43 protein-coding genes and 1 pseudogene (1 of these 44 only partly in view) are annotated in these 53,965 nt (G+C 65.3%); 24 read left to right on the top strand and 20 right to left on the bottom strand.

All coding sequences use genetic code 11. From position 1 onward, the window contains the following. Positions 1–135: pseudogene (locus LJ656_RS35100) on the bottom strand (IS3 family transposase); the annotation flags it as partial. Between LJ656_RS35100 and LJ656_RS08670 the strand changes: the two are divergent. Continuing rightward, on the top strand, positions 98–478 hold the full coding sequence (locus LJ656_RS08670) for a tlde1 domain-containing protein (RefSeq protein ID WP_268998541.1): 381 nt from the start codon (positions 98–100) through the stop codon (positions 476–478). The pseudogene LJ656_RS35100 and the gene LJ656_RS08670 overlap by 38 nt on opposite strands. After that, positions 475–870: a hypothetical protein gene (locus LJ656_RS08665; protein ID WP_230508852.1), complete on the top strand. Its 396-nt coding sequence runs from the start codon at positions 475–477 to the stop codon at positions 868–870. The genes LJ656_RS08670 and LJ656_RS08665 overlap by 4 nt, the downstream gene beginning before the upstream one ends. 157 nt (positions 871–1,027) lie before the next feature. Here the strand turns inward: LJ656_RS08665 and LJ656_RS08660 are convergent, their stop codons facing one another. The 3 genes from LJ656_RS08660 to LJ656_RS08650 all read right to left on the bottom strand — a co-directional run bounded on the left by LJ656_RS08660 (position 1,028) and on the right by LJ656_RS08650 (position 4,898). Beyond that, on the bottom strand, positions 1,028–2,374 hold the full coding sequence (locus LJ656_RS08660; protein WP_230508851.1) for an MFS transporter: 1,347 nt from the start codon (positions 2,372–2,374) through the stop codon (positions 1,028–1,030). A 69-nt stretch (positions 2,375–2,443) separates the two neighbouring features. Further along, the gene (mhpA, locus tag LJ656_RS08655; RefSeq protein WP_230508850.1) at positions 2,444–3,979 is read right to left on the bottom strand and encodes a bifunctional 3-(3-hydroxy-phenyl)propionate/3-hydroxycinnamic acid hydroxylase MhpA; all 1,536 of its coding nucleotides are present in this window, start codon (positions 3,977–3,979) and stop codon (positions 2,444–2,446) included. Between the two features lie 67 nt (positions 3,980–4,046). Then, positions 4,047–4,898 (bottom strand): fumarylacetoacetate hydrolase family protein, encoded by an 852-nt coding sequence (locus tag LJ656_RS08650; protein ID WP_230508849.1) that lies wholly within the window; start codon positions 4,896–4,898, stop codon positions 4,047–4,049. A gap of 144 nt (positions 4,899–5,042) precedes the next feature. Between LJ656_RS08650 and LJ656_RS08645 the strand changes: the two genes are divergently transcribed. Continuing rightward, complete coding sequence (locus LJ656_RS08645; RefSeq protein WP_230508848.1) at positions 5,043–5,609, top strand: VOC family protein; 567 nt, start codon at positions 5,043–5,045, stop codon at positions 5,607–5,609. A gap of 115 nt (positions 5,610–5,724) precedes the next feature. Then, entirely contained in the window at positions 5,725–6,537 is an 813-nt protein-coding gene (locus LJ656_RS08640) for an IclR family transcriptional regulator (protein WP_230508847.1), read from the top strand. A 61-nt stretch (positions 6,538–6,598) separates the two neighbouring features. Here the strand turns inward: LJ656_RS08640 and LJ656_RS08635 are convergent, their stop codons facing one another. After that, positions 6,599–8,014, bottom strand: a complete 1,416-nt coding sequence (locus LJ656_RS08635; protein ID WP_230508846.1) for an MFS transporter — start codon at positions 8,012–8,014, stop codon at positions 6,599–6,601. A 272-nt stretch (positions 8,015–8,286) separates the two neighbouring features. Between LJ656_RS08635 and LJ656_RS08630 the strand changes: the two genes are divergently transcribed. Next, positions 8,287–10,077, top strand: a complete 1,791-nt coding sequence (locus tag LJ656_RS08630; RefSeq protein WP_230508845.1) for an FAD-dependent oxidoreductase — start codon at positions 8,287–8,289, stop codon at positions 10,075–10,077. 127 nt (positions 10,078–10,204) lie between these two features. Here LJ656_RS08630 and LJ656_RS08625 read toward each other — a convergent pair whose 3' ends face one another. From LJ656_RS08625 to LJ656_RS08600, 6 genes are all read right to left on the bottom strand, one after another. Continuing rightward, positions 10,205–11,983 carry an FAD-binding protein gene (locus LJ656_RS08625; RefSeq protein WP_230508844.1) on the bottom strand — a complete coding sequence of 593 codons (1,779 nt, stop codon included), beginning with the start codon at positions 11,981–11,983 and terminating at the stop codon, positions 10,205–10,207. A 53-nt stretch (positions 11,984–12,036) separates the two neighbouring features. Next, positions 12,037–12,807, bottom strand: a complete 771-nt coding sequence (locus LJ656_RS08620; RefSeq protein ID WP_230508843.1) for an SDR family oxidoreductase — start codon at positions 12,805–12,807, stop codon at positions 12,037–12,039. After that, the gene (locus LJ656_RS08615) at positions 12,804–13,646 is read right to left on the bottom strand and encodes a shikimate dehydrogenase family protein (RefSeq protein WP_230508842.1); all 843 of its coding nucleotides are present in this window, start codon (positions 13,644–13,646) and stop codon (positions 12,804–12,806) included. The genes LJ656_RS08620 and LJ656_RS08615 overlap by 4 nt, the downstream gene beginning before the upstream one ends. Next, complete coding sequence (locus LJ656_RS08610; RefSeq protein ID WP_230508841.1) at positions 13,643–16,195, bottom strand: branched-chain amino acid ABC transporter ATP-binding protein/permease; 2,553 nt, start codon at positions 16,193–16,195, stop codon at positions 13,643–13,645. The genes LJ656_RS08615 and LJ656_RS08610 overlap by 4 nt, the downstream gene beginning before the upstream one ends. Then, a complete protein-coding gene (locus LJ656_RS08605) occupies positions 16,192–17,061 on the bottom strand; it encodes a branched-chain amino acid ABC transporter permease (RefSeq protein ID WP_230508840.1) in 870 nt (289 codons plus the stop codon). Before LJ656_RS08605 ends, LJ656_RS08610 begins: the two co-directional genes overlap by 4 nt. Positions 17,062–17,161: 100 nt before the next feature. Further along, the gene (locus LJ656_RS08600) at positions 17,162–18,460 is read right to left on the bottom strand and encodes an ABC transporter substrate-binding protein (RefSeq protein ID WP_230508839.1); all 1,299 of its coding nucleotides are present in this window, start codon (positions 18,458–18,460) and stop codon (positions 17,162–17,164) included. A 171-nt stretch (positions 18,461–18,631) separates the two neighbouring features. On the opposite strand from LJ656_RS08600, the gene LJ656_RS08595 reads away from it, so the two are divergent. Then, entirely contained in the window at positions 18,632–19,687 is a 1,056-nt protein-coding gene (locus tag LJ656_RS08595; RefSeq protein WP_230508838.1) for a Gfo/Idh/MocA family oxidoreductase, read from the top strand. A gap of 72 nt (positions 19,688–19,759) precedes the next feature. Here LJ656_RS08595 and LJ656_RS08590 read toward each other — a convergent pair whose 3' ends face one another. Beyond that, positions 19,760–20,668, bottom strand: a complete 909-nt coding sequence (locus tag LJ656_RS08590; RefSeq protein ID WP_230508837.1) for an NAD-dependent epimerase/dehydratase family protein — start codon at positions 20,666–20,668, stop codon at positions 19,760–19,762. Between the two features lie 109 nt (positions 20,669–20,777). On the opposite strand from LJ656_RS08590, the gene LJ656_RS08585 reads away from it, so the two are divergent. The 4 genes from LJ656_RS08585 to LJ656_RS08570 all read left to right on the top strand — a co-directional run bounded on the left by LJ656_RS08585 (position 20,778) and on the right by LJ656_RS08570 (position 25,020). Continuing rightward, positions 20,778–22,544 (top strand): FAD-dependent oxidoreductase, encoded by a 1,767-nt coding sequence (locus LJ656_RS08585; RefSeq protein WP_230508836.1) that lies wholly within the window; start codon positions 20,778–20,780, stop codon positions 22,542–22,544. After that, the gene (locus LJ656_RS08580) at positions 22,531–23,142 is read left to right on the top strand and encodes an NIPSNAP family protein (RefSeq protein WP_230508835.1); all 612 of its coding nucleotides are present in this window, start codon (positions 22,531–22,533) and stop codon (positions 23,140–23,142) included. The genes LJ656_RS08585 and LJ656_RS08580 overlap by 14 nt, the downstream gene beginning before the upstream one ends. 45 nt (positions 23,143–23,187) lie before the next feature. Then, positions 23,188–24,021, top strand: a complete 834-nt coding sequence (locus LJ656_RS08575; protein ID WP_230508834.1) for a sugar phosphate isomerase/epimerase family protein — start codon at positions 23,188–23,190, stop codon at positions 24,019–24,021. A gap of 117 nt (positions 24,022–24,138) precedes the next feature. Next, complete coding sequence (locus LJ656_RS08570) at positions 24,139–25,020, top strand: IclR family transcriptional regulator (protein ID WP_230508833.1); 882 nt, start codon at positions 24,139–24,141, stop codon at positions 25,018–25,020. Between the two features lie 37 nt (positions 25,021–25,057). On the opposite strand, the gene LJ656_RS08565 is transcribed toward LJ656_RS08570, so the two are convergent. Both LJ656_RS08565 and LJ656_RS08560 read right to left on the bottom strand, forming a co-directional pair. After that, complete coding sequence (locus LJ656_RS08565; protein WP_230508832.1) at positions 25,058–26,062, bottom strand: porin; 1,005 nt, start codon at positions 26,060–26,062, stop codon at positions 25,058–25,060. Positions 26,063–26,350: 288 nt separating this feature from the next. Beyond that, the gene (locus LJ656_RS08560; protein WP_230508831.1) at positions 26,351–28,786 is read right to left on the bottom strand and encodes a membrane-bound PQQ-dependent dehydrogenase, glucose/quinate/shikimate family; all 2,436 of its coding nucleotides are present in this window, start codon (positions 28,784–28,786) and stop codon (positions 26,351–26,353) included. Between the two features lie 328 nt (positions 28,787–29,114). Here LJ656_RS08560 and LJ656_RS08555 point away from each other — a divergent pair, with 328 nt between their 5' ends. Continuing rightward, positions 29,115–29,609 (top strand): GNAT family N-acetyltransferase, encoded by a 495-nt coding sequence (locus LJ656_RS08555; RefSeq protein WP_230508830.1) that lies wholly within the window; start codon positions 29,115–29,117, stop codon positions 29,607–29,609. Positions 29,610–29,612: 3 nt separating this feature from the next. On the opposite strand, the gene LJ656_RS08550 is transcribed toward LJ656_RS08555, so the two are convergent. Further along, the gene (locus LJ656_RS08550) at positions 29,613–30,518 is read right to left on the bottom strand and encodes a DMT family transporter (protein WP_230508878.1); all 906 of its coding nucleotides are present in this window, start codon (positions 30,516–30,518) and stop codon (positions 29,613–29,615) included. A gap of 152 nt (positions 30,519–30,670) precedes the next feature. On the opposite strand from LJ656_RS08550, the gene LJ656_RS08545 reads away from it, so the two are divergent. After that, entirely contained in the window at positions 30,671–31,612 is a 942-nt protein-coding gene (locus LJ656_RS08545) for a LysR family transcriptional regulator (protein ID WP_230508829.1), read from the top strand. Positions 31,613–31,639: 27 nt separating this feature from the next. Here LJ656_RS08545 and LJ656_RS08540 read toward each other — a convergent pair whose 3' ends face one another. Beyond that, positions 31,640–32,503 (bottom strand): alpha/beta fold hydrolase, encoded by an 864-nt coding sequence (locus LJ656_RS08540; RefSeq protein WP_230508828.1) that lies wholly within the window; start codon positions 32,501–32,503, stop codon positions 31,640–31,642. 98 nt (positions 32,504–32,601) lie between these two features. Here LJ656_RS08540 and LJ656_RS08535 point away from each other — a divergent pair, with 98 nt between their 5' ends. Both LJ656_RS08535 and LJ656_RS08530 read left to right on the top strand, forming a co-directional pair. Next, positions 32,602–33,465 (top strand): LysR substrate-binding domain-containing protein, encoded by an 864-nt coding sequence (locus LJ656_RS08535; RefSeq protein ID WP_230508827.1) that lies wholly within the window; start codon positions 32,602–32,604, stop codon positions 33,463–33,465. Positions 33,466–33,827: 362 nt separating this feature from the next. Further along, the gene (locus LJ656_RS08530; RefSeq protein ID WP_230508826.1) at positions 33,828–36,353 is read left to right on the top strand and encodes a glucose/quinate/shikimate family membrane-bound PQQ-dependent dehydrogenase; all 2,526 of its coding nucleotides are present in this window, start codon (positions 33,828–33,830) and stop codon (positions 36,351–36,353) included. Between the two features lie 627 nt (positions 36,354–36,980). On the opposite strand, the gene LJ656_RS08525 is transcribed toward LJ656_RS08530, so the two are convergent. The 3 genes from LJ656_RS08525 to LJ656_RS08515 are packed head-to-tail and all read right to left on the bottom strand — an operon-like array spanning position 36,981 to position 38,070. Continuing rightward, positions 36,981–37,250: a hypothetical protein gene (locus tag LJ656_RS08525; RefSeq protein ID WP_230508825.1), complete on the bottom strand. Its 270-nt coding sequence runs from the start codon at positions 37,248–37,250 to the stop codon at positions 36,981–36,983. A gap of 22 nt (positions 37,251–37,272) precedes the next feature. Further along, on the bottom strand, positions 37,273–37,749 hold the full coding sequence (locus tag LJ656_RS08520; RefSeq protein ID WP_230508824.1) for a DUF2778 domain-containing protein: 477 nt from the start codon (positions 37,747–37,749) through the stop codon (positions 37,273–37,275). A 21-nt stretch (positions 37,750–37,770) separates the two neighbouring features. Further along, positions 37,771–38,070 (bottom strand): Hcp family type VI secretion system effector, encoded by a 300-nt coding sequence (locus LJ656_RS08515; RefSeq protein ID WP_230508823.1) that lies wholly within the window; start codon positions 38,068–38,070, stop codon positions 37,771–37,773. 321 nt (positions 38,071–38,391) lie between these two features. Between LJ656_RS08515 and LJ656_RS08510 the strand changes: the two genes are divergently transcribed. Beyond that, the gene (locus tag LJ656_RS08510; protein ID WP_230508822.1) at positions 38,392–39,984 is read left to right on the top strand and encodes an EAL domain-containing protein; all 1,593 of its coding nucleotides are present in this window, start codon (positions 38,392–38,394) and stop codon (positions 39,982–39,984) included. Between the two features lie 83 nt (positions 39,985–40,067). On the opposite strand, the gene ppk2 is transcribed toward LJ656_RS08510, so the two are convergent. After that, on the bottom strand, positions 40,068–40,886 hold the full coding sequence (gene ppk2 / locus LJ656_RS08505) for a polyphosphate kinase 2 (protein WP_230508821.1): 819 nt from the start codon (positions 40,884–40,886) through the stop codon (positions 40,068–40,070). 283 nt (positions 40,887–41,169) lie between these two features. On the opposite strand from ppk2, the gene LJ656_RS08500 reads away from it, so the two are divergent. The 9 genes from LJ656_RS08500 to LJ656_RS08460 form a co-directional block, all read left to right on the top strand. After that, positions 41,170–41,757, top strand: coding sequence for a BPSL1445 family SYLF domain-containing lipoprotein (locus tag LJ656_RS08500; protein WP_329958833.1), 588 nt, complete (start codon positions 41,170–41,172; stop codon positions 41,755–41,757). A gap of 1,110 nt (positions 41,758–42,867) precedes the next feature. After that, positions 42,868–43,989 (top strand): two-component system sensor histidine kinase NtrB, encoded by a 1,122-nt coding sequence (locus LJ656_RS08495; RefSeq protein ID WP_230508820.1) that lies wholly within the window; start codon positions 42,868–42,870, stop codon positions 43,987–43,989. After that, on the top strand, positions 43,986–44,612 hold the full coding sequence (locus LJ656_RS08490; protein WP_230508819.1) for a response regulator transcription factor: 627 nt from the start codon (positions 43,986–43,988) through the stop codon (positions 44,610–44,612). Before LJ656_RS08495 ends, LJ656_RS08490 begins: the two co-directional genes overlap by 4 nt. A gap of 166 nt (positions 44,613–44,778) precedes the next feature. Further along, positions 44,779–45,168, top strand: coding sequence for a response regulator transcription factor (locus LJ656_RS08485; protein ID WP_230508876.1), 390 nt, complete (start codon positions 44,779–44,781; stop codon positions 45,166–45,168). Between the two features lie 202 nt (positions 45,169–45,370). Continuing rightward, positions 45,371–46,681 (top strand): efflux RND transporter periplasmic adaptor subunit, encoded by a 1,311-nt coding sequence (locus LJ656_RS08480; protein ID WP_230508818.1) that lies wholly within the window; start codon positions 45,371–45,373, stop codon positions 46,679–46,681. 15 nt (positions 46,682–46,696) lie between these two features. Beyond that, the gene (locus tag LJ656_RS08475) at positions 46,697–49,924 is read left to right on the top strand and encodes an efflux RND transporter permease subunit (protein WP_230508817.1); all 3,228 of its coding nucleotides are present in this window, start codon (positions 46,697–46,699) and stop codon (positions 49,922–49,924) included. Position 49,925: 1 nt separating this feature from the next. Then, a complete protein-coding gene (locus LJ656_RS08470; RefSeq protein WP_230508816.1) occupies positions 49,926–51,551 on the top strand; it encodes an efflux transporter outer membrane subunit in 1,626 nt (541 codons plus the stop codon). Further along, entirely contained in the window at positions 51,548–52,870 is a 1,323-nt protein-coding gene (locus tag LJ656_RS08465; RefSeq protein WP_230508815.1) for a paraquat-inducible protein A, read from the top strand. The genes LJ656_RS08470 and LJ656_RS08465 overlap by 4 nt, the downstream gene beginning before the upstream one ends. Then, on the top strand, positions 52,854–53,965 hold the 5' portion of the coding sequence (locus tag LJ656_RS08460; RefSeq protein ID WP_230508814.1) for a PqiB family protein. 499 nt of this gene lie beyond the right edge of the window; the window shows 1,112 of its 1,611 coding nt (coding positions 1–1,112); the start codon lies at positions 52,854–52,856; its stop codon lies off the right edge, out of view. The genes LJ656_RS08465 and LJ656_RS08460 overlap by 17 nt, the downstream gene beginning before the upstream one ends.

Raw genomic sequence — 53,965 nt, 5'->3', positions numbered from 1 at the left:
TGAAACCGTTGCTCCCGGCTCCAGGGTTTCCTGCACGATGGCCACTTTCTCCTGGACCGAACGTCGACGGCGGCGCTCCGGCTCTGTCAGAACTTCAATGCTTTCCACGATTTGCCTAGGCTTGAAACTAGTCACAAGACTCCCTCTTATTTTAAGGGGTGCCACGTGTCCTGAGAATCAAGGGGCTACTCCAGGAAAGAATTTGCACAGCATGCAATATGTACGTGACAAAGGACCTATCCCCGTTGGACGGTACGAGATCGGGGCGCCGTTCAAACACTCTCACACGGGGCCTTTTAGCATGCGCCTCAATCCTGTCGCAGGAACGAGCTTAGGCGGACGCTCGGGCTTTATGATCCATGGTGATAGCGAGCGTGACCCCGGTAACGCGTCAAAAGGCTGTATCGTTGTCGAGAAAAAAACCCGCAAGAAAATCTGGAACAGCGGCGACAGATGGCTCACGGTGGAGTACCCATGAAGCGCTCTTTTCTTCTGACCTTGCTCCTCCTTCCCGCGTTATGTCTGGCGGAATCTCCGCAATGCGACAGATACCCAACCAACGTCGCGGAAATTGCCCTAAGGAACTCGGGCTTTCTCAAACCGGGGTATATCGACTATTCCAAAATCAAAGCCGTGCGACTCGCATCCGAGAAGACCGGCAAAGACGAGGACGGCGATCAACTCTGGCGCCAGGTCTATCACATCACCTTCCATGAAAAGAGCGGCAAGCGGGTCAGCGTGATTACCGCAAGCGACGCGGGCTCGGAGGAGTGCTCGATGAGTCAGGTCGAGGTCTTTGTCGTTGCGGTACATCTACCATTAGTGGATCCATTGATTAAAGAACTCGACGACTACGCTCCACAACCATGATTCTCAGGGCATAACTTGCTTGCGTGAGTCGATCGACAATAAGCGCAACGAAGTACTCCCTGGCATCCCCGGCCGACGCTGCCCGTTTGCGCGGGCAGCGCGTTCACCTCTGGCATTGCAGTCAAGCAGCCGCTTTCAAACTGCCGTGCGTAGCGGGTCATCGCGAGGCTTCGCGATTGAACGGCTCGCCTCGCAACTGTCCGCGCATCGCCGCGCCGCCGGCGGGCAAAGCAAAGCTCGCGACGAACGCGATCGCGCAGGTGCCGATTACGAAGTAAGCCGGCGCGGCGAGCGAGCCGGTCTCGCGCACCAGCATCGTTGCGAGCAGCGGCGCGAAGCCGCTGAACACGAGCACCGACGCGTTGTACGACAGCGCAATGCCGCTGAAGCGCACCTGCACCGGGAACTGATCGGCGAGCACCGACGCCCATGTGCCGCTGGCGGGCGAGAACACCAGCGCGGCCAGCACGAACAGCAAGACCGGATTCACGCTGTGATCGACCAGCGCCTGATAGAAAGGAAAGCTGAATATCACCAGCAGCGCGGCGGACACGCGCAGCAGATAGCGGCGCGGTAGCTTGTCGCCGAGCCAGCCTGCCGCCAGCAGACCGATGGAGCTGACGAGCAGATAAGCGTTCTGCGCGAGCGCCGCGGTGCGCGGCGCGTAGTGCAGTTGCTGGACCATGAACGCGGGCATGTGGCCATACAGAATGCCGTTGACACCGGCCATTACCGCGATCGTCAGCGCGGCAGCCACCACCTTTTTGCCATGATCGCGCAAGGTCTCGCGAAACGGCTGGCGGTTCACCGCGCGATGCATCTTCGTGAATTCGGGCGATTCGTCGAGGTTGCGCCGCATCCAGTACGACACGATCCCGCACAGCCCGCCGAATAGAAACGCGATGCGCCAGCCGTACGCGGCCGCATTCGCGCTCGACATCGAACTCTGAATGGCGAGGTTGACGAGCGTCGCGAGCAACACGCCGGCGTTGACCGCGCAGATGATCACGCCGGCAGCGAGACCGGCGCGCCGCGGCGCGGCCTCGACCGCATAGGTCACCGCGCCGGGCATTTCGCCGCCCACACAGAAGCCCTGGAGCATCCGCAGCACGATCAGCAGAATCGATGCGGTGATGCCCCAGCTCTGGAAATTGGGTAGTAGTCCGAGGCAGATGGTGGACGCGGTCACCACGACGATCGAGCCGAGAAACACCGGCCGGCGGCCATAGCGGTCGCCCCAGCTCGATAGCACGATGCCGCCGAGCGGCCGGATCACATAGCCGATTGCCAGCACCGAAAACGCCGCCAGCATGCTCAGCAGCGCCGATTGGTTCGGAAAGAACTGCGCGGCGATGTGATGCGCGAAAAAGCCGTAGACGATGAAGTCGTAAAACTCCAGCGAGCCGCCGAGGCTGGCGATCAGAATCATCTTCCATTGCGATCGTGTCAGACCGGCGGATTGCGCGGGGCTAGGCGCGCCGGCCGGGTGATGGGTTGTCTCCATGACGTCTCCAGGGATAGATGGCTTTATTGGTCTATGTGTGATCGCGCGGCTCGAACGGCTATGGGCCGGTCATGCGCTTTCGGGATGCAGGCGGGGCAGTGCCTGCTGAAGCAACTCTTCCAACTCGTGCCTGAAGCGCGCGACGCCGAATACATAGCGGTCCGGGCGAATGAGGACCGCAAGTGCATCGAGCGACGCCAGCCACTCGCGAATCGCTGCGTGCTCGCCGGCCACCAGTTCGACGTTGGCGCGCTCAGCGGCGCCGCGCAGTTCCGGGTCTTCGCGCAGCAGGTCTGCCAGCACTTCGGGCCGCGCGAGCAGCGCGAACCGGTAGCCGACCCGGTCGTCGAGCAGTTCGCCATCGTCCAGACGAGGCTGCGGCGCGATATGGCCCGCCGTACCCGATGGTTCGTCGCGCCACTCGCCCGGCCCGAGCTTCGGCTGCGGGGTGACGAAATTGCGGATCGCGTCGGCCATTTCGCAATCCCGGGCATTCGCGAGATCGGGATGAGTGGTCTGGATCACCGAGCCGAGCTGCACCGCGGTTTCGATGAACTCGCGCACGTGCGGCGAGCGTTCCGCTTCATAGCTGTCGAGCAGCGTGTCCGCCGCTTCGCCGCGCAGCACCGCGCCGAGCTTCCACGCGAGATTCGACGCATCGCGAATCCCGGCGGCCATCCCCTGGCCCATGAACGGCGGCGTCTGATGCGCGGCATCGCCGGCCAGCAGCAGGCGGCCGCGGCGCCAACCGTTCGCGACGACCGAATGAAACGTATAGACGGCCGAGCGTTCGAGCCGCGCATCGGCGGGCGTGATCCAGCGAGCGAGCTTGTCCCACAGCCACTCGGAGGAGGTCAGCTGGGCAGCGTCGTCGCCCGGCATCACCATGATTTCCCAGCGGCGCCGGTTGCCCGGGCCGCGCGTATAGGTGGTCGGGCGTGCCGGATCGCAGTACTGGATCGAGAAGTCGCCGAGATCGGGCCGCGCCGCGTCGAGCAGCACGTCGACCACGACCCAGCGCTCGTGCGATTGCAGATCGGTCAGCTCGGTGCCCATGAAGCGGCGCGCAATCGAGCGCGCTCCGTCGCAGCCGACCACGTAGCGCGCGCTCGCGCGGCCGAGCTTGCCACAGCTCGTGTGCTCGAAGCGCAACTGCACGCCGTCGGCGGTTTCGTCGAGCGCGAACACTTCGTGGCGCAGCCGGATATCGACCGTCGGCTGGCTCGCGAGACGTTCGCGCAGCGCATTCTCCAGATCGGGCTGATGAAACTTGTAGCTCGCGCACCAGCCGTGCGCGCCGATGCCGGTCGGCCGCTGCCAGTCGATCAGCAGCTTGCCCGCGGCATTGACGAACTTCATGCCGGGACCGACGAACAGATTCGGCAGCAGCGTGTCGGCGATACCGATCGTCTGGAACACCCGCATGCATTCGCCGTCGAAATGCACCGCGCGCGGCAGCGCGAAGATGTCCTTGTCGCGTTCCAGCACCAGCACCCGCAAACCTTGCAGCGCGAGCAGATTGGCCAGCGTCGCGCCGGTCGGCCCGAGGCCGATGATCGCGACGTCGTAGTCGCACGCGTGCGCGGCGATGAGTTGATCTGACATGTTCAGTTCCGTCCGATGAGACGCCACGCGCATCAAGCCGTGCGTGGCAACGAGCTCTATGCTTGCGTCACGCTTCGTCGGCGACCGGGTTGCGCAGGACTCCAATGCGATCCACTTCCACTTCGACCACGTCGCCCGCCTTCATGAACAGCGGCGGGTTGCGCTTCGCGCCGACCCCGCCCGGCGTGCCGGTCACGATCACGTCGCCGGCGGACAGCGGCGTGAAGGTCGACAGATAGGCGATCTGTTTGGCGATCCCGTGAATCAGCATTTGCGTGGTGGCGCGCTGCACTTCCTGGCCGTTCAGCCGGGTCACGAGCGTCATCAGCGCGTCGGCTTCGATCTCGTCACTGGTGACCATCCACGGCCCGAAGCCGCCGGTGCGATAAAAGTTCTTGCCGGGACCCCATTGCGTCGTATGACGCTGCCAGTCCCGCACCGAGCCGTCGTTGTAGCAGGCGTACCCGGCAATGTGATTCCACGCGTCCGCCTCGGCGATGCGCCGGCCGCCGCGGCCGATGATCACCGCGATCTCGCCTTCGTAGTCGAACTGTTGCGACTCGGGCGGACGCAGCATCGGCTGGCCGTGCGCGACCTGGGATGCCGACAGCCGCATGAAGATCACCGGCTGCTCGGTGGTTTCTCGATTGGTCTCCTTCACGTGCTCCGCGTAGTTCAGCCCGACGCAGAAGATCTGCTCGGGGTTCGGGATCACGGGCAGCAGGTTCACGTCCGACAGCAGGTAGTCGGGTTGCGCGCCTTCGATCGCGCGCGCCGCTTGCGCGAATGCGTCGGCCGCGATCAGCGCCTTCAGGTCGGCGTAGCGACCACCGAGGCGCTGGCCCAGATCGAACACCGCGTTGTCGCGCACGATGCCGAACGACGGGCCCCGCGAGGTCGAGAAGCTGACGAGTTTCATGAATGCTCCGCTGATAAAAGTGGTTGAAATCGATTCGCACGTCTCATAAAAAACTTGTGCATTTATCGTATTTTGAGAATAAACTGGATTTACACAAGAACACAACGTGTTTTTTCTTAGGGTTTATCAGTACTGGAGACGAGCATGGACGGGATCAAAGCGCGGCGGCCGGGTCTGTCGCTGAGCCACATGGGCTTCTACGTGACCGATATGGCGCGGGTCGAGGACTTCTACGCGCGGGTGTTGCGGTTCACCGTGACCGATCGCGGCAAGCTGCCGACGCCGAACGGCGAGGTTCAACTGGTGTTTCTGAGTCGCGATCCGGCTGTGCATCATCAGATCGTGCTCGCGAGCGGCCGGCCCGCGCAGCTCGCGTTCAATCCGATCAACCAGATCTCGCTGGAGGCCGACAGCCTCGCGACGTTGCGGCAGTTCCACCGCACGTTCATCGCTGAAGGACTGGAAGACATCCATCCGGTCACGCACGGCAATGCGGTGTCGATCTATGCGCGCGATCCGGAGGGCAATCGGCTCGAGTTATTCGTCGATACGCCGTGGTACGTCGATCAACCGATGCGCGTGCCGGTCGATTTCGAACTGCCGGACGCGGAACTGATGGCCGAGGTCGAACGCCATGCGCGCACGCTGCCGGGCTTCCGGCCGCGCAGCGTGTGGCAGGCCGAAATGGCCGAGCGGATGGGGGTGGCGTGAGTGGAGAAGGGTGTGAAAGGGCGCCGTCGCCGGCTTGAATCCGCTGCCGAAGAGGAGGCAGCCAGCGCGGGCGCTCTGGCTATAATCGCTGCACGTTCATGGGCCTATCGTTCACATGTCGAGCATCACCAGACTCTTATCCATCCTCGAGCTGTTCTCGGAAGCGAAGCCGTTGCTGTCGGTCGAAGACGTCGGTGCCGAACTCGACTGTTCGACGCCGACCGCTTATCGCTACGTGCGCGAACTCGTCGATGCGGGACTGCTGGTGCGTTTCGCGGGCGGCGACTATGGTCTCGGCCCGCGCATCATCAAGCTCGACTATCACCTGCGCGTGTCGGACCCGCTGCTCGCGGTCGGTCAGCCGATCATGCGCGAGCTGTCCGAACACTCGGGCTTCGATATCGTGATGTCGCGCTGGTATGGCAACGAACTGGTCGACACGCATCGCGAGACGCACGATGCGTCGCTCGATCTGCGCTACGGCCGCGGGCGGCCGCGGCCGCTGTTTTTAGGCGCGGCGCCCAAGGCGATTCTGTCGACTTTCCCGAAGGCCAAGCTCGCGCTGCTGTTCGATCAGTACGCCGATGAGATCGCGCACAGCGGGCTCGGCGCGACGCTGGACGAATTCCGCGCGTCGCTGCTGAAGATCCGGCGCGCCGGTTTTTATCTGTCGAAAGACGAGTTGGAGGACGGTGTGTCGGCGCTCGCGTCGCCGCTGTTTACCGACGAGTCCGGCGAAGCGGTCGGCTCGCTCGCAGCGATCGTGCCGACCCAGCGCCTCGAGTTCGCGAATCTCGAGCGGCTGGTCGAGTCGATCAAGGAAGCCGCCGCGCGGGTTTCCCAACGCACGCGCGGCTTGATCGAGAGCCGTCAGAGCGGCGAGGTGGCCCTGCCGCACGGCGCCGCGCGCTCGAAGCGATCGGCGTGACGGCTGCTCAAGCTCACGCGCACACTTAAGGTCACGTTGTCGTTCGACTTCACCTTCAAACTCACGCCAGCCGACCGCCGCTTGCCGTTTGCGCGCGCAGCCGGTCGTATTCGGCCTTGTCGAGCGCGATCGCATCCGCCTGGCCGAGCTGGTTCAGCGGGATCCGGTAGGTCTCGCGGGCGCTCGCCGCGGCCAGCGCGGCGATCACCGTGACGCCGAACGCCAGCGCGCCGACGATCAACCAGATGTTGGCCGCTCCCGGCGGCGCGAGCGCGGTGAACAGCGCCGGCAACATCGCGGTGATCGCGGTGCCGACGTTCTGCGCGATCGACATCGCCGATACCCGCGTGCGGGTCGGAAACAGCTCCGGAAAAAAGCTCGGAAACACCGCGTTGTAGCCCTGATAGACGACGCCCCACATCAGCAGCGACATCACGAACGCGAGCGGCACGTTGTGAATGCTGATCGCGTACAGATACGCAAACGCGAGCAGGCCCGACAGCAGCGACCCGACGATCAGCGGCGGCTTGCGGCCGACGCGGTCGGACAGCTTGCCGACATACGGAATCACCAGCACGGCGATGAAGTTGCCGACCACCGGAATCCAAAGATACACGTCTTTCGCGAAGCCGATTCCATACGCGGGTTGCACCGCATAGGCGGCGCCGAAAATGGTCGCGACGACCGGAATCACGTTCATCAGCGCCATGCAGACCACCCGCAGCATGTTCGGCGAGCTGTAGCGGAACGCGTCGAGCACCGGCGAGCGGGCGCGCGTGTCGCGTTGCACCTGCGCGGTGAACGCGGGCGTCTCGTCGACCTTGCGGCGAATGATCCAGCCCGCGACGATCACCACGCAGCTGAGCAGGAACGGAATGCGCCAGCCCCATGCGTTGAACTGCTCGGCCGGCATGTAATGCGCGAGTGGCAGAAACACCGCCGCCGCGAGAATCTGTCCGGCCTGCACGCCTTGCAGCGTGAAGCTCGAATAAAAACCGCGCCGGCCGAACGGCGCGTGTTCGAGGATCATCGAACTCGCGCCGGAAATTTCGCCGGCCACCGCGAAGCCCTGAACCAGACGCAGCACCACCAGCAGCACCGGCGCGAGCAGGCCGACCTGCTCGTAGGTGGGCAGCAGGCCCACGCCCATCGTCGAAAAACCCATCAGGAACATGCACCACAGCAGCACGTTCTTGCGGCCGTGCGTGTCGCCGAGGTGGCCGAGCACGAACGCGCCGATCGGCCGCGCCACATAGCCGACGCCATAGGTTGCCAGCGACGCGACGATCGCGGTGGTCGCATTGCCTTTCGCAAAGAAGATCTGCGGGAACACCAGCGCGGAGGCGGTCGCGTAGATGAAGAAATCGTAGTATTCGAGCGCCGAACCGATCCAGCCGCTCGCCGCCGCTTTTCTACTTTGATCGCCGTGCGGCGATGCCTGACTGGCGCGTGGCGCGCCGCGTGATCTCGACTCCATTTCGTCTCCGTGTCTTCGCTGTTGGACTTGCGCGCGTCGCCTGGCGACGTGCAGGGAACGCATATTGACACAACTCTTTGGATTGTGGAATAGTATTCCAATTAGAACGAAGTTCAAATTATATGGATGACGATCGGCTTTCCACTTCTTTCCACCCGCCTGGGCGACGAGGAGAGGAAGATGGAAAGCGTCGCGCGGGAACCCTGAGCCGTTGCGAATTTCGAGCGCGGCGCGCCACGGCCGTGAAGGCTCGTTTCATAGAGACAGCAAACATGAACACAGCGAAACAGATGGATTGCGACCTGCTCGTGATCGGTTCCGGCGCATCCGGACTGGCTGCCGCGGTCACGGCCGCGTGGCACGGGCTGAGGGTCGTGGTGGTGGAGAAGGACGCTGTGTTCGGCGGCGCCACCGCATGGTCCGGCGGCTGGATGTGGGTGCCCGGCAATCCGCTCGCGAAGCGCGCCGGGATCGATGAGGATGCCCAACAACCGCGCACGTACCTGAAGAACGAACTCGGCCGCCGCTACGACCCGGAGCGGATCGACGCGTTTCTCGACAACTGCGGCCACATGGTGGCGTTTTTCGACGCGCACACGTCGCTGCAATTCGTCGACGGCAATGCGATCCCGGACGTGCACGGCAATGTCGAAGGAGCGGCGACGCAAGGCCATCAGGTGATCGCCGCGCCGTACGACGGACGCGAGGTCGGTCCGCTGATCAAACGTCTGCGTAAAACGATGCGCGAAACCTCGTTCATGGGGATGCCGATCATGGCGGGCAAGGATCTGCTCGCATTCCTCAGCATGACCCGTTCGGTCGCGTCGTTTGCGCACGTGACCCGGCGTTTTACCCGCCATCTGCTCGACCTCGCGATTCACGGCCGCGCGATGCAGCTGGTCAACGGCGTCGCGCTGGTCGCGCGGCTCGCGAAGTCCGCGCAGGATCTGGGCGTCGTGCTGATGGAGTCGGCGCCCGCGCAACGGCTGGTGTTCGACGGCGCCGCGGTGCGTGGCGCGGTCGTGTCGACTGCCGCGGGCGAACTGACGATACGCGCGCGCAAAGGCGTGGTGCTCGCGGCCGGCGGTTTTCCGAACGACATCGCGCGCCGCAAGGCGCTGTTTCCGCGCACGCCGACCGGCCACGAGCACCTGGCGTTGCCGCCGTCCAGTTGCTCTGGCGACGGCGTGAGTCTCGGCGAATCGGCGGGCGGCGTGCTGGTCACCGATGTCGCGTCGCCGGCCGCGTGGGCGCCGGTGTCGAAGGTGATGCACGCGGACGGTACGGTCGGGCATTTCCCGCACATCATCGACCGGGGCAAGCCGGGGCTGATCGGCGTGTTGTCGAACGGCAAGCGCTTTTGCAACGAGGCCGATGGCTATTACGACTACGCGGCCGCGATGGTCGCGGCGGCGCCGCAGGGCGAAGAGGTCGCGTCGTGGCTGATCTGCGATCACCGCTTTCTGCGGCGCTACGGGCTCGGTTATGCGCGACCGTTTCCAGTGCCGGTCGGCGCGCAGATTCGCAACGGCTATCTGAAGCGGGGGGCGACGATCGAAGCGTTGGCGCGGCAATGCGGGATCCACGCCGAGGCACTGGCGGCCACCGTCGCCGCGTACAACGAGCACGCGCGCCGTGGTGAGGATCCCGAATTTAAACGCGGCTCGACGCCGTACAACCGCAAGAGCGGCGATCCGCTGCACGACGGGCCGAATCCGTGCGTCGCGCCGATCGAACATGGGCCGTTCTACGCGGTCAAGGTGCAGCCGGGCAGCTTCGGCACGTTCGCCGGGCTGAAGACCAACGGTCAGGCGCAGGTGCTCGACGCGAACGGTCAAGCGGTCGCCGGACTTTATGCGGTCGGCACCGATATGGCGAGCGTGATGGGCGGCTTCTATCCGTCGGGGGGCATCAATCTCGGACCGGCGATGACCTTCGGGTATATCGCGGGCCGTCATGCGGCGGATGTGATTGGGTATGAAGCGGATGCCAGTAAATCGCCTGCGAGCGCGCATGCTCACTCCGAGGCAGTAGCGAGGAAAAGTTCTGCGCCGGTTGCCTGATCGACGCGCGGGGTGTTCGGCATTGGCCATGCGACTGCGAGCCGCGCACGGCTAAAAACAGGAGCCTCGATAAAAAACGGCTGGGACTCGTGAAGTCCCAGCCGTTTGTCTTTTTGCTTCGAAATCCTCAGGATGGCTGATTCGCGCAGGCCGTGGCGCGCGAGCGTTCACCGGCCGGCGCCTGATCAAGTTTCCCGGCGACGAACTTCGCAATCCGCCAGCCGAACACGATCGCCGGACCCAGCGTCGTGCCCGGTCCCGGATAGGTGCCGCGAAAGATCGAAGCCAGATCGTTGCCGCACGCGAACAGACCCGGAATCACCGCGCCGTTCGCATCGAGGACCTCGCCATTGGCCGTGCCGCTCAGGCCCGCGCTGCACGCGAGATCGGCGGGCCACACGGTGACCGCGTAATACGGCCCGTCGCCCAGCGGGCGGATGCACGGATTCGGCTTTTGCGCGGGATCGCCATTGAAGCGGCTCATCGGACTTGCGCCGCGGTTGAACGCGGGGTCTTTGCCGGCGGCGGCGTCACGGTTATAAGCCTGCACGGTGCGCGCGAGACCCGCCGCATCGACGCCGAGTTTCGACGCCAGTTGCTCCAGCGTGTCGCCCTTGACCAGATAACCGGAACGCTCGAACTCCGCGATCCGCGCGCGGCTGCGTCCCGGCATCAGCAGACCCAGACCGTAGTCGCGGATGAACGCGGCATCGACGATCAGATGCGCGGGCACGCTCTGACCGTCGCCGGCGTCGCGCAGCATCCCCATCACGAAGTCGTGATACGAATTCGACTCGTTGACGAAGCGCTCGCCGCGGCTGTTGACCGCGATCAGTCCGGGCTTCGCGCGATCGAGAATGATGTGCGGCCACACATGGTCGTTGCCGTCCGGCGCGCGGCGGATCGAGCAGGGCATCCACAGGCCCGGACTATCGCCGCCGTCTTCGAGTCGCGCAGCGGCCGCGAGCGCGCTGGCGATGCCGTCGCCGGTATGGGTGTCGGGCGACAGAGACAGCGGTTGCGCGGCCACCGGAAACAGCTGTTTGCGCAACACCGGATGGCGCGTGAGGCCGCCGGTCGCGAGCACGACACCCAGACGCGCGCGAATCCGCCGCCGGCTGCCGTCCGCGCTGCCCGCGACCGCGCCCGTCACGCGTCCCTGCTCGCGGATCAGTTCGACCAGCGGCGCATCGAAGCGCACCGGCACGTCGCGTTTGCGCAGGCTGTAGTAGAGCCGCGCGGCCAGCGCATTGCCCATCACGAGCTGGGTGCCGCGCGGATAACTGAGGCGATCGACGCAGTAGCGGCCGACCACTTCAAGCGTGCGTTTGAGGTTGCCGACCGACGCGAACGGACTGAGCAGCGCGCCCAGATCGTTGCGATTGACCATCATTCCGCCCAGGCCCATGAACTCCTTGCGCGGCGGCCGCACGCGCGCGAAGTCCTTGCCGAGCACGCGCGCATCGAACGGCAGCGGCGCGAGCGCGCGGCCGCCGAACGCGGCGCCGGGACCGGTCACATAGTCAGGATGCGCGGCGGCCGCGACGAACTTCACGTCGCTGATCCGCTGCAATTCGTCGATTGCGAGCGGGCCGCTTTGCAGAAACGCCTCGCGGGCCGCGTCGCCGCCGCGCGCGCCGACCACCGATTGCAGAAAGCGCCGCGCATCGTCGACGCTGTCCGGCACGCCCGCATCGACGCTCAGTTGCGTGCCCGGCACCCACGTGGTGCCGCCCGACGTCGACGTAATGCCGCCGACCGCTGCGGTCTTCTCGCAGACCAGCACGTTCAGGCCTTCGTGATGGGCGATCAGCGCGGCCGTCATCCCCGCCGCGCCAGCGCCGAACACGAGCAGATCGACCTCGTCGTCCCAATCGTCCCAAGCCGAACCGTTAGCTGAATTCATTTGCTTGCCTCTTGCATGGTTTCATCCGATTCTTTGCGGATCATCCGGGATCCTTAATAAGTGGCGCGGCCGCCCGACAGATCGAAGGTCGCGCCGCTCGAAAACGAGCATTCGTCCGACGCGAGCCACGCGGCCAGCGCGGCGACTTCGCCGGCCGTGCCCGCGCGCTGCATCGGAATCTTGGCGAGACTCGCGGCGAGCGCTGCCGGGGTCATCTGCTGCAGCAGCGGCGTGTCGATTACCGCGGGCGCGATGCAGTTCACGCGCACCGGCGTGAGCGCCAGTTCCTTGCCCATCGATTTGGTGAACGCGATGACGCCGGCCTTCGCGGCCGAATACGCTGACATCGACGGATTGCCTTCCTTGCCCGCGATCGACGCGAGATTCACGATACGCCCAAAACCCGCCGCGAGCATCGGCGCGACGGCGGCGCGCGAGCACAGGAATACGCTGCGCAGATTGACGTCGATGCAGCGCTGCCATGCGGCGAGTTCGCTGTCGGCGACCGGCGCGATCGGGCCGGTGGTGCCCGCGCTGTTGATCAGCACGTGGCAGGCGCCGAAATGGGCGACGGTGGTTTGCATGGCGGCGGTGACCGATTTTTCATCCGTCACGTCGACATGTACGCCTAACGCCGCGCGCGGCGCACCGTCCGCTAGTTCTGCTAGTTCGGCTGCGGCTTCGTGCGCCGCTCGCTCATCCAGATCCCATAGCGCGACCCGCAAACCGTCGCGTTGCAGCCGCGCCGCGATCGCGCGGCCGATTCCGCCCGCGCCGCCGGTAATGACCGCGACGCGCTGCGTTGCGCTAATACCTGCGCTCATGCTTCGGAGTCCAACAGGAACTCGACCATCCGGTCGCACACCTGCTGGAACATTTGCGTGCCGGTCACGGTTTTGCAGCCACGCGCGCGCGCCGCTTCGATGAACGGCGTGAGCGGCGGCTTCGTGACGACATCGCCGACGAACGTGGAGGAGGGCAGACGCGAAACGTCGACCGGCAACGGGTCCTCGGCGCGCATCCCCATCGGCGACGCGTTGACGACGATGTCGAAGCTCTCCGCGGCGACATCCGCCGGCGCCAGTTCGACCGCGCCGCGTTGCAGCGCGGCCAGCCGCGTGACCAGCGACGCGGCGCGCGCGGCGTCGTTATCGCGAACCGCCAGCGAACTCACACCGGCGCTGACCAGCGCATGCCCGATCGCCGAACCCGCGCCGCCCGCGCCGATCAGCAGCGCGCGCTTGCCCTTCGGTTCGCAACCGGCGTCGGCCAGCGCGGCGACCTGGCCGGTGCCGTCGAACATCCCGCCATGCCAGCCGCCGTCCGGCGTGCGGCGCAGCGTGTTGACCGCGCCGAGAAACTCGGCCTCGTCGGTCAGACTCGTGCAGAAGCCGGCCGCGCTGAATTTATGCGGCACCGTGACAATCACGCCATCGACGTTGCGCATCGGCGTAACGCCCGCGAAAAACGCCGCGAGATCGGCGGGCGCGACGTGCGCCGGCGCCACCAGTGCGTCGCGGCCGGCCGCGCGCATCGCGTTGGTTACACCTTGCGGCGAGCGCACCTGCGCGATCGGATCGCCGACGATGAAATACACCCGCGTCGCGCCGCTCAATCCCTGGTCGAGCGATACCGCGACGTCCGTTGCAATCTTTGCATTCATGCTGTTCTCACTTCGAGGTTAGGCGCGGCATCGTCATGCACGATGCCGAGCAGTCTGGCTTGTGTCGCGGCATCCTGTGCCAGCGCGTCGGCCGTGTTTTCGTAGGCGATGCGGCCGTTGACGAGCACGTACACGCGGTCCGCGATCGGTAGCACCATGTCCGCCTGATGCTCGACGATCACCACGCTCGCGCGCTCGCGCAGCTTGACGACCGCATCGAGCACTTCCTGCACGACGGCCGGCGCGAGACCTTCGAACGGCTCGTCGAGCAGGATCGCTTTCGCGGGCGCCATCAACGCGCGGGCGATCGCCACCATCTGCCGCTCGCCGCCGGACAGATGCTCGGCGCGCACGTCCTTGCGATTCGCGAGGCGCGGAAACAGCGCGTACATTTCATCGACGCTCGCGCCGCCCTTGCGCGCGGCAAGGCGCAGGTTTTCATAGACGGTCAGATTCGGGAACAGCCGGCGGCCCTCGGGCACCATCGCGAGACCGAGGCGGTTGATCTCGTGCATCGGGCGCGCGGTGATGTCGTGGCCGTCGAACGTGATCGTGCCCGCGCTCACTTGCGCGACGCCGGTCGCCGCGCGCAACGCGGTCGTTTTGCCGACGCCGTTGCGGCCCAAAATAGCAATCACCTCGCCTTCGTGCAGCGTCAGATCGATGCCGTCGAGAATCGTATTGCCCGCATAGCCGGCCTTCAGATTGCGCAATTGCAGCAGCGGCCGCGGGTTCGCGGCGCTCGCGCGTTTCTTCGCCAGCTGCTCGGCGAGCCGCGCGTCGACCGGCCGCTGGCCCTTCGCATGGCCCATATACGCTTCGATCACTTCGGGATGCGCGGCGACGTCGGCGGGCGAGCCGTCGGCGATCAGATGGCCGCGATGCAACACGCTGACGCGATCCGAGATCGACAGCACGCGGTCGATGTCGTGCTCGATCAGCAGCACCGCGTGATGATTCGCGAGTTCGCGCACGATCCGCGCGACGATCTTGCGATCGGCTTCCGCGAGACCCGCCAGAGGTTCGTCGAGCAACAGCAGGCGCGCCTGGGTCGCCAGGGACAACGCGATTTCGAGCAAGCGCTGCTCGCCATGCGACAGGCTCTCGCACGAAGCCGCCGCACGCTCCACCAACCCGACCGCCGCGAGCAGCGACCACGTCTGCGCGTTCTGCTTGTCGAGCGTATGCGCGTCGCGCCACAGACCGAGCCGTTCGCGCTGCGCGGCCTGCACCGCGACGCGCACGTTCTCGAACACGGTCAGGTTGCGGAACACGCTGAGGATCTGGAACGAACGGCTCATGCCGAGCCGCACGCGGCGGAACATCGCGAGCCTCGTCACGTCCTTGCCGTCAAACTGGATCGTCCCCGACGACGGCGGCAGCACGCCGGTCAGCATGTTGAAGAAGGTCGTCTTGCCCGCGCCGTTCGGCCCGATGAAGCTGTGCAACTGGTACGGGTAGACGTCGAGATCGATCTTGTCGGCGGTGACCAGCGAGCCGAATTGCTTCGACAATCCGCGCACGCTGAGCACCGGCGTTTTCGCGTCCATCTCGATGCGGCTCGCCCGATACGGCGCGATCGCTTCGGGGCGCGCCGGAATCGTGTCGCGCACCAGCGTCCAGCGCGGCCGGCGCAGCAACCGTTGCGCGAGACCCTGAATCCCCTCCGGCGAGAAGAACGCAAACGCGATGATGATCGGCGCGAAGATCAGCCACCAATGCTCGGTCAGGCTGCTCAGTTTGTCTTCGAGCAGGATGAACGCAATCGCGCCCCACAGCGGGCCGAGAAACTGATGGACGCCGCCGAGCACGGTCATCAACAGACTGTCGCCCGCGTGCTCCCAGCTCAGATTGTTCGCATACGCGCCTTGCAGCATCAGACACAGCAGGCCGCCCGCATAGCCGATCAGCGCGGCCGAGATCACGAACGCAAACAGCTTCAGCCGGTAGGTGTCGTAGCCGAGGCTGGCGGCGCGTTGCTCGTTGTCGCGTAGCGCCTGCAACGCGCGGCCGAACGGCGCGTGCACGAGCCGCCACAAGCCGTACGCGAGCGCGATCACCGACGCGCACGCGAACAGATGGAAACCGGTGGTGGTCGCGAAGCTCGGGCGCGGCACGTTTTGCAGGCCGTTTTCGCCGCCGGTCATGTCGGTCCATTTGAACGCGATTTCGAACGCGATCTGCGAACACGCGAGCGTCAGCAACGAGAAATACAGGCCGCGCCGCTTCAGCACCACCGCGCCGATCAACGCGGCCATCACCGCGGTGACGGCGACGCTCGCGGCGAGCGCGACGAGCTCGTTGCCGATCAGCCGTTGCAGCGAGATCGCGACCAGATAGGTCGAGGTGCCGAAGAACACCGACGCGCCGAACGGCACGAGGCCGGTGTACGCGACCAGCAGGTTCACGCCCATCCCGTACAGCGTGTAGATCGCGATCTGGGTCGCGCGTTCGAGCGGCGTGCCGGTCGCGCCGAGTGCGAGCGAGACGACGATCAGGCAGATCGTCAGGAGTGCGACCGGGTGCCGGGTCAAGAGTTTGAGATTCATTCGAAGCGCTCCCAGCGTTCGCCGAACAACCCGCGCGGACGCACGAGCAGAACGAGTGCCATCAATACGTACATCGCCACCGACGAGCTTTCCGGAAAGAACTGCACCGCCAGCGCGGTGACGATGCCGACCAGCAGGCCCGCGACCAGCGCGCCGGCGAACGAGCCGAGCCCGCCGATCGTGACGATCACGAACGCCGGCATCACCGCGGCGGTCGCCATGCTCGGCGTGACGGTCAAGAGCGGTGCGGCGAGCACGCCGGCCGCGCCGGCCAGCAGCGCGCCGAGACCGAAGGCGCCGGTCAGCACGCGCGGCAGATTGATGCCAAGGAGTCCGACCATTTCCGGATCGCGGCTGCCGGCGCGCAGAATCCGGCCGTAAGGCGTGAACTTCATGAACCACCACAACGCCAGCAGAATCGCGATCGTCGCGGCGAGCACGAACAGCCGGTATTTGGTGATCAGCAGCGGCCCATAGACGAGGATGCCGCCGAGCGACGCGGGCGGGCTGAACGGCAGGCCGCCCGCGCCCCACACCAGCCGCATCAGCGCGGTTAGCAGCAGCGACAGCGCGAAGGTCACGATCAGGCTCAGCAACGGCTCCTTGCCGTAGAGCCTTCGGATGAACACCACTTCGATCAGCATCCCGACCAGCGCGACCAGAATCGGCGCGACCACCACCGCGGCCCAGCCGAACTGCAGCGACAGCGCGATCGCGAAGTACGCGCCGAGCGCGAACAATGCGCCGTGCGCGAAGTTGACGATGCCCAGCAGCCCGCAGATGATCGACAAGCCGATCGCGAGCAACACGTAAAGAAAGCCCAGCACCAGCCCGTTGGCGATCTGGGACAACACCATTTCTGCCATGCCTGTACTCCAGGTGACTGCGGGAAACTCGGGGAACGGTTCGCCGCCGCGGCGCGCGGGGCGCAGCGGCGGCGTGATAGCGTCACTGCGCGTCAGCGCGTTAGCGCGCCGCCATCGTGCAGCCGATTTCCTGCTTCGAGCCGTACAGCTTGTCGAGTTCGGCCGGGTTCTGCGGCACCGCCGACACCTGATCGAGCCAGTCCCATTTGTCGGCGATGTGATCCTTCACCTTGAACACGGTCCAGCGCCGCAACATCTGGTGGTCCCACGGCCGGAAATACGCGGGGCCGCTGCTGTCGCCGAACTGCACCGTCTCCAGGCTCTGCACGATGTCCTGTCCCGACGTGCTCTTCGCCTGATTGATGCCGGCGAGCAGCGCGCGGGTCGTAAACCAGCCGATCCAGGCCTTGTCGGCGGGCGGCTTGCCGTACTTCGCGGTGTACTTCCTGATGAACGCGAGCTCTTCCGGCGAATGGCCGGGCGCGCTGAAGTGCCATGGCTTGCCGTAATAGCCGGTGGCCGCGTCCGCGCTGATCGACCACAGATCGGAGTCGCCGATGATCGGACACGCGACCGGAATCTTGTCCTTCATGCCCATTTCCGCGTACTGCTTGAGGAAGGTCGACAGGTCGCCGCCCGGCAGACCGAGCAGTACGACGTCCGGCTTCGACTGGCGGATCTTCAGGATGAACGAGCTGAAGTCGGTGGTGTTCAGCGGCGTCACGTCGGCGCCCGTCATCGTGCCGCCCGACTGCTTCAGCAGCTCGGACATCGAACGCTGGATGTCCTGCCCATACGCGTAGTTCGCGACCAGAAAGTGCCACTTCTTGCCGATCGCCAGCAGCGACGGCGCGAGCGCGCGGCAGGTGACCGGCGTCGGGCTCAGCACGCGGAACGTGTACGGGTTGCAGCTGCTGCCGGTCAACTCGCGCGCGGCCGCGTTCGGCGCGATATACGGCGTCTTCGTGCGATTCGCGACCGACGACATCGCCAGCGACGTGCCGCTGTTGGTGCCGCCGATCACCGCGATCACCTTGTCCTGCTCGACCAGCTTCTGCATGTTCTGCTGCGCCGACTGCGGGTTCGGTTCGTCGTACCAGACCAGCTCGAGACGGCGGCCGCGCGCCTGGTTGTTCGCGTCGTCGAGCGCGAGCTTCACGCCGTTCGCGATCACCTCGCCCTGTTCGGTCCACACCCCTTGTTTGGCCATCAGCAGGCCCAGCTTCAACGGTTGCTCGCCCTGCGCGCGCACGATCGCCGGCGCGGCCAGCACCGCCGCGCCGCTCGCGAGCGTCTTGCCCACGGCGGCGAGCCACGCGCGGCGCGTGACGCCGCCGCCGGCGGCCGCGTCCGCAGCCGGGTGGTGGGGGGTATCGATTTGCTTGGGTTGGTCTTTCATCGGTCTGTCTCCGCGCCGGTCGGCAGGTGAATTCGAAAAACTTCGTGAACTCGTGTCGTAATTGGAATAGCATTCAACAATTAAAACCGGTTTCGGAGTATCCGGGTATTCACCTGGAACAAGTCGAAACGATGTGTTCAACGAAGCAATTGATCCCAAGGAGAAGAGTTGATGGCACGGAGACGTTTGGCGGTGATCGGCGCGGGCGCGATCGGGCGCATGCACGTGGAGCGGGCGCGGCTGCATCCTCAGGTCGAGGTGGTCGCGATCGCGGACCCGTCGCCGGCGGCGCAGGAATTCGCGCGCGCCGAAGGGCTGCGCTGGTTCGCCGACTATCAGGCGCTGCTCGACGAGATGCGCCCGGAGGGCGCGATCGTCGCGACGCCGAATGCGACGCATGTCGACGTGGGGCTCGCGTGCATCGCGCGCGGCGTGCCGGCGCTGATCGAAAAGCCGGTGACCGACGACATCGATGAAGCGCGGCGCCTGAGCCGCGCCGCGCGGGAAGCGGGCGTGCCGCTGCTGGTCGGCCATCACCGGCGCCATAACCCGATCCTGCGACGCGCGCGCGAGATCGTGCAGTCGGGCCGGCTCGGCACGCCGGTCGCGGCCAACGCGCTCGCGACGTTCTACAAGCCCGACGCGTATTTCGACGTCGAATGGCGCCGTCGCGCGGGTGGCGGCCCGGTGCTGATCAACCTGATCCACGACATCGACATCATGCGGTTCCTGCTCGGCGAGATCGTCGAGGTGCAGGCGCTGAGCTCGAACGCGGTGCGCGGTTTCGAGGTGGAAGACACCGCCGCCGTGTTGTTGCGCTTCGCCAACGGCGCGCTCGGCACGCTGGCGGTGTCCGATTGCGCGGCGTCGCCGTGGAACTGGGATCTGGCGGCCGGCGAGGCGGCGCACTATCCGCGTCAGCAGGTGAACACCCATTACCTGATCGGCACCGATGCGTCGCTGACGCTGCCGCAACTGGACGTGTGGGAATACCGCGCGAACAAGGGCTGGCACGAACCGCTGACCGTCGAGCGCAGCACGCCGCACGCTGCCGATCCGTATCACGAGCAGTTGCGTCACTTCGCGGCGGTGATCGCGCGCGAAGAGACGCCGCTGTGTTCGGTCGACGACGCCGCGCGCACGCTCGCCGCAACGCTCGCGGTCAAGCGCGCGGCGGCGGCGCGCGAGCCGGTCGCGCCCGCGGCGGTGGACGGCGCGGGGCGTTGAGGGGGCGCTGAGCGGGCACTGAGTGGGCACTGAACGCGGCGCTTACACCGCGATTGCGCGGCTATGAAATGCCTATTGCACGGCAACGGTGGCGTTGCGATAGAACGCCACCGTCTGCCGCAGGCCTTCTTCGAGCGATGTCCGCGGCAGACCCGGCAGCAGTCGCTCCAGTTCGGGATCGCGCGGGAAGTCCGTGGCGATCGGCAGCGGCGCGCCGCTCGCGTCGATGCGCGAACCCGGCACGAGCGTCGCGAGTGTGTCGATTACTTCGGTTACCGAAGCGATCTGTCCGGCGAGCGTGAACGCGTGCGCGCCTTCGATATCGCGCAGCAACGCGGCCTCATAAGCGGCGGCGACGTCGTCGGCGAACACGAAGCCGGTCGAGCCGCTGAACGGCATCGTGTAGCGCTCGTTACGCGCGGCCGCGCGGCACGCGAGGCTCGGCCCCGCGCTCGAACCGGTCTCGCGGCCCGCGCCATAGACGACCAGCGGCCGGAAGCCGACGCTGGCGATTCCGTGGTCGTTCCAGTACGCGCGCGCCGAGCCTTCGCACGCGAGCTTGAACGCGCCGTAGTGGGTTTGCGGAAACGGCGTCGCGCCGTCGGCGGGGCCGAACACGCCGGCGCTGCTCGCATACAGCACGCGCGGCAGACCGGCCGCGCGCGCCGCCTCGAAGACGTTCAGCGTGCCGAGCAGATTGATCTGCGCGCCGCGCACCGGATTGGCCGCGCAATCGGGCGTCAGGATGCCGGCCAGGTGAATCACCGCGTCGCAGCCTTGTAGCGCGTTCGCCACGTCGGCCGCCTGCGCGATGTCGCCGCTGCGCCACTGCACCGTCGCCGCGCGCTCCGGCGCGAGCGCGGCCAGCAGTTGCGGCTTCGCGTGCAGGTCGAACGCGACGCAATCGATGCCGCGCGCGAGCAGCCGCCGCATGATCCACGCCCCCAGAAAACCGCTGCCGCCCGTTACCAGTACTCGCATGTCACGCCTCCTTGTCGTCATAAAAGTCTTTGCAAGATGCCCTATTGTGGAATAGTATTCAACAAAATAAATTCATTCCATAACAACTGCTATTGCCTGGAAGAACACGGTGGAGACGAGTGAAGCGATTCTCGAATGCGATGTGCTGGTGCTGGGTTCCGGCGCCGGCGGACTGGCCGCGGCGGTGACCGCGGCCGCGCAAGGCTTGCGCGTGATCGTCGCGGAGAAAGAAGCGGTGTTCGGCGGCACCAGCGCGTGGTCGGGCGGCTGGATGTGGATTCCACGCAACCCGCTGGCGACGCGCGCCGGTATCCATGAGGATATCGAAGCGCCGCGCACGTACCTGCAAAACGAGCTTGGCGCCAGGTTCGACGCGGACAAAACCGATGCGCTGCTCGAACACGGCCCGCGAATGATCGAGTTCTTCGAGCGCAACACGGCCGTGCGTTTCATCGACGGCAACCGGATTCCCGACTTTCATACGTCGCCCGGCGCGGCGACCGGCGGGCGCTCGGTCTGCGCGATGCCGTTCGACGGCCGCGAACTCGGCCCGCTGATCGGCAAGCTGCGCGAGCCGTTGCCGGTCACCACGCTCAAGGGCCTCGCGCTGGCGTCGGGCCCGGACCTCGCGCATTTCTTTCGCGCGACTCGCGCGCCGAAATCCGCGCTTTACGTGATGCGCCGGCTCGCGGTATTCGCATGGCAAAAGCTGCGTTACGGCCGCTCGATGCAACTCGTCAACGGCAATGCGCTGGTCGCACGGCTATTGAAGTCCGCGGCGGATCGGCAGGTCGACTTGCGCACCCATGCGAAGGCGCTCGCACTGCTGCGCGAGCACGGTCGAGTGAGCGGTGCGCGAGTGCAAATCCACGGCGTCGTGCATCAGGTGCGCGCGGCGCGCGGCGTCGTGCTCGCGTGCGGCGGCTTTCCGCATGACGTCGAGCGGCGCGCGCGCACTTTTGCGTACACACCGTCCGGCCACGAACACTGGTCCGCCGCGCCGCTGTCGAATACCGGCGACGGCATTCGTCTGGGCGAAGCGGCCGGCGCTCGCTTCGATGCGACGCTGAAGGCGCCGGCTGCATGGGCGCCGGTGTCGCTGGTGCCGCAACGCGACGGCGCGGTTGCGTTTCCGCATCTGATCGAGCGCGGCAAGCCCGGCGTGATTGCGGTGACGAGGGCAGGGCGGCGCTTCGTCAACGAGGCATCGTCTTACTACGATTTCATGTCCGCGCTGTTCGCGACGACCCGCGCCGGCGAAGAAGTCTGCGCGTGGCTGATCTGCGATCACGCTTTTCAGCGCCGCTACGGGCTCGGCTTTTCGAAGCCGTTTCCGTTTCCGGTGTCCGCCTATGTGCGCTCCGGCTACCTGAAAAAAGGCGCGACGCTCGCCGAACTCGCGGCCGTGTGCGGGATCGACGCGGCCGCTCTGGCGGACACGGTCTCCGCGTACAACCGGCACGCGCAACGCGGCCTCGACCCGCAGTTTCACCGCGGCTCGACACCGTATAACCGCGTGCAGGGCGACGCGTCTCACCAACCGAACCCGTGCGTCGCGCCGCTCGAAAAAGGCCCGTTTTACGCGGTCAAAGTGTTGCCGGGCAGTCTCGGCACGTTCGCGGGACTGGCGACCGACGCGCACGCGCGCGTGCTCGACGACAACGGCCGCGCGATCGCCGGCCTCTACGCGGTCGGCAACGACAGCGCCAGCATGATGGGCGGCTGTTACCCGAGCGGCGGCATCACACTCGGCCCCGCGATGACCTTCGGCTATCTCGCGGGACTTTCTCTGGCCGGCGCCGCGCCGGATGCGCGTCACGTAGCGCGCGCCGCGGCTTCCATTCACATCGAGGGACAATGCAATGACACTGTATGACACGGTCACACTGACGGTGAAGATCGGCGCGAACGCGCAGGTATTCGAGCGTATCAACGCGAGCGCCGTGCAGCCCGGCACGACGCTGCTCGGCTGCTGGTATTCGGATATCGGCGCGCTCGGCAAGGTGATGGTGCTGCGCGGCTTCGAATCGGAAGCGGCGCTCGTGAACGAGCGCAAGCGTCTGCTGCTGGAGGGCAATCCATTCGGCTGCGGCGAGTTGATCGACGACGTGAAGGTCGAAAGCTACGCGCTGTTTCCGTTTCTGCCGCCGATCGAGCCGGCCGTGCATGGCGGGATCTATGAAATGCGCGTGTACGGCACCAAACTCGCGAGCCTTCAGCATACGATCGATGCATGGCAGAAGGCCGTGCCGGAGCGCGCGCAGCGCTCGCCGCTGGTCGGCGCGATGTATTCGCTCGACGGCACCGTGCCGCGCTTTCTGAATATCTGGCCGTATGCGAGTGTCGACGAACGTTCGCGGATTCGCGCGGAAGCGGTGAAGGACGGCATCTGGCCACCGAAGGGCGGACCCGCGCATCTGACCACGATGGAATCGACGATCTACGTGCCCGCGCCGTTCTCGCCGCTGCGCTAAGCGAATCCGGATGCAATACGAAATGAACCGCTACCAGGAGAGATCATGAATCAGACCAACGCACGTGCGCTGTCGTTGTCGGCGTTGACCGTGCTCGAACTGTCGCCGCCGCAGATGGTGCAGTGCGCGGTCGACGCCGGCTACGACTTTGTCGGCCTGCGCCTGCTGCCCGCGACCGATCACGAAGTGCGCCATGAAATCGTCGGCGATACCGTGCTGAAGCGCGAAACGCTCGCGGTGTTGAAGGACACCGGCATGCGTGTGCTCGATGCGGAGATCCTGCGGTTGAAGCCGGATACCGACGTGAACGCGTACAAGCCGATGCTCGACACCGCGGCCGAACTCGGCGCGCGCTACATCCTGGTTGCCGGCAACGATCCCGATGCGGCACGTACCGCCGAGCGGCTCGCTCAGCTGTGCGAACTGGCCGCGCCGCTCGGGCTGACCCCGTCGCTCGAACCGATGCCGTGGACCGACGTGAAGAACATCACCGAAGGCGCGCGCATCGTGAAGGCGAGCGGCAAGAAAAACACCGGGCTGATCATCGATCCGATTCACTTCGACCGCGCCGGCTCGTCGCTCGACGAACTGCGCGCGCTGCCGCGCGACTACTTCGGCTACGTGCAGTTCTGCGACGCGCCGGCCGAGCGTCCGGCCGATGTCGACACGCTGCTGTACCAGGCGCGCTGCGCGCGGATGACGCCGGGCGAAGGCGGTCTCGATCTGGTCGGCATCCTGCGCGCGCTGCCCGATCATCTGCCGGTCAGCATCGAAGTGCCGAACGAACAATGGGCGAAGACCGCAAACGCGCTGCAGCGCGCGCGCCGTCTGCGCGAGGCCACGCTGGCGGTGCTCGAACAGGCCCGCGTCACCGCTTGAGCGCGCCGCTTTAGAGGAGGCACTCCGGCGCCCGCCCGCGCAGACGATTTCGCTTGAATTCCACACTGGAATCATGTTCTCATTTGCGTCTCGACTGTTTTGAATGAGATTAACGATATGGCAGGCAATCTGGAGCGGGCGCTGGCGGTACTCGAACTGTTGGCGAAAAACGGCGGCCGCATGCAGCTTGCGGAGATCGCGGACACGCTGAACATTCCGCGCAGCGGCACGCATCGTCTGCTGGCGATGCTGATCGACGAAGGTTTCGTGCGCCAGGACGAGGATCACGGCGAATACATGCTGGCGCTGAAGCTGGTGTCGCTCGGGCTGATCTATCTGTCGACCAGCGGCGTGTCGGATATTTCGCAACCGGTGCTCGACCGGCTGGCGGAGTCGTCGGGCGAGCTGGCGCGGCTCGGCGTGGTCGAGGACGATCACCTGACCTTCGTCGGCAAGGCGCAGGGCGCGAAGTCGGGGCTGCGCTACGACCCGGACATGGGCAGCCAGCCGCCGCTGCATTGCACCGCGAGCGGCCAGGCGTGGCTGTCCACGTTGCCGGACGAACGGGCGATCGAACTGGTGTCGAAGCAGGGCGGCCTCGCGCCGAAATCGGTGAGCGCGCCGCGCGCGCCGAAAACCATTCAGCAGTTCCTGAAAGATCTAAACGGCGCGCGGCAACGCGGCTACGGGGTGGCGATCGAGACTTACGAGGCGGGGATGACGTCGATCGCGGCGCCGGTGAAAAATCCGGTGACCGGCGAGGTGGTCGGGATCGTCAGTCTGGCGGGGCCGACCAGCCGCTTGCCCGAAGCGCGTCTGAAGGAACTGGCGCCGTCGCTGCTGAGCGCGGCGGCGGATATGGGCGCCGCGACGCTGAGTTCGCCGCTGTTCAAACGGCCGTCGCCGGCGGCGGTAGCGGCGACTGCCCAGGAGCCGGTGGCGGCTCCGGCGTCCACCGCTGCGGCGAAGCGGCGCTCGCGTACGCCGGTGCGGGCCTGACGGAAATCTCGCGGCGGCCCTTTGCGGAAGCCGCCGCTCAGAAGCGCTCGATCATCCCGAACTGCACCCCTCTTACCGACGCGCCGGGCCACGACGGCGTCAGGCCGGTGACGTTGACGCCCTTGAGCGTGAACGTCGCCGCGCCGCGATTGTGCAGCCATCCCGCGCTCGCATAGAGCAGCAGATTTTTCGACATATCGTATTCGCACGCGGCGCTGTACTGGTCGGCATCGTCGTCGCCGCCGGAGCGGTCGCGCAGATACGTGTATCCGAGCGACACGCGCAACGCGCGATTCACCGCATAGCGTGCGGAAACCGAGACGCCGTCGTTGTGATAGCGCGGCGTGCCGCCATCGCCATTGAAATACGAAAGAAAGCCGGTCAGCGGACCGAACGCGTACGACACGCCGCCGAGATTCGCGCGCAACGCGCCGCTGCCGTGCGTCTGTTGATGCGCGTACGACACGCGCAACGGTCCGTCGTGCCATGTAAAGGTTTCGACGTGACCGGCGAGGCCGTTGCCGTCGCCGTCGTTGGCATCGCGTAGCGAGGTCATCACCGTGGTCGAGAAACCGTGGATTTCCGGCGACAGGTAGCTGACCGCATTGCTGAAGTACGGCGTGATCTTCGACAGATTGTCGAGACCCGACGCGAGCGTGCCCGCGCCGAACGCATCGAGCTGGCCTTTGAACGGAATGTAGATCGGCGAGTACTGGCGGCCCATCCGCACCGTGCCGTAGCGCGTGCCCACGCCGATCCACGCCTGACGGTTGAACATCGTGTTCGCGACCGCGAAGCCGCCGTTCGTCGAATTGAAACCGTTCTCGAGATCGAACAGGATTTTCGCGCCGTTGCCGATATCCTCTGCGCCGCGCACGCCGAAGCGCGAGCCGCGATACGCGCCCGAGTCCATTCGCGCGACATAGCCGGCGCCGGGGTTGGTGATTTCGACGCTGCTGTCGATCGCGCCGTATAGCGTGACGCTGCTTTGCGCATGGGCGGTGGACCCGTGAATCGCGAGCAGCGCGGCGATGACGGCCAAACCTGGCTGCGGGAAATGGCGCCGCTTGATGAGCGCTTTGGCGGCTCGGAAAGAGTGATTCATGCTTAAGCGATGGATGTCGAACTCACGGCTTGCGATGGCTCGGCAGGCAGTCGGGCCGCAAGCAACGAGATGAGAAAGCCGGGATAAAGCGAAGTAAAGCGAAGTGGGCTTGCCAGGCGTCGAGTGCGTCGCACTTAAACAAAAGCCGGCGGCTCGCGCCACCGGCTTCGTTTAATGCAGCGGGGCAGATGCGGCGATTAACACCGCATCCGCTCCAACGCCCGCTTACTTGCCGTCAGGCAATGCAAACGCGATCACATAGTCGCCGCGATCCGGCGATTGCCGCGCGCCGCCGGCCGAGATCACGATGTACTGCTTGCCGTCGATCACATAGCTGATCGGCGTGCCCTGGCTGCCGACCGGCAGACGGGCCTTCCACACTTCCTTGCCGGTCGAGCTGTCGAACGCGCGCAGGTAGTAGTCCTGGGTGGCCGCGAAGAACACGAGGCCGCCGCCGGTCGCGAGCGAGCCGCCGATGGTCGGCATCCCGACCGGAGTCGGCAGCGACATCTTCACGCCATGCAGACGACTGTCGCGCACCGTGCCGAGCGGCACCTGCCACGCGATGCTGCGGGTCTTCAGATCGATCGCGGTCAGCGAGCCGAACGGCGGCTTCTGACACGGAATGCCGATCGGCGAGAAGAAGCGATCCTTGGTCACCGAGTACGGCGTGCCGCCGAGCGGCACCGCGCCCATCCCGGCATTGACCGCTTCATTGCCGTCCGAGCTGCCGCCGCGCTGCGCTTCCTTGACGAGGTGTACCCACAGACCCAGGCGCATGTCGTTCGAGAACACCATCCCCGAGTTCGGATCGTAGGACAGCCCGCCCCAGTTCATCCCGCCCAGCGAGCCGGGGAAGCTGAGCGAACGGTCGGTATCCGGCGCGGTGAACAGGCCGTCGTAGCGCATCCCGCGGAAGACCACCCGGCACATCAGCTGATCCATCGCCGTCATGCCCCACATGTCCGATTCCTTCAGCACGTCCGCGCCGATTTGCGGCATGCCGACCGACAGCGGCTGCGTTTTCGCATACGGCTCGTTCGGAATCGTCGCGGGCTTGACCCGATGTTCGATCACGTCGGTGAGCGGCTTGCCGGTCAGACGGTCGAGCACGAACAGCTGACCCATCTTGGTGCCGACGATCAGCGCCGGAACCCGCTTGTCGCCGACCGGGAAGTCGACGAGGGTCGGCTGCATCGGTACGTCGTAGTCCCAAAGATCGTGGTGCACGGTCTGGAAGTGCCACTTCTCGGCGCCGGTGGTTGCATCGAGCGCGAGAATCGACGCGCCGTACGACTCGTCGAGCGCGGTGCGCTTGACGCCCCACAGATCGATCGCCGCGTTGCCGACCGGCATGAACACGATGTTCGAGGTCGGATCGTACGACATCGGCGCCCACACGTTCGGCGTCGAGCGCGTGAAGGTCTTGCCTTCGGCCGGTGCATTGCGGTCCGCCGGATTGCCTGGATCGAACGCCCACTTCATCCGGCCGCTGATCACGTCGAAGCCGCGAACCACGCCGCCGGGCATGTCGAGCGACACGTTATCGGCGACCCGTCCGCCGACCACGACGGTGGTGCCGGCGACGGTCGGCGCCGAGGTCATCTGATACAGCGGGCTCGTCGCCTTGCCGAGACCGTCCTTCAGATCGATCACTCCGTCCTTGCCGAAATCGGCGCACAGCTTGCCGGTATCCGCGTCGAGCGCGACCAGCTTCGCATCGATCGTGTTCATGAAGATGCGCCGGCGGCAGATCGCCGGATCGGCCGGGGCGTCGGCAGCGGCGACCGGCGTCGAACCGGCGGCCGTCGGCTGCACCAGCGGCTTTGCGCTATCGAAATACGCGAGGCCGCGGCAGCGCACCCAGACTGTCGTCTTGGTCGGGAACTCGTGGCGCCACTTTTCGGCGCCACTGGTGGCGTCGACGGCGATCACCGTGTTGTGCGGTGTGCACAGGAAGAGCGTGCGGCCGACCTGCAAAGGCGTGAGCTGATCTTCCGAGCCGCCGCCGTCCGGACTGAGCGGCACGTCGCCGGTGCGGAAGGTCCACGCGACCTGCAGGTTCTTCACGTTGTCGCGATTGATCTGCGTCGCGCCCGCAAAGCGGTCGCCGCCGGCCGAGTGGCCGTACGCGGTCCAGTCGCTGGAGCCGGCGTTATTCGCGTTGTTGCTCGCGACCGGCGGCACGCTTTCCGTGCCGAATTGGCCGTGAGGAATGAACATGCCCCAGACGAACGCGACGTTGCAGGCCAGCAGCACGAGGCCGAAACCCCAGGCGGCCGCCTTCGCCGGCGTCTTGCCTTCGCCGCCGCGCAGCAGCGGAAAGAGCGGCGTCATGACGAGGCCGATCACGGTGAACATGAAGAGTCGCGCGGTCAGCGGCCAGAATTCGAAGCCGGCTTCCCAGAACGACCACAGCGCGGTGGCAAGCAGAAAAATCGTGTAGATCACATACGCGCTGGAGCGGCGGCGCGCGAGTTGAATACCTGCGACGAAGAGCGCGAGGCCGGCCGGCAGGTAATACCAACTGCCGCCGCGCGCGATCAGCATGCCGCCGCCGATCGCGAAGAACAGGCCCAGCAGCACGAGCACGAGCCCGGCGAGCAGCAGCCCAATACGGGCGCCATTGGACGCCCTTTCAACTGTTGTTTGTTTTGACATTGTTTCCTCATTCCCCGTGCACGGAAGAGTTCGTGCACGGCACCATCGGTTAAGTCGCGGACACGCCACGGCAAGCAGTAGCGTGGCGACTCAATGGAATACCGAAGATTCCCGAACGATCGGTCGATCGCCTAATTAACTGGATGGTACATTTTAAAGCAAAATCGCGAATAACGTCTGGAATAGGGCATTGCGGTTTGCGGCAAAGTGGGGCTGTCGGCGTGTCCGGCTCGATGCAAACCGCGGAGAGGATGGCCGTGATATCGAGTGCGCGGCTGCGCGCGTGCCCTATCATTACGGGTTCGAATTCGCCTGCCGACGACTAGCTATGAGCAACGCCATCCACTTTCGCAACGCACAGCCGATCGACGTCGACCGCTGCTACCAGATCGAAATTTCCGCCTATGAGGGCGACGAGGCGGCGACCCGCGAAAAGATCGCGACCCGCATCGCGCAGTATCCGCAGGGTTTCCTCGTGATGGAGATCGACGGCCGGGTGGTCGGCTTCATCAATTCGGGCTGCGCGTACGACGTCGTCATGTCGGACGAGGCGTTCAAGGAACTGGTCGGCCACGATGCGGCCGCGCCCAACGTGGTGATCATGTCGGTGGTGCTCGATCCCGCCGAGCAGGGGAAGGGCTATGCGAGTCTGTTGATGCGCAAGTTCATCGAACAGATGCGCGCGATGGGTAAAGCGACCATCCACCTGATGTGCAAGGACCGCCACGTCGATCTGTATAGGAAGTTCGGCTATCAGTATGTGCGGCCTTCTGAGTCCGACCACGGCGGAATGGCGTGGCATGAGATGGTGATGACGCTTTGAGCGTCACCGCGGGGTCGCGGCGGGTCGCGCGGCGGGTTGCGCGGCCGGTCGCGCCGCGTGCGAGCGGCGCATGTTCGCGCACAGCAGGCCGAGAATGATCACCGCGATCCCGGCCACGTGGTACAGCTGGATGGTTTCGCCGAGCAGCACCCTGGACAGAATCGCACCGTAGACGGGGATCAGATGGATGAAAAGTCCGGCGCGCGCCGGACCCACCTTCGCGACCCCCGACGTGTACAGGAACGTCGCGAATACCGACGTGAATACGGCGACATAACCGATCCCCGCCAGCGAAGCGAGGTGCCATTGGGCACGATGCCCACTCGCATATTCCCATCCGAAGCACGGCAACAACGCGGCGGCCGCGACCACCAGCTGCCAGCCGAGCAGTCCCATCGGATTCAGTTTCGCGGGTAGCTGTCGCAGCCACAGCGAGTACAGCGCGAACAGCACCATGCCGAAAAAGACCGTCAGGTCTCCCGACGAAAACTGCAGGCTCACGAGCCGGCCGATTTCGCCGTGCGCGATGATCGTCAGCACGCCGATGCTCGACACCAGCATGCCGCACCATTGCGTCGCGCCGAGCCGCTGCCTGTAAAACGCCGCACCGAGCAGCGCGATCAGGACCGGGATCGTCGAGTTCAGAAGCAGCGCGTTCGACGCCGCGGTCGAATGCAGACCCGCGTACACGCACAGATTGAAGCCGGCAAGGCCGGTCAGCGACGTGCGGACCACGAGCCAGCGTGCTTGCCACAGACGGCCGGCGTCGCGCAGCATCGCGTTCCATGCGAACGGCAGCACGCACACCAGTGCGAGCAGATGGCGGGCGAACGCGAGGGTCATCGGTGGGACATCCGTGCGCAATGCGCGTCCGACAATGAAATTGCCGGCCCATAACAACGGCGGCATCGCGAGAAGCGCGAAGGGTCCGAGGGACCCTCCTGTGAGGCTGGTGGGGGCAATCGTGTCGCTGCGCATGCTGACCTCGTCGGAGCAAAACCCGATTCTGATTTTCTGCGCCCTATGCAACAATAAGATGGAAAGAAAAGGATATTTGTATTGTGCGTAAAAATCTCGATGGCGGCCTGCTGCATGCGATGCGGGCGTTTTTACGGGTAATCGACAGCGGCAGCTTCACGGCCGCGGCGCAGCAGATGGACCTGACCACCGCGCAGGTGTCGCGTCTCGTGACGGACCTCGAAAAGCGGCTCGGCGCGAAACTGCTGCAGCGTTCGACGCGGCAGCGCGCGCTGACCGACGCCGGCGCCGACTATGCCGACCGTTGCCGCGAGGTGCTGGCGCTGATCGAAGAGGCCGAAGCGGAAGTGGCGGGGCAGTCCACCGTCCCGCACGGCCGGCTCAGAGTTCAGTGCATGGTCAACTTCGGCCAGCGCTACGTGGCGCCGATGATGGGCGATTTTTGCGCGCGCTTTCCGCAGCTGACGGTCGAATACAGCACGTCGCAGTACGTGCCGGATCTGCTCGCGCGGGGCGTCGATGTCAGTTTGTATCTGGCGGAGTCGCTGGCCGACTCGGGATTGGTCGCGCGGCGGCTCGGCACGACGTTTTCGGTGTTATGCGCGGCGCCGGAATACCTGGCGAAGCATCGCAAGCTGCGCTCACCGGACCAGCTTGGAAATCATTCGATACTGCGCCTCGTGAATCCATCGGTACGGCCGGAATGGAATCTCGTCGACCGTTCCGGGGCGGCTCATCAGCTCGATCTCAGAGGCCAGCTCATTGCCGATACGCCCGACATGCTGTTGGATGTCGCGCTGCGAGGCGCAGGCATTACGCTGCTGCCGCTGTTCACGGTGATCGACGCCGTGCGTGCGGGACGCTTGATGCGGGTGCTGCCGCAATGGCGCTCACCCGATATCGGCGTGTATGCGCTGCTGCCGTCGCGGCAGTTTCTCAACGCTAAAACCCGAGCGTGGCTGGAGTGGTCGGAGCAATACGTTGCGCCGCGAGTGGCGGAAGACGCGGGCTTCTTTTTGCGGTAGGCGTCGTGAGAATCGACGTGCGCGGTATTAGCCGGCAAACGCCTTCAGCGCGCGATTGAACGCGCCGGGGTTCGCGACATTCATCCCGTGCGACGCGCCGGTGATCGTCTCGCGCTCGGCGAACTCGATCCATTGTTCGAGTTTGTCGACGTTGTTGCGGAACATGCGCGGACTCTTCTGGCCGTCGATCAGCAGCGTGCGGCACTTGATGTCGCGCGCGGCTTCCTGCGTGTACGGCGGCAGCGGATCGCAGAACTGCTTGGGCAGCGTCAGCACGTTGTCGAGCGCCATGCGGCGGAAGCTTTCGCTGCTCTTTTGCCAGAACCCCGGCATGCTGACCGAATCGACGAACATCTGCAGGCCGGTGTCGAACTCGCCCTGGTGGACCAATTCCGCGACGCGCGCGCGCAGCGCGTTGGTGGCCGCCGGCATCGTGGCCGGCGTGTGCTGTGCGGGCGATTGCAGCGGGCCGCCGGGATCGGCCAGCGTCAGCGTCTTGACGAGGCGCGGAAATTCGCGCGCGAGGTGAAACGCGACGCAGCCGCCGCGCGAGTGGCCGACCAGATGCACGGGCGCGAGGTCGAGCGCGACGATGAACTCGGCGACTTCGGCGACGTGCGCTTCCCAGCTGAACTCGTCGCGGCCGTACGCATCGGCTTCGGGCCAGTAGTGGCCCAGACTCGGCGCGAAGCAGTGGAACTGTTCGCCCAGCGATGCAAGCTGCGGGTCCCAGTAGCGGTAATCGCACAACGAACCGTGGATGAACACCATCGGTTCGCCCTGGCCGGACTCGACGTACGGCACCGACAGGCTCGAAGCGGTCGTCACGAACGACGGCATCGAGTCGGCGCCGGCGAGAGCTAGGGTGGAGTGCGGGGTGCGTGCGTTCATCGTGGGGATTTCCTTTTCGACACTATGCTGCACCGCAACCACAATGAGAATCGCATAATTTTGATGGTATCGTTCAGGTTTTCTGATAGATCGCCAGAATGCCAACTGAAATCAGAGCCTTAGACCTCGATGTGCTGTCGATGATGGTCGCCGTCGCCGACGCCGGCACGATCAGCGGCGCGGCCAAACTGGTGCACCGGTCGCAGTCGGCGGTGAGCATGCAGATCCGCGCGCTGGAGACGGTGCTCGGCAAGACGCTGTTCATCCGTCATCCGCGCAGCGTGGTGCCGACCCAGGAAGGCGAGGTGCTGCTCACCTATGCACGCCGGATGCTCGCGCTGCGTGACGAAGCGTGGGCGGCGGTGGTGCGCCCGGACGTGACGGGCCGCGTGGTGATCGGCGTGCCCGACGATTACGCGTCGTCGCTGTTCCCGCCGATCCTGAAGAAATTCTCGGCCACCTATCCGAAGGTCGAGATCCAGGTGATCGGCCTGCCCAGCGTCGCGCTGCAACCGATGCTCAAGGAGGGCACGGTCGACCTCGTCTGCGCGACGCGGGTCAAGGGGCTGCACGGCGAGTTTTTGCGTCACGAGCCGATGGTGTGGGCGGCCGCGCCCGGCGAGACCGAGATCTGGCGCGAGCGACCGTTGCCGATCGCGGTGTTTCTGCCGGGCAGCGTCGCACGCGAGAAGGCGATCCACAGCCTCGAACAGGCGCGCATCAGCTACCGGACCTCGTATGAAAGTCCGAGCTTGCTCGGGCTGCTGACGATGGCCGAAGCCGGACTCGCGATCACGCCGCTGGCCAAATGCGCGGTGCCTTCTCACTTCACGCTGCTGGGGCAGGCGCATGGCTTGCCGGAGATCGGCAGTCTCGAAGTCGTGCTTGCGCGCAGCGCCGCGTCGAAGCGGCCGCCGTGCGATTTTCTGGCCGAACGGATCGTGGCCGAGTTGCGGCGTTGAGCGTGATTGAGCGTGACGCTGTTTGAAACGGTACGACACGCGCGCGGCGCTGCAATTAGACTGCAAGCCAGCGCTCGAATTAAATCGAAAGGAAAGCTAACGATTCGCGGTGATAGGGCGCCGCAACCATTACGAATTGCCAGCGCGGCACGCGCCTTTCATGACCACCACAAGGCCGACACACGAGCTCGGCAAACTTGACACGTTCGGTCTCGCAGAATACAACGGTCACACATCGGCCTCGCCGATAGCGCTATTTGCAGCCCGTAAGCGGGATGCATAGGTTCAGCGATCCGCGCCGTCCGGGCTCATGCTTTGCTCACGATGCGCTCACGTTTTTTTGTCAAGGGTGGAAGTTCATTATGTCGAGACAGTCCAGGTGGTCAGCAGTCGTCGGCGTCATCTCACTCGTGTTCCTCGCGCTCACTTCGTTGTACCTGGTGATCGGCGGGGCATGGCTGATTGCGATAGGCGGTTCGTGGTACTACCTGATCACGGGGCTGGTGCTCGCGGTCGTCACGTGGTTGCTGCATCGGCGCCAGCCTGCCGCGCTGGTGCTGTATGCGCTCGTGCTGATCGCCACCGCGGTGTGGGGATTGTGGGAGTCGGGCTCCGACTTCTGGGCGCTGGCGCCGCGCTCCGGCGTGCTGGTCGTGTTCGGCGTGTGGCTTCTGCTGCTGGTCAGCTGGCGGATGGAAGGCGCGCGCGGGCTCGGCATCGGCTCGCTGGTCGTCGCGTTGGCCGTGTGGGCCGGCGTGCTGGTCTACGCGCACTTCAACGATCCGCAGACGGTCAACGGCAGCTTCGCCGCGGCGTCGGCGGGTCCCGCCGAGACCGGCGACAGCGCCGCCGACTGGCCCGCTTATGCGCGCACCCAGGCCGGCACCCGCTATTCGCCGCTGACCCAGATCACGCCCGCCAACGTAAGGGACCTGCAGGTCGCATGGACCTTCCGCACCGGCGATCTCAAAGGGCCGAACGATCCGGTCGAGATCACCAACGAAGTCACGCCGATCAAGATCGGCGAGACGCTGTTCCTGTGTTCGCCGCATCAGATCCTGTGGGCGCTGGACGCGCGGACCGGCAAGCTGAAATGGAAGTTCGATCCCAAGCTTAAGACCGATCCGTCGTTCCAGCATGTGACGTGCCGTGGCGTGTCGTTTGTCGATCTGTCGGCGGCGGGCGCCGCGCCGGCTGCTGCTGACGCATCGGGCGCATCTGCTGCGGCGCCGGACCAGCAGGCGGCATCTGCTGCGGCAGCGGACCAGCAGGCGGCATCGGCCGCGGCGCCCGCCGGGTCCGCCGGGCAACCAGCATCCGCGCCCGCAGCGACCACCGCCGCCGCGAAAGCTGCGAACGCCGGATCGTGCATGCGCCGCATCTACCTGCCGGTCAACGACGGCCACCTGTACGCGCTCGACGCCGACACCGGCGAGCTGTGCAAAGGCTTCGCCCGCGACGGCGACCTCGACCTCCAGCATCGCCAGCCGGTGACCACACCGGGCATGTACGAGCCGACTTCGCCGCCGGTCATCACGAACAACGTGATCGTCGTCGCCGGCGCGGTCGAGGACAACTATTCGACGCGCGAACCGTCCGGCGTGATTCGCGGCTTCGACGTGCGCTCCGGCGAACTGCTGTGGGTGTTCGACCCGGGCGCGAAAGACCCGAATCTGAATCCGCCGGAAGGCGGCCACTACACGCTGACGTCGCCGAACTCGTGGGCGCCGGCCGCGTACGATCCGCAGCTCGATCTCGTGTATCTGCCGATGGGCGTAACCACGCCGGACATCTGGGGCGGCAATCGCACGGCGGAGCAGGAGCGCTTCGCGAGCGGCCTGCTGGCGCTGCATGCATCGACCGGCAAACTGGCGTGGTTCTATCAGACGGTGCACCACGATCTGTGGGACATGGATGTGCCGGCGCAACCGACGCTCGCCGACATTACCGACGCGAAAGGCAACGCGGTGCCGGTCGTGTACGTGCCGACCAAGACCGGCAACCTGTTCGTGCTCGACCGCCGCAGCGGCGCGCCGGTGGTGCCGGCGCCCGAGCGTCCGGTCCCGCAGGGGGCGGCGCCGGGCGATCATGTGTCGCCGACCCAGCCGTTTTCCGGGTTGACGTTCCGGCCGTCGAAGAATCTCACCGATGCCGACATGTGGGGCGCGACGATGTACGACCAGCTCGTCTGCCGGATCATGTTCCACAAGCTGCGCTACGAAGGCACGTTCACGCCGCCGTCGGTGCAGGGCACGCTGGTATTCCCGGGCAATCTCGGGATGTTCGAGTGGGGCGGCATCGCGGTCGATACCGACCGGCAGATCGCGATCGCCAATCCGATCGCGCTGCCGTTCGTGTCGCGGCTGGTGCCGCGCGGTCCGGGCAATCCGATCGAACCGCAGCCGGGCGCGAAAGGTTCGGGCACCGAAACGGGGATTCAGCCGCAATACGGCGTGCCGTTCGGCGTCACGTTGAACCCGTTCCTGTCGCCGTTCGGCCTGCCGTGCAAACAGCCGGCGTGGGGCTTTATTTCCGCGATCGATCTGCGCACCAACCAGATCGTGTGGAAACAGCGGATCGGCACGGTGCGGGACAGCTCGCCGCTGCCGTTGCCGTTCAGGATGGGGATGCCGATGCTCGGCGGCCCGATCATCACGGCGGGCGGCGTCGCGTTTATCGGCGCGACCGCGGATAACTATATTCGCGGTTTCGACGTCAACAACGGCCAACTGTTGTGGCAGGCGCGTCTGCCCGCCGGCGGGCAGGCCACGCCGATGAGCTATTCGGTCAACGGGCGGCAGTTCGTCGTGATTGCCGCCGGCGGTCACGGCTCGTTTGGGACCAAGCTCGGCGATTACATCATTGCCTACGCGTTGCCGGAAAAGTAAGCGGGGCGGCAGAAGAGTCGCGCCTGGACGGGGACGCCCCGTCCACGCGCGCACACGCGGCGGGCTAAGTTATCTGCCCTGCCGCCTGCCGGCCTGCGCCGCGAGTCGCGCGGTTGTCAATGGCTGGCGGCGGACGGCGCACTGCTTGCCGCTGAATCGGCGTTGGCCGGGCCGCCCGCCTTATCGGATGGTTTGCAGCCCGCACAGGTCGCTGCGAGAGCTAGCGCAAATGCGCTTGCCAGAAGCCCGCGGTAGAGAGCTGATTTCATAAGATTTCCTGACTAAGTGGCGTCAGGCCGGCTCGCTTGCGGTATGCATGCGGCAACGGCCCCGACGGTGACCGGCGATCGCCGCCGGTAGTCCGATACATCGATGCGCGGGTCGCCGCGCGATGAGGTGGAATCCGTTCGGCTATCCGATAGCCGCGCATTTCCCGTTCCCGCGATTTGCATCGGACGCTTCGGTCGGCAGGCGCAAGTAATTTCTACAACGGCGCCGCAACTTCGGCGCGACCTCGCCGAATACGGATTGTTTCCAACCTCGGTGTGCTAAGAGGGCTCAGCGCGGCGTTACGCGACAGCGGGGGCAAAAAAAGACTCGCGCTATGCGGGTCTCGTTCTGCTGTCATCAGGCACGCGAACGGCAGCGCAGCCAGTACCGCCAGATGTTGGTAATTGCGAGGTAGACAGCTGTCGCGACCAGTAGCTCGATCGTCAGCCACACCCCGATATACAAATCTTCGGGATCGCGAATCCCTAGGGCCTGTGATGTATACAGCCATGCGCGCGTTTCCGCCTGTGACCACTCATAGTGAAGCGGGCGCACACAGATAAATGACAGGCCACACAGCACCAGAAAGAGCACAACCCGGGAGCCCTTACGGGCAGGCGTTGCCATACGAGATAACCTCAATTGATCCTTATGCTTTAATCCCCGACTTACCGGCAGGGATGGTCGCTGTGCGCAACAGCGCCGAACGGATTCGCAGAAACTCAGTGCGGCTCGGTAGGGTAATGCAGCCAAGTGAAAGACCGTGGCCACCAGCCGGGTGCAACCGGAAGTTGCCGCGCATCACGCCATTAATCCAGGTGTGATCGTCAATTTTTTCGTCATCGCGATACAGCGCGAACCATTCAAAGTGATCGGACGGACTCGGCGTGTAGAAATTCCATTCATCTTTAAACCACGTGATGAGCGCGGAACCGACACCCCCAGTGGGCCGCGGCACGATCCAGTATTTACCTGCGGGCAGCGGGCCATTGTTGGGCACCATCGTGCAGCCGCCGCGATTGCGGTATTGATCATTGCCCGAGTAGGCGTTGAATGTACCGACACCATCGAAAGTGAGCGGTGAGAGCCACTGGTTATCAATCAGAAATCTTCCCGTGAGAGCCATCGTCGTGCCCCCTATCCGCGCTCATTCCATGAATCGGTGTATTTGATATTGCCGTCGAGGTAGTGCCACCGATTGCAGTGTCTGACCCGTCGCGACGGCTTTATAAAGATATGGCGTCGCGCGATCGAATTCCTTCTCTAACGCAATCGGCGAGTGCGCACGTGCGCCTGTGATTTTCCCGTTAGCCGCATCAACCGGCAGGTTCACGCCGTGTCCAAAGCTGATAATTTCGATGCTGCCCTGGCGATCCTGAACGGACGACGAACCGAGGATGTCTGCACCGCCATCATCTTTGAGCCACATGTGCGCGGGGATCGGCATATAAAACCTCCCTCAAATCGACTTTATTGAATTACGGTTGGTGCGCGAGTAGATCACAGTTCGAGTTTTGCGATGATGCATATCGAATGAGAAACCTTTCATTTGACAATAAATGACGGGTTCGTCTGCCCGCGGTGACCTGGCAACCACGAACTACCAATGTCGCCGTTGCAATTCCATTGAACCCCCCCGCAAAACCCGAGTATTCTTTTGTCTGACGTTCGGCATCCCGAACGTTTGGGGCGGCTTGCAGCGCGACCCTCACCGCGCATCCCGCCATTCACCCGCAGTCGTGCGCGCGCTCGCGCAACGGGCTTCGAAATGATCAAGCGCATCACGCTGATTACCGCTTCGATAGCCCTCGGTTGCGTCGCGACCATCGGCCCGGTGCTCACGAGTCTGTACGTCGCGCACCGCGACGTCGAGCGGCGCGACCGGGTCGAACTTCACGATCTCGCCGAAAAAGCCACGATCCGCGCGGAGATGGTCGCCTATCAGGTGCTCGCCGCGCTGGCCGATCTGAACCGCGAGCCCGGCATGCCCTGTTCGCCGGAGAACCTCGAACAGACCGCCCGCGTCATCTACAACTACCGCTTTGTGCAGGACGCCGGCGCCTACGCGAACGGCTACTACCTGTGCTCGCCGCTGCTGACTGGCGCCGAGCAGGGCGAGCTGGGCCTGCCGCCGCCGGATTACCGCGGCACCGACGGCTATTTGTTGTGGTTCCAGCGCCAGAGTCCGCTCAGCGACGCGCGCAAGGACATCCTGATCGGCCACGACGGCCACTACGTTTCGATCGATCCGGCTTCGTTTGTCGACCTGATCGATCCGGCCCGCCGCCCGATCGCGGTCATCCACATTCCGTCGGGCACGCTGCTCGCGGTGTCGACCGGGACCGATCCGGACGAGATGCTCCGCGTGTGGAAAAACGGCGACAACGCGCAAAGCGCCAACTGGAATTACGCGGTCACCCGCTCGCCGACCCAGCCGCTCGCGGTGGTCGTGAAATCGCCGCGCAGCAGCGCCGCCGGCGATTGGCCGAAGCTGCTCGCCGGCTGGCTGACCATCGGCGTGGCCGCCGGCGGGGTGCTCGGCTGGCTCGCCTACCGGCGCGTGTCGCGACAGCTGTCGTTCGTCGCCCGGCTCGAATGGGCGATCGCGCGGCGCCGGATCGAGGTCGTTTATCAACCGATCATGCGGCTCGCCGACGGCCAGTGCGTCGGCGTGGAGGCGCTGGTGCGCTGGACCCAGAACGGCCGCGTGATCTCGCCGGAGGTGTTCGTGCGGGTCGCCGAGCAGAACCGGCTGATCGAGCCGTTGACCGATCTCGTGCTCGAACAGACGCTCGCGCAACTGGGTCCGTTGCTGCGCGCGAATCCATCGTTCTACGTATCGATCAACGTCAGCTGCGACGATCTGGGCAGCCGCCGGTTCCTCGACCGGCTCACCGCATCGCTCGCCGGCACCGGTATTGCGCCGGCGCAGCTGCGGGTCGAGGCGACCGAGCGCAGCTTTCTGAACGCGGACACCACCCGCGACGTGATTGCCGCGTTCCGCGCGGCCGGGCACCCGGTCTATATAGACGACTTCGGCACCGGCTATTCGAGCCTTTCCTATTTACAGAGCTTCCGCGTCGACGTGTTGAAAATCGACAAGTCGTTCGTCGATACGATCGTGCAGGACGCGGCTTCGAGCGTGGTCGCGCCGCATATCATCGCGATGGCTCACGAACTGGGTGTGGAACTCGTTGCGGAAGGCGTGGAGTCGGCGGCGCAGGCCGCGTGGCTGCGCGACAGGGGCGTGCAGTATGCGCAGGGCTGGTATTACGCGAAGGCGATGTCCGCCGCCGAGTTGACCAACTGGCTCGCCAGCCATCGCCGCGCATGCGAACTGGATAGCGCGCCGGTGGCGTGAGAAACGTCGGCGAGCCTGAGTGTGAGCCGACGCCGCCGCCAGCGCCGCATCAGAACCGCTGCCGCGTCAAGACCGTCGCCGCATCAAAACCGCTCGGCCACGTATTTAAACGGATAGTCCGGCGGCGTATAGCCCTCCGCCTTCTGCCGCTTCGGCAGCGTCACCTTCTTGCGCGGCATCTGTTTGTAAGGTACCCGGCTCAGCATGTCGCTGATGATGTTCAGCCGCGCGCGCCGCTTGTCGTTCGAATCCGCTACGTACCACGAAGCATAATCGGTGTCGGACGCGGCGAACATCGCGTCGCGCGCGCGCGAGTAGTCGTACCAGCGGCTGTACGACTTCAGATCCATGTCGGTCAGCTTCCACGTCTTGCGACCATCGTGAATGCGCGCTTCGAGCCGCCGCGTCTGCTCGTCCGCGCTGACCTCCAGCCAGTATTTGAGCAGGATGATGCCGGACTCGACGATTGCCCGCTCGACCAGCGGCACCGCCTTGAAAAACGCTGTCACCTCCGCCTCGGAGCAGAAGCCCATCACCCGTTCGACGCCCGCGCGGTTGTACCAGCTGCGATCGAAGATCACCACTTCGCCGGCGGCCGGCAGATGTGGCACGTAGCGCTGCATGTACATCTGGCTTTTCTCGCGCTCGCTCGGCGCGGGCAGCGCGACCACCCGGAACACCCGCGGGCTGACGCGTTCGGTCATCGCCTTGATCGTGCCGCCCTTGCCGGCGCCGTCGCGTCCCTCGAACACGATGCAGACCTTGGCGCCGGTCTGCACCACCCACTCCTGCAGCTTGACGAGTTCCACGTGCAGGTCGAATAGCGCCTTGCGGTACGCCTTCCCCGAAAGCGAGCGCTCTTCTTTCGTCGACGCTTCGTTGTCCGACGTTTTGCTGGTCATTTGGGTGTCTCCAATGGATGCGCGCAACCGGGCCATGATCCGGCGCTCGTATCCAGGGTACGACGCCGCTGCGCACAAGACCATACGACCTTGGTCCAATAGCGCCGGGCGGGGCGGCTCGGGCAACTTGCGCGGTGCGTCCGCTTCGCATCCGGCGCTGGCTGTAAGACCAAGGTCCGATGGCCGCGACGGCGGGCGATGACATCATGAGACTGCAAACATGCCAGGCGGCACCGGTCGCACGCACCGGCGCGTCGTCACATAACCAGAACGGAGGTCGACGGTGAACAGACGGAACTTTGTGCAAACCCTCGCGTTGTCCACCATCGCCGCGAATCTCGCGCTGGCGGGCTGCACGATGACGCCGGGAAGCGGCAAGACCCCGGAGACCAATGCCTCGAAACGGCAGGCGATCGATGCCGCGGTCGACGGTACGCTGTCGCGTCTGTTCGGCACGGTGCAGGGTTCGAGAGAACTCGTCGATAAAGCGCAGGGGGTGCTGGTGTTTCCCGACGTGAAGAAGGCCGCGTTCATTGTCGGCGCCGAGTACGGCGAGGGCGCGTTGCGGGTGCACGGCACGACGGTCGGCTACTACAGCACCGCGGCCGCGTCGTTCGGGCTGCAGGCGGGCGCGCAATCGACCGCGGTGATCTTCCTGTTCATGACGGCAGACGCGCTGCAGAAATTCCAGAACTCGGCGGGCTGGTCGGTGGGCGGCGATGTCGCGGTATCGCTCGTGAAGGTCGGCGCGAACGGCGCGATCGACTCGAACTCGGTGTCATCGCAGGTCGTTGCGATGGTGCTGACCAATACCGGCCTGATGGCGGATCTGTCGCTCGCGGGCACCAAGGTCACGCGGCTCGATATCTAGCGACGCGCGGAGTGCGGGCGTTCGCCGCGCCGCATCGCACGGCGCGGTGCGGGCGCGGTAGGACTGCGCGCTTCGCATTGCGCGTGGTTGAAAAATACGCGGCGCCGGTTGCAACCGGCGCCGTCGCTTTTTGTATTGAATCGATTCGAACGGGTTGCGCCGTCCGTCCAGAAGCGCCAATTCTTTTCCAATTCCGCCATCGCCCGCCGCCGTATTGAGCGATTGACCACGCGCTCAAACGGATTCGTGCACGGCCGCCAAAACGATCGGTTTCGACGATCATCGGTTTGCCAATAAATCTCATTCGCGCAAATTTGATTGGGATCAAACCAATTGCTTAAATTCGCGGCAATTTGGTGTGCGGATTTATTGAAATCTGTTATTAGAGTTGTTAAAGGAGATGGCGGCGCGTGACCCGCGAGCGCGGTGCGAGCTGCGTGGCAGCGTGCCATCTCCGCCGCGCGGTGTTGGTCCTATATGTTATGCGTTATGCGTCGCAGCCCGGCTGCGCATAATTAAACGAATAAAAAACAGGCGATACGGTGGATGTCGTAAACGTGCTACAGATGGCGGAACTTGCATAGATTTTTTTTCCGTACGCGTAAACGCCGGTGGCAGAAAATACATGCAAACCAGGCATTTCATTTTGCCCATGACCTATACTGGTGGAGCTATCGGAAAACCGACAAAAAGTAAGGGGCGGACATACGAGGGTTCGCTCGAGAAGGGGTAAGTCCAGCTGAAAAAGAATCCGTGGTGCCAATCCGGAGATACCGAATGATCAATCTGATCGTACACGGCAGACATCTGGCAATGGAGGCGGCGGGGATACTAACGGCACTGTATGCGCAGCAGTGGCGTGTAGCGAAAAACCCTTCCGCGGTAGCTTCCCGTGTTGCCAGAACTCCCGAGATCCAGGGACACAGCCTTTCCAGTTTCACGTCTCCCATCCCGTTTCGCCAGCCGTTCCCGTCCAATGCCGCCGGTATGACGGCTAGTGCGCCGGTGGCCGCCGGCGCGCCGCGCACGTCGGCAGCGGGCTGGCTGAGATCCGCGGCAGCGGCCTGGCGGCCGTGGCGGCACAGCGGTCGCGACCCGCTTGCGCGGCAGATGCTCACTGCAAAGACCCGCTTCGGCGAGACGCTGAACATGCTGCCGGTGCCGATCGTTACGGCCGATCAATCCGACCGGATCGTATTCGCGAATGACAGAGCGGCGCAGCTGTTCGGCTATACGCGGGAAGAACTGATCGGCGGATCCACCGCGATGCTGTTTCCGGGCGCCGGCCCGTGCGCCGCCAACCCGGCCGGCGCGGCCAATCAGGCGCTTCGAGGCGCGACTAGCGCCGGCGCGGTCCACACGCTGATCGCGCGGCGTCGCGACGGCGTCAGTTTTCCGGCCGAAGCGGAAACCAGCCATTGCCGCATCGCGAACCAGCTGCTGCAGATCACGACGATTTCGGACTGGAGCAAGTGCCCGGAATTCGGCCGTAATCCTAAGGAACTCGAACATCTGGCGCGCGCGTCGTCGCTCGGCGAACTGGCCGGATCGCTCGCGCACGAGTTGAAGCAGCCGCTCACCGCGATCCTGTTCAACGCGCAGGCGGCGAAGAAATTCATCGATTCGGAAACCGTCAATCTCGCGGAGCTGCGCGAGGCCCTCGAAGATATCGTCAGCGACAACTGCCGCGCGAACGACGTGATCCAGAAAATTCGCGCGCTGGTGCGCAAGGGCGATGTGGAATTGCAGATGCTGGACGTGGGAAGCGTGGTGCGCGACATCGCGCTGCTCGTGCACAGCGATGCGCTGACCCGCGAGGTGCGCACGAGCTTCGATATCGCCGACAACCTCGCGTTGATTTGCGGCGATCGGGTGCAGCTTCAGCAGGTGGTGCTGAACCTGCTGCTGAACGCATTCGATGCGGTCAAGGATTGCGCGCCCGCCGACCGGCTGGTCGAAACGATCGTGCGCGAGGAGCCGGACGGCCATGTGCGGATCACGGTGAAAGACCGCGGGCAAGGTCTGACCGTCGACAACATGGACAAGATTTTCCGGCCTTTCTTTACTACCAAGCCGCAAGGGCTCGGTCTGGGGCTGTCGATCAGCCGCACGATCGCGACCGCTCACCAGGGCCGGCTGTGGGCCGAGAACAACGACGATCGCGGCGCATCGTTTCACCTCACGCTGCCGCTGAGCCGCGGCGGCCGTCAGCCTGGCGGGTTGCGCGCATGACGAACCTGAGTGCCAGCCGGGTCTTTGTCGTCGACGACGACGATAGCGTGCGTGCCGCGCTCGCGCGTTTGCTGCGCGCGTCGGGCTATAACGTCGAATCGCTCGACTGTCCGCAGGCGTTGCTGGAGCGTGCCGATCTGGCGAGCCAGCCGGCCTGCGTCGTGCTCGATCTGCAGATGCCGGGCATGACGGGGCTGGAAGTGCAGCAAAAGCTCGCGCGCCTGCTGCCGATCGTGTTTCTGACCGGCCACGGCGACGTCAGCTCGAGCGTCGAGGCGATGAAAGGCGGCGCGCTCGACTTCCTGCCGAAACCGGTCGCCGAAGCGCAGCTGCTCGCGGCGGTCGAGCGCGCGCTCAAGCGTGCGTGCATCGAAAGCGAACGGCGCCACGAACGCGCGGAAATCGAGGAGCGCATCAGCCATCTGACCCGCCGCGAGCGCGAGGTAATGGACCTCGTCGTGACCGGCCGGCTGAACAAGCAGGTCGCCAGCGACCTGGGCGCGGCCGAGAAGACCATCAAGATTCACCGCGCGCGGGTGATGGAAAAAATGAAGGCGAAAACCATCGTCGAGCTCGTTCAGCTGGTGACCAAGGCGCGCGCCTACGCAACCGACGAGGAATAATTTGCAGGCTGCCCGGCGCGTGGCCGGGCCGAGTGGCGGCGCCGTGATCGCGCGTGTCGCTCTACTGCTCCTGGTGGACCAAAGTCCTATATCACGGGGAGCTTTCAACAGTTACGCTGGGGCTTCGACGATCTACCTGGCGGAACATTCGCGCTCGCGCCGCATTATGGTCAATCCGAACCAAATTGTTGCGGTGGTCGATGACGACGAGTCGGTATGTCGGGCTATCAAGCGCTTGTTGCATTCCGAAGGTATCCGAGCAGAGACGTTCGCGAGCGGTGACGAGTTTCTGAATACGCTTTCGGCAATTCCGTCATATCGCCCCGCGTGTGTGATCGTCGACGTGCAGATGCCCGGAGTCAACGGCCTCGAGGTCCAACGCCAACTCGCGTTACTCGGCGTACCCGTGATCATGATCAGCGCTTACGACGACCTCGCCGTGCGCCAGGCCGCGCTCGCGTCCGGCGCCGCCGCGTATCTGCGCAAGCCGTTCAACAGCGCGATCCTGTTCAAGGCCGTCGAGATGGCGATCGCCGGTCCGCAGCCCGGACCGTGACGCACGCGCGATATGAGACCAAGGTCCCATTGTCGCGATATTTCCGAACTACCACACTGAATCCTGCCGACGCATCGAACGGGAGAGCGCGCACGTCGCAATGGATGAGCGCACGCCTCGCACCGATGCGCGGCGAGGTTCGCGCACGCGTGTTCGATCGCGCGCCGCGCGGCAACGTGCAAGGACCAGGCGGGAGCGCACGATGAGAGCACCACCGGTTTGTTTCGCGAATCTGGCCGGCGTTGCCGCGACGCGGCTGGCGGCGTTGCGGTTGCCATCGCGGCCGCCGCGTCACAGCGGACGGCGTAGCGCCGGGGCATGCGGCTGGCTGCTCGCGCTCGCCGCGTTCGCGCTGCTGGGCGCTTGCAAGAAGGCGCCCGCGCCGCCGCAGGCGGCCGCGCCGGAAGTCACCGTGATGACCGTCGCGCGCCAGGACACGCCGGTCGATTTCGAATTCACCGCGCAAACGCAAAGCTCGCGTGAAGTCGAGATCCGCTCGCGCGTGGACGGCTTTCTCGACAAACGCACGTACACGGAAGGGCAGATGGTGAAGACCGGCCAGACGCTGTTCCAGATGGACAGCAAGCCGTTCGAAGCCGCGCTGCGCACCGCGCGCGGCCAGCTCGCGCAGCAGCAGGCGCGCCATGAAGTCGCCAGGGCCAATCTCGCGCGGGTCCAGCCGCTCGCCGCGCAGAACGCGTTGAGCAAGAAGGATCTCGACGACGCGATCGGCAACGAGAAGCAGAGCGCGGCCGCGGTGATCGCCGCGCAAGGGGAGGTCGATACCGCGCTGCTGAACCTCGGCTATACGACGATCAAGTCGCCGCTGACCGGGCTGTCGAGCTTCGCGCGCCAGCAGGACGGCAGTTATGTGGCGGCCACCACCAACGGTTTGCTGACCTACGTGTACCAGCTCGATCCGATGTGGGTGAACTTCAGTATTTCGGAAAACGAAATGCTTCGCTATCGCGACCAGATCGCCGACGGTCAGCTGCGTTTCCCGCCGCGCAACGATTTCGTCGTGCATCTGGTGCTCGCCGACGGCACCACCTTCTCCGAGGTGGGCCATATCGATTTCGCGAATCCGGCCTTCAATACCGAAACCGGCACCTTCCTCGTGCGGGCGGTCTTCGACAACCCGAAGGGCGTACTGCGCCCCGGCCAGTTCGTGCGCGCGCGCATCTCCGGCGCGATCCGCCCGAATGCGACGCTGGTGCCGCAGCGCGCGGTGCTGCAGGGCGCGAAAAGTCACTTCGTGTGGGTCGTCGACGATCAGGGCAAAGCGCATCAGCGGGTCGTCGAGGTCGGCGACTGGCGCGCGGAACAGTGGTTCGTCTATGACGGCCTGAAGCCGGGCGAGCGCATCGTGGTGGACGGCGCGTTGCGGGTGACGCCCGACGCGCAGCTGAAGATCGTCAAGGCCGCCCCGGCAAGTGCGCAAACCACGGCCGCGGCGGTCGCGGCGTCGCAAAGCGCGGCGCCGGCCGCCTCCGAACTCGGCACGGCCGAATAACGGGGAGCGGCCCACATGAACATCTCCCGCTACTGCATCGATCGGCCGATCTTCGCGTCGGTGATCTCGATCGTCATCACGCTCGGCGGCGCGCTCGCGATGTTCGCGCTGCCGATCGCGCAGTACCCGGACATCACGCCGCCGCAAATTACGATCTCGGCGACCTATCCGGGCGCCAACGCGGAGGTCGTCGCGAACAACGTCGCGGCGCCGATCGAGCAGCAGGTGAACGGCGCGGACAACATGATCTATATGAACTCGTCGAGTTCGTCGACCGGCAATCTGACGATCAACGTGTTCTTCAATATCGGCACCAACCCGGAACTGGCCCAGGTCGACGTACAGAACCGCGTCAATCTCGCGTTGCCGCAACTGCCGCAATCGGTGCAGGCGCAGGGCATCCAGGTGCAGAAGAAGTCGTCGGCGTTCATGATGGTGATCGCGATCTATTCGCCGACCGACCGCTACGACTCGACCTATATCGCCAACTTCGCGAACATCTACGTGCTCGACGCGATCAAGCGGATTCCGGGCGCGAACCAGTCGAGCATCTTCGGTAATCCTGATTACGCGATGCGGGTCTGGCTGAAACCCGACCGGATGGCGCAGCTCGGTGTGACCGCCGCCGACGTGCAGAACGTGGTCGCGAACCAGAACCAGCAGTTCGCGGTGGGCAGCATCGGCCAGTCGCCGACCGGCGGCGCGGTCCAGCAGTCGTTCGCGGTCACTACCACCGGGCGCCTGACCGAGCCGTCGCAGTTCGACAACATCATCGTGCGCGCCGCGAGCGGCGGCGCGGCGATCGTGCGGCTCAAGGACATCGGCCGCGCGGAACTCGGGCAGAAGGATTATTCGATCCGCAGCCGCTTCCAGGGCAAGCCGGCCACCGTGATGGCGGTCTATCAGCAGCCGGGCGCGAATGCGCTCGAAGTGTCCAAGCAGGTGCGCAAGACCCTCGAAGAGATGAAGAAGTCGTTTCCGGAAGGGCTCACCTACGAGATCGCGATGGATACGACCGAGTTCACCCGGGCGTCGATCTCGGACGTGATTCACACGTTCTTCGAAGCGCTGGTGCTGGTCGTGATCGTCGTGTTCGTGTTCCTGCAAAGCCTGCGCGCGACGCTGATTCCGATCATCGCGGTGCCGGTGTCGATCGTCGGCACCTGCATGTTCATGCTGCCGCTCGGCTTCTCGATCAACATGCTGACGCTATTCGGGATGGTGCTCGCGATCGGCATCGTGGTGGACGATGCGATCGTCGTGATCGAGAACGTCGAGCGCAATATGACGGTGCACAAGCTCAGTCCGAAAGAAGCGGCCAAACAGGCGATGGACGAGGTGGCCGGCCCGGTGGTCGCGATCGTGCTGGTGCTGTGCGCGGTGTTCGTGCCGGTCGCGTTTCTCGGCGGCATTACCGGGCAGATGTACAAGCAGTTCGCGATCACGATTGCGATTTCGGTGGTGCTGTCCGGCATCGTCGCGCTGACCTTGTCGCCGGCGCTCGCCGCGATTCTGCTCAAGAGCGGACATCACGAGAAGAAGGGCTTTTTCCGCTGGTTCGACAATACCTTCAACCGGATGACGGCCGGCTATACACGCGCGGTCCGCTTGATCATCAAACGCTTCATCATGGGGCTCGTGTTCTTCGCGGCGATGATCGCGCTGGCGGTCGTGATGGTGAAGCACATTCCGTCGGCGTTCCTGCCGCCGGAGGACCAGGGCTATCTGCTCGGCGCGATCATCATGCCGGACGCGGCGAGCCTCGATCGCACCGGCGAGGTGTCGCAACTGGTGACCGACTACTTCATGAAACAGGACGCGGTCGGCAGCATCGCGACGGTCGACGGCTTCAGCCTGCTCGACAGTCAGAACAAGAACAATTCGAGTACTTTCTTCGTTGGCCTGAGGAGTTTCGACGAGCGTTATACGCGCGCGAATATCCGCACGCAGAACGCCCGCAGCGTGCTGCTCGACGCGTACCGCTACTTCGCGAATCTGCCGCAAGCGCTCGTGCTGCCGGTCAATCCGCCGTCTATTCCGGGTCTCGGCACGACCGGCGGCACCGAAGTGTGGATCCAGAGCAAGGGCGACGCGACGATCGCGCAGCTCGCGGAAGTGTCGCAACAGTTCGTCGAGAGGGCGCGCGCGCGGCGCGAGCTGACCGGCGTCACGTCGACGTTCAACGCGTCGTCGCGGCAACTGCTGGTCGACGTGGACCGCGACAAGACGGAGACGCTCGGCGTGCCGGTCGAAGACGTGTATAGCGCGATGCAGACGATGTTCGGTTCGCTGTACGTGTCGCAGTTCAACCGTTCGAGCCGCCTGTGGCAGGTGATTTTGCAAGCGGAGCCGTCATACCGGCTCAAGCCCGACGATCTCGATCAGATCTTCGTGCGCAGCCGCACCGGCACGATGGTGCCGATCAAAGCCGTGGCGAGCTACCGCTGGGTGACCGGCCCGGACCTCGTCACGCGCTTCAACAACTTCCCGGCCATCAAGGTCACCGCGAACGCGGCGCCGGGATTCAGCTCCGGCCAGGTGATCTCGGCGTTGGAGGAGATCGCCACGCAGATGCCGGAAGGCTACGACGTCGCGTGGAGCGGCGAAGCGTTCGAAGAGCGGCAGTCGGGCGGCACCTCGGGCCTCGTGTTCGTATTTGGCCTCGTGATGGTGTTCCTGATCCTCGCCGCGCAGTACGAGAAGTGGACGCTGCCGATCGGCGTGCTGATGGCGGTGCCGTTCGCACTGTTCGGCGCGCTGCTCGCGATCCTGCTGCGCGGCCTGAGCAACGACGTGTACTTCCAGATCGGCCTGACGATGCTGGTCGCGCTCGCGGCGAAGAACGCGATCCTGATCTTCGAGTTCGCGGTGCTCAATCGCGAGGGCGGCGCGTCGGTGCTCGACGCGACGATGACCGCGGCCGAGGAACGGCTGCGGCCGATCGTGATGACTTCGCTCGCGTTCATTCTCGGCTGTGTGCCGCTCGCGATCGCCACCGGCGCGTCGGCCAACAGCCGTCATTCGATCGGCACCGGCGTGATCGGCGGGATGCTCGGCGCGACCGCGATCGCGGTGTTCTTCATTCCGATGTTCTACTACCTGCTCGAAACGATGTCGTCGCGTTCGAGCGGCAAGAAAAAGCCGGACCAGCAGGCCCCGGTCGGCGTCGCGCACGACGCGCCGCTGCCGACCGGGCCGGGCACGTCGAGCGAGGCGCCGTCCGCGCCGCAAAAAGGTGACTGACATGCGCCGCACGGCATCGCTGCGTCTGCTCGCCCCCGTGATGCTGCTCGCGCTGAGCGGATGTCTGCTCGGCCCGAACTATCAGCGTCCGGCCGTCGAGGTTCCCGCCACTTACCGCTTTGCCCAGGGCGAGGCCGCCGGTCTCGCGAACGCCACGTGGTGGGAACAGTTCGACGACCCGGTGCTCGATCAGCTGATCGCCACCGCGTTGCTGGAAAACCGCGACGTGAAGATCGCCGCCGCGCGCGTCGACGAATTTCGCGGCCAGTTCGTGACCACCCGCTCGGCGTTGTTCCCGCAACTGTCGGCCGGCGCGGATGCGTCGCGCCAGCGCACCTCGCGCGACGTGGGCATCGGCCAGCTGTTGCCGCCCGGCACGAGCCCGGTCTACAACCAGTTCGACGCGACGCTGGCGGTGTCGTGGGAACTCGATCTGTTCGGCAAGGTGCGCCGTCAAACCGAGGCCGCGCGCGCGAGTCTGTTCGCGAGCGAGGAGGGCCGGCGCGCGACCATTCTGACGCTGGTGGGTTCGGTGGCGGCCTCGTATATCAATCTGCGCAGTCTGGACCGCCAGCTCGAAATCGCCAGAGAGACGGTCGAGAGCCGCGCCGAATCGGTGCGGGTATTCGAGTTGCGTTTTCACGGCGGCGAAGTCTCGCAGATGGAACTCGCGCAAAGCGAGTCCGAATACGAGGCCGCGCTGGCGACGATCCCGCAGCTCGAAGCGCAGATCGCGCAGCAGGAAAACGCGTTGTCGGTGCTGATCGGCCACAATCCGGGCGCGATCCTGCGCGGCCGCGAGCTCGGCAAAATGGGTACGCCGCCGATTCCGGCGGGCTTGCCGTCCGAGTTGCTCGAACGCCGCCCGGACGTGCTCGAAGCCGAACAGGCGCTGGTCGCGCAAAACGCGTTGATCGGCGCGGCGCGCGCGCTGTACTTTCCGTCGATCTCGCTGACCGGTCTGTTCGGTTCGGTCAGCGCGCAGTTCTCGAATCTGTTCAGCGGACCCGCGCGGGTGTGGTCGTTCGCCGGCAGCGTCACGCAGCCGATCTTCACCGCCGGCAACATCACCGGCCAGGTGCATCAGGCCGAGGCGCGCGAGCAGCAGGCGCTGTTCGCGTACGAAAAGACGATTCAGGTCGCGTTCCAGGAAGTCGAGGACGCGCTGGTCTCGGTGCAGAAAACCCGCGAGCAGCTCGACGTGCAGAACCGCCAGGTCGCCGCGTTGATTACCTATGCGCATCTGGCGCGGCAGCGTTACGAGGGCGGCTATACGAGCTATATCGAAGTGCTCGACGCGGAGCGCAGCCTGTTCAACGCGCAGCTCGGCTCGACGCAGACCCAGGGCGCGGTGTTGACGTCGTTCGTGACCTTGTACAAAGCGATGGGCGGCGGCTGGGTGCTGGAGGCCGAGCGGCGCACGGTGCCGCCGGCCGAGCCGGCAATGCCCGCTTCGGGAACGGCCGCACCCGCGCCTGTGCCGGCGGCGAGCGCGCCGGCTGCGCCCGCCGCCCCGGCCGAAGCGGAGGCGACGGCCGCGGCGAGGGGCGCTGTAGCTCGCGCCGCGCCGCCTGTCGCGGCGCTGGCGAAGCCGGATTCACCCGCACTTGCTTCGGAGAACCCATGATGGAGCGGGAGCTGATCGCGTGCGCGGAATGCGACCTGCTTCAGCTCGGCGCACCGCTTGCCGCCGGCCGCGCGTTGCGCTGCCCGCGCTGCCACGCCGAACTCAAACGCAGCCACAAGCATGGGCTTGTGTATGCGCTGGCGTTTACGCTCGCGTCGGCGGTGCTGCTGGTGATCTCGAACCTGTTTCCGATCGTCGGTCTGTCGCTGAACGGCAATGTCGTGCAGACCACGCTCGCGGGCTCCGTGCGGATGCTCTACGCACACGGCGCGTGGCCGCTCGCGCTGCTGGTCGGTCTGACGACGATCGTCACGCCGGTGCTGCAGGTCGTCGCGATGCTGTGGCTGCTGGTGCCGCTGCACCTGGGGCGGGCGCCGTGGCGCGCGGCCGAAGGTTTCCGGCTGTTCCAGCTGACCCGGCCGTGGGGCATGACCGAGGTGCTGATCCTCGGTCTGCTGGTCGCGCTCGTCAAACTCGCGCATATCGCGAAGGTGGTGCCGGGCATCGCGCTGTGGTCGTTCATCGCGTTGATGCTGCTGCTCGCGGCGGCCTCGGCGAGCTTCGATGCGCGCGACGTGTGGGCGCGCATCACTGCCGCGCGGCACGGGGCGCGCGCGTTGCCGTTGCCGCGTTTGCGCGCGCGCCGTCACGCGCGCACCGCGGCCGCGCATGGCCTCGTGCTGTGCGAGGAGTGCGGGCTGCTGAACCCGCCCGCCGCCGCATCCGCTGCCGCTGGATCCGCTGCCGTCTCCGCAGCCGCACCTCACCCGCGCCATTGCCCGCGCTGCAAGGCGCCGCTGCATCTGCGCAAGCCCGCGAGCCTGTCGCGCACGTGGGCGTATCTGGTCGCGGCGATGGTGCTGTATATCCCGGCCAACGTGCTGCCGGTGATGGACACCAGTTCGCTGTTCGGCACGCAAAAAGACACGATCATGAGCGGCGTCGTCTATCTGTGGGTATCGGGCTCGTGGCCGCTCGCGGTGCTGGTGTTCGTTGCGAGCATCGTGGTGCCGATGCTGAAGATCCTCGGCCTCGCGTATCTGGCGGTGACGACGCAACTGCGCTCGCAATGGCTGCCCGGTCAGCGCACCCGCATTTACCGGGTGATCGAGCTGATCGGCCGCTGGTCGATGCTCGATATCTACGTGATTACGATGCTGGTCGCGCTGGTGCAATTCCAGGCACTCGCGACGATCAAGGCCGGCCCGGCCGCGATCGCGTTCGGCGCGGTCGTGGTGCTGACGCTGCTCGCCGCGATGGCATTCGATCCGCGTCTGATCTGGGACGCGCTGGAGAGCGACGATGTCCGAGCCCATTGAGGAGCCCGAACTGCCCGCCGCGGAGCCGGTGCCGCCGTCGCGCTGGCGCATGCAGCTGGTGTGGCTGGTGCCGATCGTCGCGATCCTGATCGGCGGCTGGCTCGCGGTGAAGGCGGTCATGGAGCGCGGCGAGGAGATCACGATCAGCTTCAAGACCGGCGAGGGCCTCGAAGCGGGCAAGACCAAGATCAAGTTCAAGGACGTCGACATCGGCGTGGTCGATACGGTGTCGCTGTCGCCGGACCACAAGCGGGTGATCGCGAAGGCGGAAGTGGTACGCGACGTCGCCAATCTGATGGTCGAGAACACCCGCTTCTGGGTCGTGCGGCCGCGCATTTCGGGCGGCACCGTGTCGGGGCTCGGCACGCTGCTGTCCGGTTCGTTTATCGACGTCGACGCCGGCAATGCCGCGAAAGCGCGCCGCGAGTTCGTCGGCCTCGAAGAGCCGCCGGTGATCGCGAGCGACGTGCCGGGCCGCGAGTTCACGCTCAAGGGCGTGGGGCTCGGCTCGCTCGACGTCGGCTCGCCGATCTATTTCCGCCGGCTGCGGGTCGGTCAGGTCGCGTCCTACCAGCTCGATCCGGATGGCCGCGGCGTCACGCTGAAGGTGTTCGTCAACGCGCCGTACGATCAGTTCGTGCGCACCGATGCGCGCTTCTGGCACGCGAGCGGCGTCGATATGTCGTTCGGCGCCGACGGTCTGCGCGTGGAGACGCAGTCGATCGTGTCGATCATCATCGGCGGGATCGCGTTCGAGTCGCCGCCCGAGTCGCGCGTCGATACCGGCGCGGCCGCCGGCACGCAGTTCACGCTGTACCCGACCCGCGACGACGCGATGAAGCAGCACGACCGGATCGTCGATCGCTACGTGGTCGTGTTCAACGATTCGGTGCGCGGTCTCGCGGTCGGCGCGCCGATCGATTTCCGCGGCGTCGTGATGGGCGAGGTGAAAGCGATCTACACGCGCTTCGATCCGGCGACCAACCGCTTCAGTATTCCGGTCGAAATCGAAATCTATCCGGAGCGCTTCACGTCGCGCTATCAGGATGGCCAGGCGGGCGGACGGGTCACCGACGACCCGCGCCGGATGGCCAA

Source organism: Paraburkholderia sejongensis (assembly GCF_020880815.1).
GTDB classification, from domain to species: domain Bacteria; phylum Pseudomonadota; class Gammaproteobacteria; order Burkholderiales; family Burkholderiaceae; genus Paraburkholderia; species Paraburkholderia sejongensis.
This window is presented reverse-complemented; position numbering and strand designations above follow the sequence as displayed.

What these genes read in the sequence shown, in the direction of transcription:
- LJ656_RS08465 (WP_230508815.1), top strand. Translation starts at nt 51,548, where the DNA reads ATGATGGAGCGGGAGCTGATCGCGTGCGCGGAATGCGACCTGCTTCAG.
- LJ656_RS08645 (WP_230508848.1), top strand. Translation starts at nt 5,043, where the DNA reads ATGGACGGGATCAAAGCGCGGCGGCCGGGTCTGTCGCTGAGCCACATG.
- LJ656_RS08560 (WP_230508831.1), bottom strand. Translation starts at nt 28,786, where the DNA reads ATGTCAAAACAAACAACAGTTGAAAGGGCGTCCAATGGCGCCCGTATT.
- LJ656_RS08670 (WP_268998541.1), top strand. Translation starts at nt 98, where the DNA reads ATGCTTTCCACGATTTGCCTAGGCTTGAAACTAGTCACAAGACTCCCT.
- LJ656_RS08515 (WP_230508823.1), bottom strand. Translation starts at nt 38,070, where the DNA reads ATGCCGATCCCCGCGCACATGTGGCTCAAAGATGATGGCGGTGCAGAC.
- LJ656_RS08635 (WP_230508846.1), bottom strand. Translation starts at nt 8,014, where the DNA reads ATGGAGTCGAGATCACGCGGCGCGCCACGCGCCAGTCAGGCATCGCCG.
- LJ656_RS08555 (WP_230508830.1), top strand. Translation starts at nt 29,115, where the DNA reads ATGAGCAACGCCATCCACTTTCGCAACGCACAGCCGATCGACGTCGAC.
- LJ656_RS08535 (WP_230508827.1), top strand. Translation starts at nt 32,602, where the DNA reads ATGCCAACTGAAATCAGAGCCTTAGACCTCGATGTGCTGTCGATGATG.
- LJ656_RS08485 (WP_230508876.1), top strand. Translation starts at nt 44,779, where the DNA reads ATGGTCAATCCGAACCAAATTGTTGCGGTGGTCGATGACGACGAGTCG.
- LJ656_RS08600 (WP_230508839.1), bottom strand. Translation starts at nt 18,460, where the DNA reads ATGAAAGACCAACCCAAGCAAATCGATACCCCCCACCACCCGGCTGCG.
- LJ656_RS08640 (WP_230508847.1), top strand. Translation starts at nt 5,725, where the DNA reads ATGTCGAGCATCACCAGACTCTTATCCATCCTCGAGCTGTTCTCGGAA.
- LJ656_RS08495 (WP_230508820.1), top strand. Translation starts at nt 42,868, where the DNA reads ATGCTCACTGCAAAGACCCGCTTCGGCGAGACGCTGAACATGCTGCCG.
- LJ656_RS08625 (WP_230508844.1), bottom strand. Translation starts at nt 11,983, where the DNA reads ATGAATTCAGCTAACGGTTCGGCTTGGGACGATTGGGACGACGAGGTC.
- LJ656_RS08470 (WP_230508816.1), top strand. Translation starts at nt 49,926, where the DNA reads ATGCGCCGCACGGCATCGCTGCGTCTGCTCGCCCCCGTGATGCTGCTC.
- LJ656_RS08650 (WP_230508849.1), bottom strand. Translation starts at nt 4,898, where the DNA reads ATGAAACTCGTCAGCTTCTCGACCTCGCGGGGCCCGTCGTTCGGCATC.
- LJ656_RS08490 (WP_230508819.1), top strand. Translation starts at nt 43,986, where the DNA reads ATGACGAACCTGAGTGCCAGCCGGGTCTTTGTCGTCGACGACGACGAT.
- LJ656_RS08580 (WP_230508835.1), top strand. Translation starts at nt 22,531, where the DNA reads ATGACACTGTATGACACGGTCACACTGACGGTGAAGATCGGCGCGAAC.
- LJ656_RS08630 (WP_230508845.1), top strand. Translation starts at nt 8,287, where the DNA reads ATGAACACAGCGAAACAGATGGATTGCGACCTGCTCGTGATCGGTTCC.
- LJ656_RS08525 (WP_230508825.1), bottom strand. Translation starts at nt 37,250, where the DNA reads ATGGCAACGCCTGCCCGTAAGGGCTCCCGGGTTGTGCTCTTTCTGGTG.
- LJ656_RS08550 (WP_230508878.1), bottom strand. Translation starts at nt 30,518, where the DNA reads ATGCCGCCGTTGTTATGGGCCGGCAATTTCATTGTCGGACGCGCATTG.
- LJ656_RS08615 (WP_230508842.1), bottom strand. Translation starts at nt 13,646, where the DNA reads ATGAATGCAAAGATTGCAACGGACGTCGCGGTATCGCTCGACCAGGGA.
- LJ656_RS08570 (WP_230508833.1), top strand. Translation starts at nt 24,139, where the DNA reads ATGGCAGGCAATCTGGAGCGGGCGCTGGCGGTACTCGAACTGTTGGCG.
- LJ656_RS08605 (WP_230508840.1), bottom strand. Translation starts at nt 17,061, where the DNA reads ATGGCAGAAATGGTGTTGTCCCAGATCGCCAACGGGCTGGTGCTGGGC.
- LJ656_RS08475 (WP_230508817.1), top strand. Translation starts at nt 46,697, where the DNA reads ATGAACATCTCCCGCTACTGCATCGATCGGCCGATCTTCGCGTCGGTG.
- LJ656_RS08665 (WP_230508852.1), top strand. Translation starts at nt 475, where the DNA reads ATGAAGCGCTCTTTTCTTCTGACCTTGCTCCTCCTTCCCGCGTTATGT.
- LJ656_RS08610 (WP_230508841.1), bottom strand. Translation starts at nt 16,195, where the DNA reads ATGAATCTCAAACTCTTGACCCGGCACCCGGTCGCACTCCTGACGATC.
- LJ656_RS08530 (WP_230508826.1), top strand. Translation starts at nt 33,828, where the DNA reads ATGTCGAGACAGTCCAGGTGGTCAGCAGTCGTCGGCGTCATCTCACTC.
- LJ656_RS08620 (WP_230508843.1), bottom strand. Translation starts at nt 12,807, where the DNA reads ATGAGCGCAGGTATTAGCGCAACGCAGCGCGTCGCGGTCATTACCGGC.
- ppk2 (WP_230508821.1), bottom strand. Translation starts at nt 40,886, where the DNA reads ATGACCAGCAAAACGTCGGACAACGAAGCGTCGACGAAAGAAGAGCGC.
- LJ656_RS08540 (WP_230508828.1), bottom strand. Translation starts at nt 32,503, where the DNA reads ATGAACGCACGCACCCCGCACTCCACCCTAGCTCTCGCCGGCGCCGAC.
- LJ656_RS08520 (WP_230508824.1), bottom strand. Translation starts at nt 37,749, where the DNA reads ATGGCTCTCACGGGAAGATTTCTGATTGATAACCAGTGGCTCTCACCG.
- mhpA (WP_230508850.1), bottom strand. Translation starts at nt 3,979, where the DNA reads ATGTCAGATCAACTCATCGCCGCGCACGCGTGCGACTACGACGTCGCG.
- LJ656_RS08595 (WP_230508838.1), top strand. Translation starts at nt 18,632, where the DNA reads ATGGCACGGAGACGTTTGGCGGTGATCGGCGCGGGCGCGATCGGGCGC.
- LJ656_RS08480 (WP_230508818.1), top strand. Translation starts at nt 45,371, where the DNA reads ATGAGAGCACCACCGGTTTGTTTCGCGAATCTGGCCGGCGTTGCCGCG.
- LJ656_RS08575 (WP_230508834.1), top strand. Translation starts at nt 23,188, where the DNA reads ATGAATCAGACCAACGCACGTGCGCTGTCGTTGTCGGCGTTGACCGTG.
- LJ656_RS08660 (WP_230508851.1), bottom strand. Translation starts at nt 2,374, where the DNA reads ATGGAGACAACCCATCACCCGGCCGGCGCGCCTAGCCCCGCGCAATCC.
- LJ656_RS08590 (WP_230508837.1), bottom strand. Translation starts at nt 20,668, where the DNA reads ATGCGAGTACTGGTAACGGGCGGCAGCGGTTTTCTGGGGGCGTGGATC.
- LJ656_RS08510 (WP_230508822.1), top strand. Translation starts at nt 38,392, where the DNA reads ATGATCAAGCGCATCACGCTGATTACCGCTTCGATAGCCCTCGGTTGC.